General features: G+C 35.5%; 48 protein-coding genes, 1 pseudogene, 3 riboswitches and 1 other annotated feature (2 of these 53 cut by a window edge). Of the genes and pseudogenes, 36 read left to right on the top strand and 13 right to left on the bottom strand.

From position 1 onward, the window contains the following. The 3 genes from ABH959_RS18490 to ABH959_RS18480 all read left to right on the top strand — a co-directional run. Positions 1 to 1,024, top strand: the 3' portion of a protein-coding gene (locus tag ABH959_RS18490; RefSeq protein ID WP_002140238.1) for a PTS transporter subunit IIBC. 614 nt of this gene lie to the left of the window's left edge; 1,024 of the gene's 1,638 nt are visible here — the last part of the coding sequence; its start codon lies beyond the left edge, outside the window; the stop codon is at positions 1,022 to 1,024. A gap of 4 nt (positions 1,025 to 1,028) precedes the next feature. Then, positions 1,029 to 1,820, top strand: a complete 792-nt coding sequence (locus ABH959_RS18485) for an endonuclease/exonuclease/phosphatase family protein (RefSeq protein WP_404493033.1) — start codon at positions 1,029 to 1,031, stop codon at positions 1,818 to 1,820. Positions 1,821 to 2,125: 305 nt separating this feature from the next. Beyond that, entirely contained in the window at positions 2,126 to 4,951 is a 2,826-nt protein-coding gene (locus ABH959_RS18480; protein WP_113937996.1) for a YhgE/Pip domain-containing protein, read from the top strand. A 41-nt stretch (positions 4,952 to 4,992) separates the two neighbouring features. On the opposite strand, the gene topB is transcribed toward ABH959_RS18480, so the two are convergent. Continuing rightward, the gene (gene topB / locus ABH959_RS18475; RefSeq protein WP_113937995.1) at positions 4,993 to 7,182 is read right to left on the bottom strand and encodes a DNA topoisomerase III; all 2,190 of its coding nucleotides are present in this window, start codon (positions 7,180 to 7,182) and stop codon (positions 4,993 to 4,995) included. A 228-nt stretch (positions 7,183 to 7,410) separates the two neighbouring features. Then, positions 7,411 to 7,520, top strand: a riboswitch (TPP riboswitch). Positions 7,521 to 7,592: 72 nt separating this feature from the next. Here topB and thiM point away from each other — a divergent pair. Together thiM and thiE are read left to right on the top strand one after the other, a co-directional pair. Next, positions 7,593 to 8,402, top strand: a complete 810-nt coding sequence (thiM, locus tag ABH959_RS18470) for a hydroxyethylthiazole kinase (protein WP_113937994.1) — start codon at positions 7,593 to 7,595, stop codon at positions 8,400 to 8,402. A 13-nt stretch (positions 8,403 to 8,415) separates the two neighbouring features. Next, a complete protein-coding gene (thiE, locus tag ABH959_RS18465) occupies positions 8,416 to 9,075 on the top strand; it encodes a thiamine phosphate synthase (protein WP_113937993.1) in 660 nt (219 codons plus the stop codon). 117 nt (positions 9,076 to 9,192) lie between these two features. On the opposite strand, the gene ABH959_RS18460 is transcribed toward thiE, so the two are convergent. After that, positions 9,193 to 10,506, bottom strand: coding sequence for an anaerobic C4-dicarboxylate transporter family protein (locus tag ABH959_RS18460; protein WP_404493032.1), 1,314 nt, complete (start codon positions 10,504 to 10,506; stop codon positions 9,193 to 9,195). Between the two features lie 282 nt (positions 10,507 to 10,788). Then, positions 10,789 to 10,873: riboswitch (cyclic di-GMP riboswitch) on the top strand. Positions 10,874 to 11,013: 140 nt separating this feature from the next. Between ABH959_RS18460 and ABH959_RS18455 the strand changes: the two genes are divergently transcribed. The 7 genes from ABH959_RS18455 to ABH959_RS18425 all read left to right on the top strand — a co-directional run bounded on the left by ABH959_RS18455 (position 11,014) and on the right by ABH959_RS18425 (position 21,518). After that, on the top strand, positions 11,014 to 12,756 hold the full coding sequence (locus ABH959_RS18455) for a methyl-accepting chemotaxis protein (protein WP_404493031.1): 1,743 nt from the start codon (positions 11,014 to 11,016) through the stop codon (positions 12,754 to 12,756). 141 nt (positions 12,757 to 12,897) lie between these two features. Beyond that, positions 12,898 to 16,479, top strand: coding sequence for a non-ribosomal peptide synthetase family protein (locus tag ABH959_RS18450; protein WP_404493030.1), 3,582 nt, complete (start codon positions 12,898 to 12,900; stop codon positions 16,477 to 16,479). Positions 16,480 to 16,530: 51 nt separating this feature from the next. Then, positions 16,531 to 16,632: riboswitch (TPP riboswitch) on the top strand. Positions 16,633 to 16,733: 101 nt separating this feature from the next. Beyond that, on the top strand, positions 16,734 to 17,054 hold the full coding sequence (locus tag ABH959_RS18445; protein ID WP_000082898.1) for an MTH1187 family thiamine-binding protein: 321 nt from the start codon (positions 16,734 to 16,736) through the stop codon (positions 17,052 to 17,054). Next, entirely contained in the window at positions 17,026 to 17,799 is a 774-nt protein-coding gene (locus tag ABH959_RS18440; RefSeq protein ID WP_002091231.1) for an ABC transporter permease, read from the top strand. Before ABH959_RS18445 ends, ABH959_RS18440 begins: the two co-directional genes overlap by 29 nt. Then, entirely contained in the window at positions 17,796 to 18,794 is a 999-nt protein-coding gene (locus ABH959_RS18435; protein ID WP_002124979.1) for an ABC transporter substrate-binding protein, read from the top strand. Before ABH959_RS18440 ends, ABH959_RS18435 begins: the two co-directional genes overlap by 4 nt. Then, positions 18,791 to 19,540, top strand: a complete 750-nt coding sequence (locus ABH959_RS18430) for an ABC transporter ATP-binding protein (RefSeq protein WP_002139487.1) — start codon at positions 18,791 to 18,793, stop codon at positions 19,538 to 19,540. Before ABH959_RS18435 ends, ABH959_RS18430 begins: the two co-directional genes overlap by 4 nt. A 445-nt stretch (positions 19,541 to 19,985) precedes the next feature. Then, the gene (locus tag ABH959_RS18425; RefSeq protein WP_404493029.1) at positions 19,986 to 21,518 is read left to right on the top strand and encodes an ABC-F family ATP-binding cassette domain-containing protein; all 1,533 of its coding nucleotides are present in this window, start codon (positions 19,986 to 19,988) and stop codon (positions 21,516 to 21,518) included. 473 nt (positions 21,519 to 21,991) lie between these two features. Here the strand turns inward: ABH959_RS18425 and ABH959_RS18420 are convergent, their stop codons facing one another. Beyond that, positions 21,992 to 24,016, bottom strand: a complete 2,025-nt coding sequence (locus ABH959_RS18420) for a glycosyl hydrolase family 18 protein (RefSeq protein ID WP_404493028.1) — start codon at positions 24,014 to 24,016, stop codon at positions 21,992 to 21,994. A 521-nt stretch (positions 24,017 to 24,537) separates the two neighbouring features. On the opposite strand from ABH959_RS18420, the gene ABH959_RS18415 reads away from it, so the two are divergent. The 7 genes and pseudogenes from ABH959_RS18415 to ABH959_RS18385 all read left to right on the top strand — a co-directional run bounded on the left by ABH959_RS18415 (position 24,538) and on the right by ABH959_RS18385 (position 27,984). Then, positions 24,538 to 24,909, top strand: a complete 372-nt coding sequence (locus ABH959_RS18415; RefSeq protein ID WP_404493027.1) for a DnaJ family domain-containing protein — start codon at positions 24,538 to 24,540, stop codon at positions 24,907 to 24,909. A gap of 10 nt (positions 24,910 to 24,919) precedes the next feature. Then, on the top strand, positions 24,920 to 25,234 hold the full coding sequence (locus ABH959_RS18410) for a thioredoxin family protein (RefSeq protein ID WP_404493026.1): 315 nt from the start codon (positions 24,920 to 24,922) through the stop codon (positions 25,232 to 25,234). 13 nt (positions 25,235 to 25,247) lie between these two features. Beyond that, a complete protein-coding gene (locus ABH959_RS18405; protein WP_113937985.1) occupies positions 25,248 to 25,502 on the top strand; it encodes a hypothetical protein in 255 nt (84 codons plus the stop codon). Positions 25,503 to 25,631: 129 nt separating this feature from the next. Then, a pseudogene (locus ABH959_RS18400) lies at positions 25,632 to 25,715 on the top strand (histidine kinase); the annotation flags it as partial. 80 nt (positions 25,716 to 25,795) lie between these two features. Continuing rightward, positions 25,796 to 26,377: a TetR/AcrR family transcriptional regulator gene (locus tag ABH959_RS18395; RefSeq protein WP_113710405.1), complete on the top strand. Its 582-nt coding sequence runs from the start codon at positions 25,796 to 25,798 to the stop codon at positions 26,375 to 26,377. A 66-nt stretch (positions 26,378 to 26,443) separates the two neighbouring features. Beyond that, positions 26,444 to 27,661, top strand: a complete 1,218-nt coding sequence (locus ABH959_RS18390; RefSeq protein ID WP_404493025.1) for an MFS transporter — start codon at positions 26,444 to 26,446, stop codon at positions 27,659 to 27,661. A 71-nt stretch (positions 27,662 to 27,732) separates the two neighbouring features. Further along, positions 27,733 to 27,984 (top strand): helix-turn-helix transcriptional regulator, encoded by a 252-nt coding sequence (locus ABH959_RS18385; protein ID WP_088031697.1) that lies wholly within the window; start codon positions 27,733 to 27,735, stop codon positions 27,982 to 27,984. Between the two features lie 75 nt (positions 27,985 to 28,059). Here the strand turns inward: ABH959_RS18385 and ABH959_RS18380 are convergent, their stop codons facing one another. Then, the gene (locus ABH959_RS18380; RefSeq protein ID WP_078204724.1) at positions 28,060 to 29,343 is read right to left on the bottom strand and encodes an MFS transporter; all 1,284 of its coding nucleotides are present in this window, start codon (positions 29,341 to 29,343) and stop codon (positions 28,060 to 28,062) included. Between the two features lie 108 nt (positions 29,344 to 29,451). Next, complete coding sequence (locus ABH959_RS18375; protein WP_404493024.1) at positions 29,452 to 30,765, bottom strand: alkaline phosphatase family protein; 1,314 nt, start codon at positions 30,763 to 30,765, stop codon at positions 29,452 to 29,454. A gap of 154 nt (positions 30,766 to 30,919) precedes the next feature. On the opposite strand from ABH959_RS18375, the gene ABH959_RS18370 reads away from it, so the two are divergent. Further along, positions 30,920 to 31,213 (top strand): YesK-like family protein, encoded by a 294-nt coding sequence (locus tag ABH959_RS18370; RefSeq protein WP_113937983.1) that lies wholly within the window; start codon positions 30,920 to 30,922, stop codon positions 31,211 to 31,213. Between the two features lie 93 nt (positions 31,214 to 31,306). Beyond that, positions 31,307 to 31,514 (top strand) — a binding site (T-box leader). Positions 31,515 to 31,559: 45 nt separating this feature from the next. Beyond that, on the top strand, positions 31,560 to 32,990 hold the full coding sequence (proS, locus tag ABH959_RS18365) for a proline--tRNA ligase (RefSeq protein WP_044444318.1): 1,431 nt from the start codon (positions 31,560 to 31,562) through the stop codon (positions 32,988 to 32,990). Positions 32,991 to 33,258: 268 nt separating this feature from the next. Here proS and ABH959_RS18360 read toward each other — a convergent pair whose 3' ends face one another. Further along, a complete protein-coding gene (locus ABH959_RS18360) occupies positions 33,259 to 34,413 on the bottom strand; it encodes a cell wall anchor protein (RefSeq protein ID WP_404493057.1) in 1,155 nt (384 codons plus the stop codon). Between the two features lie 207 nt (positions 34,414 to 34,620). Here ABH959_RS18360 and ABH959_RS18355 point away from each other — a divergent pair, with 207 nt between their 5' ends. From ABH959_RS18355 to ABH959_RS18325, 7 genes are all read left to right on the top strand, one after another. Beyond that, on the top strand, positions 34,621 to 35,499 hold the full coding sequence (locus ABH959_RS18355; RefSeq protein ID WP_113937981.1) for an ROK family protein: 879 nt from the start codon (positions 34,621 to 34,623) through the stop codon (positions 35,497 to 35,499). Between the two features lie 128 nt (positions 35,500 to 35,627). Beyond that, positions 35,628 to 36,224, top strand: a complete 597-nt coding sequence (locus ABH959_RS18350) for a TerD family protein (RefSeq protein ID WP_113937980.1) — start codon at positions 35,628 to 35,630, stop codon at positions 36,222 to 36,224. 26 nt (positions 36,225 to 36,250) lie between these two features. Next, positions 36,251 to 36,835: a TerD family protein gene (locus ABH959_RS18345; protein ID WP_002010225.1), complete on the top strand. Its 585-nt coding sequence runs from the start codon at positions 36,251 to 36,253 to the stop codon at positions 36,833 to 36,835. Positions 36,836 to 36,915: 80 nt separating this feature from the next. Beyond that, on the top strand, positions 36,916 to 37,494 hold the full coding sequence (locus ABH959_RS18340) for a TerD family protein (RefSeq protein ID WP_002091197.1): 579 nt from the start codon (positions 36,916 to 36,918) through the stop codon (positions 37,492 to 37,494). 73 nt (positions 37,495 to 37,567) lie between these two features. Then, on the top strand, positions 37,568 to 38,359 hold the full coding sequence (locus ABH959_RS18335) for a TerC family protein (RefSeq protein ID WP_113937979.1): 792 nt from the start codon (positions 37,568 to 37,570) through the stop codon (positions 38,357 to 38,359). A 110-nt stretch (positions 38,360 to 38,469) separates the two neighbouring features. Next, the gene (locus ABH959_RS18330) at positions 38,470 to 40,101 is read left to right on the top strand and encodes a YceG family protein (RefSeq protein ID WP_404493023.1); all 1,632 of its coding nucleotides are present in this window, start codon (positions 38,470 to 38,472) and stop codon (positions 40,099 to 40,101) included. Positions 40,102 to 40,119: 18 nt separating this feature from the next. Then, positions 40,120 to 41,202 (top strand): toxic anion resistance protein, encoded by a 1,083-nt coding sequence (locus tag ABH959_RS18325; protein ID WP_002029585.1) that lies wholly within the window; start codon positions 40,120 to 40,122, stop codon positions 41,200 to 41,202. A gap of 138 nt (positions 41,203 to 41,340) precedes the next feature. On the opposite strand, the gene ABH959_RS18320 is transcribed toward ABH959_RS18325, so the two are convergent. Both ABH959_RS18320 and ABH959_RS18315 read right to left on the bottom strand, forming a co-directional pair. Further along, positions 41,341 to 44,007, bottom strand: coding sequence for a cation-translocating P-type ATPase (locus tag ABH959_RS18320; RefSeq protein ID WP_404493022.1), 2,667 nt, complete (start codon positions 44,005 to 44,007; stop codon positions 41,341 to 41,343). Between the two features lie 192 nt (positions 44,008 to 44,199). Further along, positions 44,200 to 44,424, bottom strand: a complete 225-nt coding sequence (locus ABH959_RS18315; RefSeq protein ID WP_113937976.1) for a DUF1128 domain-containing protein — start codon at positions 44,422 to 44,424, stop codon at positions 44,200 to 44,202. 175 nt (positions 44,425 to 44,599) lie between these two features. Here ABH959_RS18315 and ABH959_RS18310 point away from each other — a divergent pair, with 175 nt between their 5' ends. Genes ABH959_RS18310 through ABH959_RS18300 form a run of 3 tightly spaced genes read left to right on the top strand, consistent with a single transcriptional unit; the run spans position 44,600 to position 46,508 of the window. Beyond that, complete coding sequence (locus ABH959_RS18310) at positions 44,600 to 45,064, top strand: low molecular weight protein-tyrosine-phosphatase (RefSeq protein ID WP_002139513.1); 465 nt, start codon at positions 44,600 to 44,602, stop codon at positions 45,062 to 45,064. Between the two features lie 53 nt (positions 45,065 to 45,117). Then, positions 45,118 to 45,633, top strand: coding sequence for a DUF4075 domain-containing protein (locus ABH959_RS18305; RefSeq protein ID WP_002139514.1), 516 nt, complete (start codon positions 45,118 to 45,120; stop codon positions 45,631 to 45,633). 5 nt (positions 45,634 to 45,638) lie between these two features. Further along, the gene (locus ABH959_RS18300) at positions 45,639 to 46,508 is read left to right on the top strand and encodes a YihY/virulence factor BrkB family protein (RefSeq protein WP_002063656.1); all 870 of its coding nucleotides are present in this window, start codon (positions 45,639 to 45,641) and stop codon (positions 46,506 to 46,508) included. Positions 46,509 to 46,691: 183 nt separating this feature from the next. On the opposite strand, the gene ABH959_RS18295 is transcribed toward ABH959_RS18300, so the two are convergent. Further along, on the bottom strand, positions 46,692 to 48,617 hold the full coding sequence (locus tag ABH959_RS18295; protein ID WP_242311325.1) for a heavy metal translocating P-type ATPase: 1,926 nt from the start codon (positions 48,615 to 48,617) through the stop codon (positions 46,692 to 46,694). Positions 48,618 to 49,043: 426 nt separating this feature from the next. On the opposite strand from ABH959_RS18295, the gene ABH959_RS18290 reads away from it, so the two are divergent. The 3 genes from ABH959_RS18290 (at position 49,044) to lepB (ending at position 51,623) form a co-directional block, all read left to right on the top strand. Beyond that, positions 49,044 to 49,994 carry a DMT family transporter gene (locus ABH959_RS18290; RefSeq protein WP_061676181.1) on the top strand — a complete coding sequence of 317 codons (951 nt, stop codon included), beginning with the start codon at positions 49,044 to 49,046 and terminating at the stop codon, positions 49,992 to 49,994. A 124-nt stretch (positions 49,995 to 50,118) separates the two neighbouring features. Beyond that, the gene (locus tag ABH959_RS18285; protein ID WP_404493021.1) at positions 50,119 to 50,799 is read left to right on the top strand and encodes a lysoplasmalogenase; all 681 of its coding nucleotides are present in this window, start codon (positions 50,119 to 50,121) and stop codon (positions 50,797 to 50,799) included. A gap of 287 nt (positions 50,800 to 51,086) precedes the next feature. After that, the gene (gene lepB / locus ABH959_RS18280) at positions 51,087 to 51,623 is read left to right on the top strand and encodes a signal peptidase I (protein ID WP_113937974.1); all 537 of its coding nucleotides are present in this window, start codon (positions 51,087 to 51,089) and stop codon (positions 51,621 to 51,623) included. Between the two features lie 211 nt (positions 51,624 to 51,834). On the opposite strand, the gene ABH959_RS18275 is transcribed toward lepB, so the two are convergent. After that, the gene (locus ABH959_RS18275) at positions 51,835 to 54,603 is read right to left on the bottom strand and encodes a tetratricopeptide repeat protein (protein ID WP_404493020.1); all 2,769 of its coding nucleotides are present in this window, start codon (positions 54,601 to 54,603) and stop codon (positions 51,835 to 51,837) included. Positions 54,604 to 55,081: 478 nt separating this feature from the next. Here ABH959_RS18275 and ABH959_RS18270 point away from each other — a divergent pair, with 478 nt between their 5' ends. Beyond that, positions 55,082 to 55,675, top strand: a complete 594-nt coding sequence (locus ABH959_RS18270; protein ID WP_002091181.1) for a DedA family protein — start codon at positions 55,082 to 55,084, stop codon at positions 55,673 to 55,675. A gap of 13 nt (positions 55,676 to 55,688) precedes the next feature. Here the strand turns inward: ABH959_RS18270 and ABH959_RS18265 are convergent, their stop codons facing one another. The 3 genes from ABH959_RS18265 to ABH959_RS18255 form a co-directional block, all read right to left on the bottom strand. Then, a complete protein-coding gene (locus ABH959_RS18265) occupies positions 55,689 to 56,117 on the bottom strand; it encodes an EamA family transporter (protein ID WP_002091176.1) in 429 nt (142 codons plus the stop codon). A 108-nt stretch (positions 56,118 to 56,225) separates the two neighbouring features. Next, on the bottom strand, positions 56,226 to 56,372 hold the full coding sequence (locus ABH959_RS18260; RefSeq protein ID WP_000817786.1) for a BH0509 family protein: 147 nt from the start codon (positions 56,370 to 56,372) through the stop codon (positions 56,226 to 56,228). A gap of 156 nt (positions 56,373 to 56,528) precedes the next feature. Further along, positions 56,529 to 56,945, bottom strand: coding sequence for a pyridoxamine 5'-phosphate oxidase family protein (locus tag ABH959_RS18255; RefSeq protein WP_113937972.1), 417 nt, complete (start codon positions 56,943 to 56,945; stop codon positions 56,529 to 56,531). 177 nt (positions 56,946 to 57,122) lie between these two features. Between ABH959_RS18255 and cax the strand changes: the two genes are divergently transcribed. Next, positions 57,123 to 57,671, top strand: the 5' portion of a protein-coding gene (cax, locus tag ABH959_RS18250; protein ID WP_113937971.1) for a calcium/proton exchanger. 507 nt of this gene lie beyond the right edge of the window; 549 of the gene's 1,056 nt are visible here — the first part of the coding sequence; it begins with the start codon at positions 57,123 to 57,125; its stop codon lies off the right edge, out of view.

The following is a 57,671-nucleotide window of genomic DNA, read 5'->3' as shown; positions in this document are numbered from 1 at the left end:
AAATGAATTTGGTCGCTGGATTGCAGCATCTAAAGATAGTGCACCAGTTATTGCACCGTTTGTATATGGAACGTTAGAACGTTTATTATTACCATTTGGATTACATCATATGTTAACAATTCCGATGAACTACACAGAGCTAGGCGGAACATATACGATGTTAACTGGCTCAAAGGTTGGACAAATTGTAGCGGGACAAGATCCGTTATGGCTTGCATGGATTACAGATTTAAATAACTTATTAGCAAATGGAGATACGAAAGCATATAACGATTTATTAAATAACGTTGTACCAGCTCGTTTCAAAGCTGGACAAGTTATCGGCTCAACGGCAGCGTTAATGGGGATTGCGTTTGCGATGTTCCGTAATGTTGATAAAGAAAAACGTGCAAAATATAAACCAATGTTCTTATCAGCTGCATTAGCAGTATTCTTAACAGGTGTAACAGAACCAATTGAATTCATGTTCATGTTTATTGCACCAGTATTATATGTTGTGTATGCAATTACAACAGGACTTGCATTCGCATTAGCGGATTTAATTAATTTACGTGTTCATGCATTTGGATTTATTGAGTTAATTACACGTACACCAATGATGATCAATGCAGGTTTAACGAGAGATTTAATCAACTTTGTCATTGTTTCATTAGTGTTCTTCGGCCTTAACTTTACGTTATTCAACTTCTTAATTAAAAAATTCAATTTACCAACGCCAGGGCGTGCAGGTAACTATATTGATAATGAAGATGAGTCAACAGAAGGAACAGGAAATGTACAAGATGGTTCATTAGCAACAAAAGTTATTGATTTATTGGGCGGAAAAGATAATATTGCTGACGTGGATGCTTGTATGACACGTTTACGTATAACAGTAAAAGATTTAGATGTTGTTGCACCAGAAGCACAATGGAAACAAAATGGTGCTTTAGGACTTATTGTTAAAGATAAAGGTGTACAAGCCGTATATGGCCCGAAAGCTGACGTATTAAAGTCAGACATTCAAGATATGTTAGGTGCGTAATAATATGAAATTGCTAACTTTAAATTGTCACTCTTGGCAAGAAGAGAATCAAATTGAAAAAATAAAGTATCTTGCTAAAGCAATTCAAGAAGAAGATTATGATGTGATCGCATTGCAAGAAGTAAGTCAGTCTATACAAGCTGAAAATGTATGCGGTAACAAGAAAAAAGATAATTTTGGACTTTTACTGCTAGAAGAGTTAAGAGCATTAAATGTAAAAGAATACAATATTATTTGGGATTTCTCTCATATTGGATATGATGTGTACGAAGAAGGATTAGCAATTATAACAAAGCACAACATTGTAAAGGAAGATACGTTCTTTGTCTCAGAAAATAAGGATACAACGTATTGGAAAACACGCAAAATTGTAAGTGCAACAATTGCTTATAATGATAAGAATATAACGTTTTATTCTTGCCATCTCGGTTGGTGGAATGATGAAGAAGAATCATTCAAAGACCAAGTTGATCGTTTAATGGAGCGTGTAAATAGCAATGAACTTTCCTTCTTAATGGGTGATTTTAATAACAATGCTCGTTTGGAAGGAGAGGGTTATGAGTATACGATGCAAAAAGGTTTATATGACACATATGAACTAGCGATAAAGAAGGATGAAGGAACAACTGTCCAAGGTGAGATTGCTGGTTGGGATGAAAATAAACAAAACTTACGAATCGACCTAATATTAAGCAATCAAAGTAAAACAGTTACTTCTTCAAAAGTCATTTTTAATGGAACAAATCGAAATGTAATTTCTGACCATTTCGGTGTAGAAGTACAATTAGATATATAATAGAAGAAACCCTCACAGATAATGAAAAGCTGGGAGGGTTTTTTGATAAATACAAGTATTCCCAAGAGAAAATACTTGTATTTTTTATGACATTTCCTATATATTTGTTATTATTGAATGTAAAACTAATTTGGTCATTTTGTATGCATACTTTTTTTACTTCGTTATATAATGAAGTAAGTGAAATATTTAATGGGAAAAATAGTATGTTTTCGTTTAATCCACGATGTAGAAAGTGATATAATTACAAAATGTATGTATCATTTTCTAAAGAAGGAAAAATATATAATTAGGTGATAACTTTTATGAAACAAATTTGGCGTATTTATAAGACAGATTTACGGAATGTAGCCAAACATTGGGCTGCAATTGTTATTGTTTTAGGGTTAATGATTTTACCATCGTTATATGCATGGTTTAACATTAAAGCTTCTTGGGATCCTTACGGAAATACGAAAGGAATCCAAATTGCAGTTTCTAACCAAGATGTTGGATCAAATTTAAGAGGGAAAGATATTAACATCGGGGAAGAAATTGTAGATTCACTTAAGAAGAACAAAAATTTCGGGTGGAAGTTTGTTGATGAAAAGCAAGCAATTTATGGAGTAGAGCGTGGAGATTATTCCGCAAGTATTACTATTCCAAAAGATTTTTCTGAAAAGATTGCAACGGTCTTGAATGAAAATCCACAGAAACCAGAACTTGATTACTATGTAAATGAAAAAGTAAATGCGATTGCACCGAAAATTACAGCTAAAGGTGCATCGGGTCTTACAGAAGAGGTTAGTAAAAACTTTGTTAAAACAGCAAACGGTGAGATTTTTAAAATCTTCAATGACCTTGGAATCGATTTAGAAACTAACTTACCGAGTATTGAGAAGGTCAAGGATCTCGTATTTAAGTTAGAAGCACAGTTCCCAGAAATGAATACACTTGTGGATAAGGCATTAGATGATGCGACTCGGGCAGAAGATGTTGTGAAAGTAGCGCAGAAAGAGTTGCCAGTTGTAGAAAGTGTTATTAATGATGGGCAAGAAGCGTTAGGGAATTTAGATAAGTTCTTTGCAAACAACGATCAAACATTGCAAAATGCACCTGGGACGATACGAAATCATTTAACAACGGCTAAAGATGTAATGGACAAAGCAAATGCTGTTACGAACTTTTTAATGAACCCAGGGGTAGACCTTTCTGGTATGAAGGGATTACCTGAGTTTCCAGCGCGTCCGGATCTTTCAAAGTTGAATGATGAAGGTTATAAAAATATTGCAAGAAATCTTAATCAAACAGTGAATAATGTTTTAAACTCGGCGCGTGCAGGAACATCATACGGGAAAAGTGTTGTAAACGGATTACAAAATGGCCAGTTCGATCCAGAAAAGGCAAAGCAAGATCTTAATGCGGTTTCTGAGAATCTTCAAGGTCGTACGGATAGTATTGTGTATCTTATTAATGTATTTACTGAACTTCAAAAATCAGCGACGACTGATTTTGGTCAAAGCTTCTTCCAAGGGCGAGTGGATCGCTTAACTAGTCTTAAAGGCAAAATGGAAAATGCAAACAACGGTATTAAAGATATTGTAAATGTTATTGGCACAGGACAAGAAGTAAAGAAAGATGTAACAGATGCAGCAAATCAAAAATTAGATGCAGCAAATGGATTAATTGATCAAGCTGAAAAAGATTATAATGAAACATTTGTAGCAGATTATAAAAAGGCAGTTAGCACAGTTGATCAAGCGAAAGCTGATGCAAATGAAACATACGATACTGTGAAAAATGAATATGATAAGGCAAAAAATACTTTTGAAGGTGTTATAGCAGACGTAAATAATAGAGGTGTTAATGGATTAGATAGCACAAAAGTAGCTTTAAACGATTTAAATGGTCAATTAAAAGCTACTAAGAATCTAATTGGTGATGCGATTCCGGTTCTAGAAAGCACAAATAAGGTATTAGCAGATGTAAATAGTGGCAAAAACCTTAATAATGGAATTGCAAAATTGAATAAAGCACAAAATACTGTTCAAAAAGGTATAGATGCAACGAATAAGGCAACTACACTAATTAACAATGGACAGAAGCCTACAAAAGAGGTTGTAGAAAGTATTAATGAAGCAACTAAAAATGCTTCAGCTCAATTAGGAGATTTCTTAGCAACATATGATTCAGAAATTGTTCCAAACTTTAACACAGCAATTGCTCGTACAAAAGAGATGTCTAAAAATACATCTCAAATTTTAGGCGAGGCAGATAAGAAGCTTCCAGATGTAAAAAAATTACTTGAAGATTCATCAAAAGGCTTAGTAGATGGTCAAAAGAAAATTGCAGACATTAAAGCTGAAATGCCGGAGACTGAGAAAAAGATTAAAGAATTAGCAGATAAAATTCGTGATTTTGAATCTGAAGAGGATATAAAAGACATCATACGCTTATTAAAGAATGATGTTGAAAAGCAAAGTGACTACTTTGCAAATCCAGTAAATTTAAAAGAGAATAAATTATTTGCAATGCCGAACTACGGTTCAGCAATGTCACCATTCTATACAGTGCTTGCATTATGGGTAGGCGCATTATTAATGGTTTCATTATTAACGGTAGAAGTACACGAAGAGGGCGCGAATTATAAGAGCCATGAAGTTTACTTCGGACGTTTATTAACATTCTTAACGATAGGTCTTTCACAAGCGTTTATCGTATCAATGGGAGATATATTCTTACTCGGTACGTACGTAGTCGATAAGTTCTGGTTTGTGTTATTTAGTTTATTTATTGGGGGAGTCTTTGTTTGTATCGTATACTCACTCGTTTCTATTTTCGGAAACGTTGGGAAATCGATGGCGATCATTTTACTTGTACTGCAAGTAGCAGGATCAGGCGGAACATTCCCAATTCAAATGACACCACCGTTCTTCCAAGCGATTTATCCGTTCTTACCATTCACATATGCAATTAGTGCAATTCGTGAAACAGTTGGCGGAATGCTTTGGGATATAGTAACTAGAGATTTACTTGTGTTAAGTGTTTTCGTAGTAGTTATGATTGTTGCTGCGTTATTACTGAAAACACCAATTAACAAATCAAGTGAAAAGTTTGTTGAGAACGCAAAAGGAAGTAAAATTATTCATTAAAAATAAAAGGTTCCTACCGATAGCGGTAGGAACCTTTTTGTTTAATCAAATTTTAATTTCTTTAAAGCTTCTGCGAACGGATTATTTAATGGTTCTTCTTCTTTGTTCTGCTGTTTCATATATTTTTGAACGTCGCGTTTATCAGCTTTGCTGCCGGATTCTTTTTTACGTCTCTCTTGGAATGTAGAAAGTTTCTCACGATAGCCACATTTACATGCGAAAATTTGGCCTGCTCCTTCACCACGAAGTTCTAGTTTCTTTTTACACTGAGGACAGCGTGCATTTGTAGTGCGGGATACATTTTTACGGTGACCACATTCGCGATCTTGGCATACAAGCATTTTACCTTTTTTACCGTTTACTTCTAACATTGGTTTACCACAGTCTGGACAAGACTTCGTTGAAATGTTGTCGTGTTTATATTTCTTATCACTCGATTTAATTTCAGCAACAATTTCTTTCGTATAGTTCTTCATTTCTGAAATGAATACTTCTTTCTTTAATTTTCCTTTAGCGATAGCTTCTAACTTTTGCTCCCATTCACCAGTTAGTGTAGGAGATTTCAGTTCTTCCGGCACTAAATCAAGTAACTGACGGCCTTTTGAAGTAATGTGAATATCTTTACCACGTTTTTCAAGCAAGAACGAATTGAATAACTTGTCGATAATATCAGCTCGTGTAGCTACAGTACCTAATCCACCAGTTGACTTTAACGTGTCAGCAAGTTGTTTGTTTTGCGTATCCATGTATTTTGTTGGGTTTTCCATCGCTGAAAGTAATGTTGCTTCATTAAAACGTGCAGGTGCTTTCGTTTGCCCTGATGTTTGGACAATTAGTTTTATGTTTAATGTATCGCCTTTTTCGATGCGAGGTAAGATTTGTTCTTTTACATCATCGCTTGCATCATCATCTTCAAATCGATTTTCATAAACCTCTTTCCAACCAGCATGTAAAATCGTTTTTCCGCGTGCGATGAACGTTTCATCACCAATTTTCGTGCGCAATGTTAGTTGTTCATATTCAAAGGCTGGGAATAAAACAGCTAAGAAACGTTTTACAACTAAGTCATAAATTTTACGTTCTTTATCTGTGAAAGCTGAGAAGTTTACATAGCTCTCTGTTGGAATAATTGCGTGATGATCGCTTACTTTACTATCATCAACAAATGATTTGTTAGATTTTACAGGTTTCTGCAATACTTTATGTGCTAAAGGACGGTATTCTCCAACTCCGCAAGCCTTCAGACGCTCTGGAAGTGTGCCGACAATATCAGATGAAATATAGCGTGAATCTGTACGAGGGTACGTTAAAACTTTATGCTGTTCATATAATTTTTGCATAATGTTTAATGTTTCTTTCGCAGAATAACCAAATATTTTATTCGCATCACGTTGTAGTTCAGTTAAATCGTAAAGACCAGGGGCGAACGATTTCTTTTGTTTTTTATCAATGTCTACAACAGTAGCATGTTGCTTACTAATTTTGTTCACGATTGCATCAGTTTTTTCTTTATTAAAGCTACGGCTATTTCCTTTTGTATCTTGCCAAGTTAGCTTTAATCTCTCAGCTGTTTGAGCTTCGATACCATAGTAAGTTTGAGCTTTGAAATGTTTGATTTCATCTTCACGGCTTGCAATCATGGCTACAGTAGGTGTTTGAACACGACCACAATTTAGTTGGGCATTAAAGCGAGTAGTTAATGCTCGAGTCGCATTAAGTCCGATATACCAGTCAGCCTCTGAACGTGCGACAGCTGAAGCGTATAGATTGTCATATGCTTTTCCTGGTTTTAAATTTGCGAAGCCATCTTTAATTGCTTTATCGGTAACAGATGAAATCCATAGACGTTTAATCGGTTTCTGCATTTTAACTTTATCGATAATCCAGCGTGCGACCAACTCCCCCTCACGACCGGCGTCAGTAGCTATAATGATTTCATTTACATCTTTTCTAAGAAGCTGACTTTTTACAGCGTTAAACTGTTTCCCTGTTTGTTTAATAACGGTTAGTTTTAAACGCTCCGGTAGCATTGGTAAATCTTCTAAATTCCACTGTTTATATTTCACATCATAGCTTTCTGGATCAGCTAATGTAACAAGGTGACCTAAAGCCCAAGTAACAATATATTTACTACCTTCAAGATAGCCGTTCCCTTTTTTATCACATTTCAGTACACGTGCGATATCACGTGCAACAGAAGGTTTTTCAGCAATTACAATACTTTTTGCCATGTTTAAAAACATCCTTTCAAATTTCCATACGTTAAATATAGCATACATCTTTGTTCTATTCAGTCTTGCTGACGGTTTGAGTTATTTGTGGTGAAATATACGTGTGAGAGTTTTACTTATATAAAGGCGAAGAATGGTTGAACCAGGAGAGTTATGATCTCTATCATTTTATAAAAGTAAAGAACTTGTTATTTTACTAGAATAAGAGTAGACTTTGAAGTAGATGAATAATAAACACATGGGAGTTTGTGGATGCAAACTGAGAGTATGACTAATCCGTCATTGACCATTTGAACCTGTTGGATAATGCCAGCGTAGGGAGAGTGTAAAAGCACATGTTCAGGCACTTTGCGTACGCGCAAAGTGCCTTTTTGTGTATCTCCCATCATTAAAGTTAGGAGATGAAAAGGATGAATATGAAAGAAATTAGTAAAGTAGTGGATTTGGTGAGAGAGTCTAATCCACTTGTGCATAATATTACAAATGCTGTTGTAACAAATTTTACAGCAAACGGTTTGTTAGCATTAGGAGCATCACCTGTAATGGCGTATGCAAAAGAAGAAGTAGCAGAAATGGCTAGCATTGCGGGAGCCCTTGTTTTAAATATGGGTACACTTCGTCCTGAAGAGGTAGAAGCGATGTTACTTGCTGGTAAATCAGCAAATACGAATGATGTACCAGTATTGTTTGATCCAGTTGGGGCAGGAGCAACTTCTTATCGAACAGAAGTCGCGAGATATATTCCAGCTGAAATCGATTTAGCTGTTATTCGCGGAAATGCAGCTGAAATAGCTAACGTTATTAATGAAAAATGGGAAATTAAAGGTGTAGATGCTGGTACTGGAAACGGTAATGTTGTAAATATTGCAAAACAGGCAGCGGATGAATTAAATACAGTTGCGGTAATTACTGGAGAAGAAGATGTTGTTACAGATGGAGAGCGAACTATTCTTATTCGAAATGGCCATCCTATTTTAACGAAAGTTACTGGAACAGGTTGTTTACTAACTTCTGTAATAGGAGCATTTGTAGCGGTAGAAAAGGATTATGTAAAGGCAGCAGTAGCCGCATTAACATTCTATGGAGTAGCAGCAGAAATAGCGGCTTCGAAAACAGTAGAGAATGGACCAGGAAGCTTTCAAATTGAATTTTTAAATCAGTTAGCGAATACAACTTCAGATGATATTGAGAAGTATGGAAAGATTGAGGTTATACAGTAAGGAGGGGAACTAGATGTCGCGCATTACAATGGATGAAATGTCTAGGTTATTACGAGTATATTTTATTATGGGAAGTAACAATTGTACGAAGGAGCGACTACAAGTATTGAGAGATGCACTTGAAGGCGGTATAACAATTTTTCAATTTCGTGAAAAGGGGGAAGGGGCTTTAACGGGAGAGAAACGTATTGATTTTGCGAAAGAACTGCAAGCGCTTTGCAAGGAGTACGATGTACCATTCATCGTAAATGATGATGTGGAACTAGCCCTCGAGTTAGATGCAGATGGCGTGCATGTTGGACAAGATGATGAAGGAATTACATCTGTTCGTAAAAAAATGGGAGATAAAATTATTGGAGTATCTACACATACAATTGAAGAAGCACGCTGGGCGATTGAAAATGGAGCCGATTATTTAGGAGTTGGTCCAATTTTTCCGACGAGTACGAAAAAAGATACAAAAGCGGTTCAAGGAACGAAAGGTCTAAAGTATTTTAGGGAACAAGAGATTACAATACCGATCGTTGGGATTGGTGGGATTACAATTGAAAATACAGCTTCTGTTATAGAAGCGGGTGCGGATGGTGTTTCAGTTATTTCAGCGATTAGCTTAGCGGAATCTGCGTATGAAAGTACGAAGAAATTAGTTGAGGAAGTAAATAAGAGTTTGTAGAAAAAGCCCATGTAATATTTTAAATGCTATATGGAGGAATAGACTGCCAAAAAAGTTTAAACAAACGTTTGATTAAAAAAGCACAAACCTTTTTAAATAAAGGTTTGTGCTTTTTCTTTAAAACATAATTGAAATTAAGAGCATTCCAATTCCAATAGAAGTAAAGGTTGCGATCAGGCCCGGAATCATAAAGCTATGATTTAAAACATATTTACCAATTCCTGTTGTACCAGTACGGTCAAAGTTAATTGCAGCAACGATTGTCCCGTAGTTTGGAATGAAGAAATATCCATTTACTGCAGGGAACATCGCAATAAGTAATGCCGGCGGAATACCAAGTGATAGTCCGAGTGGCACTAAAGCACGAACTGTTGCTGCTTGGCTATACAGTAAAATAGATAGAATGAATAGTGCAATAGCAAATAACCATGGTGCACTTGTCACTAAGTGTTGAATTGATCCTTGAATTATATTTAAGTTTCCGTTGAAGAAAGTATCTCCCATCCAAGCGATACCAAAAATAGCAACAACTGCTGTTGCGCCTGCTTTAAAGACGTTACCAGTTACAATGCTTTCCACATTTGGTTTACAGAAAATAATAATAAGAGCAGCAATGGTTAACATGACCATTTCAATTGTGTTTGGCATGGAAAGACGAGCTAACTTTCCGTCAACCATCCATCCCGGACGAAGGGCTTCAAATGAACCAAGAAGTACGACAAGGAAAGTTCCTACTAGGAAAAGGATAACTGATAATTTAGCGCCTTTTACACCCGAAAATTCTTTTTTCTCTTCAAGTTTAGGGATCATTCCCTCTTTTAATCGCTTCAAGTATTCAGGGTCTTCATTTAATTCTTTTCCCATTTTACTAGCAACGAATGCAGCTACCATACAAGCAATAAAAGTAGAAAGGATACTGACTTTTAAAATATCTAACAAGGTGATTTTATAGTCGGCTAACATTGCTAAAAGCGCAACTGTTGCAGCCGATATTGGACTAGCTGTAATTGCCTGCTGGGAAGCGATAACGGCAATTGACATTGGTCGTTCAGGTCTAATTCCTGATTCGCGAGATACTTCGGCGATAACGGGAAGTACAGAATAAGCGACATGACCAGTTCCCGCGCATAGCGTGAATAAATAAGTAACAATAGGAGCAAAAAATGTAATACGCTTTGGATTTTTTCGTAATGCTTTCTCAGCAAGGTAGACAAGGTAATCCATTCCTCCAGCAGCTTGCAAAGCACCGGCAGCTGTAATTACTGCTAAAATCATAAGCATTACATCAATAGGAGGAGCTGTAGGTTGTAAGTGGAAGACGAAAACAAGTATTGCCATACCAACGCCACCCATTACTCCTAGACCAACTCCGCCTAGGCGTGCACCGATAAAAATGCAGAGTAGTAACGTAAGAAATTGTAGCCAAAACATGATAAACTACCTCCGAAATTCGTAAGTTAAGATATATTCGAATAATTTAATTTGAATGAAAATTAAATAAACATCCGTAATAGTCCTTATTTTATATACATTTTTTATTATATAACACAAGAAATGTAACATTCACGTACTTTGTTAAATTATTTCGAAAAAATAATCCGTTAAAACTTTATATTTATATGTACAAATGGGTGGACATTTTAATTTTTATGTTGTAATCTTTGAAAGAGAATATTGTAATTCTCATAGAACTCCCATATCGTTCAACTCGTTCAGCGAGAAAGGCAAACTTATGGAAACATGAGGACGCAAAACTACAGGAGCTAAGGTCGAAAGGCTATGCTAGCCAGTTACCGGACGGATAGGGTTGGTCTTGGCCAATGTTTTTACATTGGTCTTTTTTTATTCTCGAACATATTGAGAATCATTTTCAAGCAAAATATTCTTATATTTTGTTTTTTTGCTTTTAATTTTGATAATTAAGGAAGGTGAATATTAGTGAAAAAGTATTGGCATAAGTTATCATTTCTTCAAAAGAACGTCCTATTAACTGTCTTAGTTATTTTGACGCTTGTTGGAAGTATGGGTGCATTAAGCTTCAACATGTTTCAAAATAGTATGATGTCTTTATTTGAAAGACAGTCTATTGAAACGGGAGAGATAGTGCTAAAAAAACTGGATGTAGAATTAGTTAGAGACATGACGAAAGATCCTACAGCCGAAAGAGTGAAAAAAGAAAAGTTAACAGAGCAATTAGATGAAGTGTCAAAAGAGTTGAAAAGTGTTGGACAAACGTATGTTACAGGAGCAAAAGCGAATGAAAAGCGAGAGCTACAACTCGTTGGTTTGACTACAGAGTTAACAAATGCAGTCCCTGTAAAGCCGGGAGATTATTATGAACAACCCGCTCATTGGATGAATGCATACGATAAAGTGATGGATACGAAAAAGGCTCAGATGACAGAAGTATATGAAGATGAATTAGGTTCGTGGGTGACAATATTAGAGCCAATTACAGATGGAGAAAACAATATTGTTGCAATTGTTGCGGCTGACTTAGACGCTTCTATCGTTCCTAGTACAAAGAAGAATTTTGTGCTACAGGGTATACTCTTTATTATTATTTCATTAGCAATTGCAACTATTACTCAATTCTTTATCGTACGTCACTCGTTAGCTCCATTAAAAGATTTACGAGAGGGATTACGTAAGATTGGTGAAGGTGATTTAAGTATTAAATTAAAAGAAAGACCAGATGATATTGGAATTATTAATGTATATTTCAATAATACGATTGATAAATTTAAAGGAATTATAGATAAAGTAAGGCAGACTGCTGAGCAAGTTTCTTCTTCTTCACAAGAATTGTCGGCAAGTACAGAGGAAAACAGTATGGCAGTTCAAGAGATTGCAAGTTCTATTGAAGGTTTAAGAGTAGGAGCGCAATCTCAAGAAACTTCAGTACAACAATGCCTAGGAATTGTACATGGAATGGAAAATAAGGTAGAAGAGATAACTGGGGCCGCGAAACAAGTTGCAGTTGCTTCAGAAGGTATGGAGCAACATTCAATTGAAGGTAATGAAGTCATTGGACAAATTATTAATCAAATGAGTTTAATCCAAAATGCAGTACAAGATTTATCTTCTATCATCTATTCGTTAGAAACAAGGTCAAAAGAAATTAGTGATATTGTAACTGTAATTACAGGTATTTCAAATCAAACAAATTTATTAGCCTTAAATGCTTCTATTGAAGCTTCACGTGCTGGAGCAGCTGGAAGAGGGTTTGCAGTTGTTGCTGATGAAGTGCGCAAATTAGCAGAACAAACTGAAACGTCAGCGAAAGATATAGCGAAATTAATTAGTGAAACGCAGGCTGAAACAGAAGAGGCTGTAGTTTCAATGCAGAAAGGTTCAAAAGAAGTAGAATCTGGAATTACTCTTGTTCAAAGTAGTGGTGCGTTCTTCGAGAAAATTTCAAAGTCAGCACAGTCTGTTACAGATCAAGTTAGGGCTGTTTCTAGCAACTCAGGTGATATTTTACAAAATAGCCAGAATATCGTTCAAGTCGTAAATGAATTATCACATATTGCGAATACTTATGCGAATAGCAGTAGTAATGTTGAAGAAAGTATGAAGGAGCAAGAAATATCAGTACAAGATATTGCAGAATTGGCGACTTCTTTAAGTTGGCTTTCTCAGGAATTACAAGAGCTAATTGGTGAGTTTAAAAGTGAATAAGGAGAAAGTGAAATTCTAATCAGGGGTTGGTTTATCCAGCCCTCTGATTATGAATTGAACCAATCTGCCTGTAAATACGGGATGAAAAAAGGTGTGGATTTTCACACCTTTATTATATTTAGGAAAGGAATTTACATAAATATGAAATTAACGATTTCTTATAATGAGATGGTAAAAGAATTTTTAGGAAAAGTAGAAGGAAGTATTAAAATACCTAAAGATGCGCAGGAGATGGAGTTTAGAATAAAAGGAAAAACTATGCCATTCCCAAAACTGACTCATATTGTAGATTTAATAGGAGCAACTGCAACGTGGTTATATCATATTTCTAAAGAAAAGCACATTATCGTGCTCTATCATACAAGAGGAAGTTTATTTCCTATTACTATTGAAGTTTCTAATTATCTCTCCTATGAAAGTTTGAATTTGCAGATTGTAGAGCAAGTGGAACAAATCCAAGAAATGAATGAGGAAGAAATAGGAGAGTTTCAAAACAGTAATAATTCATCTGAAATTTCACCTATTATTATTGGTGAAACGTATTATGATTTACAAGACAAGAATACGTTACAATTTGTATTGAATAAAAATATGCAAAGTGTAGAAGTGATATTTAATAGTGTTAATTGGAAAGAGACAACAATTATTCGTTATGCACAACAAATAAATGGTGTTTTAATTGATGCATTACAAAATACAAGTAAGTATATAAAGCATTTTAATATTATTACAGAGGCCGAGATGGCACTTTATAATCTAGTGAATGACACGACAGCAGTATACCCTGAGAAAAGTATTGTCGATATGTTCTACAAAACTGTTACTCAATTTCCGAATTGTACAGCTTTATCTTCAAAAGAGGGTACTTTAACATATGAGGAACTAAATAAAAAAAGTAATCAAATAGCCCATCTGTTAATTAAGAACGGTGTGCAGTTAGGCGACTATGTTGGAATATTTATGAAACGTAGCATAGACACAGTAGTAAGTATGGTGGCCATATTGAAAGCTGGTGCAGCGTATGTTCCAATTGATCCAGATTATCCAGAAGGTAGAATTCAGTACATTATTCAAGATAGCCAAGCGAAAGTTATTTTAATGAAAGAAACACCTATAACATGTGATGAGGTTCAAACTGTCTCAATTTATGATAGTGAAACTTGTGAGGCTACAGATGTAAAGTTGTCTATTCATTGTGATGATGTAGCATATATGATCTATACATCTGGTTCAACAGGAAATCCAAAGGGAACGATGTTAGCACATAGAGGTGTTATTAACCTGTACACTTGGATGCAAAGGCAATATGAATTGACAGAAGAAGATGTATTTGCACAATTTCCTTCCTTTAGCTTTGATGCTTCTGTATGGGAGTCATTCGCTTCTTTATTTTGCGGAGGAAACTTGTATGTATTATTAGAGGAAGAGCGATTGTCTGTAGAAGCATTTGCAACTGCAATCCATAAAGTAAAAGCGAATTCAATCTTGGCGTTGCCGACAATTTTTGTTCGACAAGTAGCAACTTATTTAGCAAAAGAAGATGTATATAAGCTAGCTTCCTTAAAAAGAATTGCTATTGGCGGTGAAATGTTGCCTGTAGAGGTTATTAAAATGTGGAGAGAAAGAATAGGTACAAATGTTGAAATTCATAATGTATACGGACCAACAGAATGTACTGTAGTGACGACAACCTATCAAATACCTAGTCAGTTGAATGAGGATGATGCGAGTATCCCAATTGGTAAGCCATGTGCTAATTATCAAGTTATAATTTTGGATGAGAATATGAATCTTTGTCCAATTGGTGTACCTGGTGAATTGTATATAGATTCAGTAGGATTAGCAAAGGGGTATTTTAATAAGCCTGAAAAAACAGTTGAAGCTTTTATTCCAAACCCTTTTAATCCTATAGTCAATATATATAAAACAGGTGATATTGTTAAACTATTAGAAGATGGAAATATAGAGTTTTTACATCGGAAAGATGATCAAGTAAAGATTAGAGGACATCGTATTGAATTAGGAGAAATTCAAAGTAAAATTTCTCAAGATCATAATATAAAAGAAAATGCTGTTTTTGCTAAGAAGAGTAAGGAAGGTAGCCAATATTTAATTGCATTCTATACAACTTTAAACAAAAAGGAAATACCAGAATTAGTTTATCAGCTACAAGAGCAGTTACCGGATTATATGGTGCCATCTAAACTAATTTATATTAATGAACTACCACTTACACCAAATAAAAAGATTGATGTTAAGAAGTTAGCCCAGTTAGAAGAAAAGTACGAGCCGATTCGTCTACAAGAATATGTTGCGCCTTCTACTAAAGCAGAAAAACAGATAGCGAACGCTTGGGCGGAGGTATTAGGGGTTTCAAAAATTGGAGTGCATGATGATTTCTTTACAATTGGTGGACATTCATTGAAGGTATTACGAGTCTTAACATTGTTAAAAGAAGATTTTTCACACTTAACAATTCAGGATTTCTTTAAAGAAAGAACGATATATGGATTAGCTAGAATTGAGAGAGAAGTAAAAGTAGAGACAGAAGAAGTATTCCGTGAATATAAGGTGATTCATGAACCGGATACCATTACTTATTCAAATGCTTTGGAAGACATCCACATTTCAAATGTCTTTTTAACAGGAGCTACTGGTTATTTGGGGTCGCACATATTATATGAATTACTGAGAGATACATCTGCTACTATTTATTGTTTAGTAAGGCCGACAAAAGATGTGCAGCAAAGAATTATCGATACATTAGCAAGTTACTTTAATGATATATGTGAAGAGTGGTTACAGCGTATACAGGCTGTACCTGGTGATCTCGGAGAAGAGTATCTTGGGATGAGCGAAGAGGAATTCACTTTAATTAGTTCCAAGATTGATACGGTAATTCATTGTGGTGCAGATGTAAGACATTTTGGAGATGTAAAACAATTTGAAAATGTGAATGTCCAAGGCACGGGCCGTATGCTAGCATTAGCTGAGAATGGTGCTACATTCCACTTTATTTCTACAATTGGTATTCCAATAGATTTAGCGGTAGAGCAATGGGATACATATATGGAAACAGGTGATTTCAATTATAATGTAGAGTTAGAGAATGTGTATTCCGATAGTAAACTACAGGCGGAAAATCTTGTTCGTGAAGCTTTGAAGAGCGGCATACAAGGGAATATTTATCGTGCAGGTAACCTAGCATGTCATTCAGAAACGGGTTCGTTCCAACAAAACATTGAAGGAAATGCATTTTATCGTCTTATTAAAACGATGCTTCTAATTGGAAAGGCACCAAATGTGAAGTGGAAGGTTGATTTTACACCAATTGACTTTGCCAGTAAGTCGATTGTATCGTATTTACAAGATCAAAAAATTGTAGGAGAGACGTTACATATTTGTCATCCACATCAAATTGAATTTGAACATTTTATAAAGCTAATTGAGGAATGTGGATACAATCTTGAAATGGTTCCACTCTCGCAATATATAAATAGGGGGCTTATATTAGCGAAGGAAGATGAAGTAATAGCAGAGCTAATTGCTTCTCAAGTTGCAGGAGATGGAGCACAGCAATCTGAAATTGTAATGGGTACTCGTAGAACGAATGAATGGATTAAGAAAAAAGAACTGGTAGTGCCAGCGATTAATAAAGAATTTATTCAGCAATTATTAGCTCATGGTGAAGAAGTTGGATATTTTCCAAAAATAATGAAATGATATGTACGCTTTTGTTTGTTCAATAAAATAAATCATGCTACAATGAAAACGAATTAAGAACCGGGGAGCCAATTGGCTGAGAGGATGTAAGTATACATCGACCCTCAACCTGATCTGGATAATGCCAGCGTAGGGAGTTACTTTAAAGTGATGTAGCATAAGTTATTATAGAATAACTTGTATACAAGGCTTTCCTACATGGTAGGAAAGCCTTTTCTTTTTTTGGAACCATATTTTGTAAGGGGGATTTGATTATGTCACAACAAGTTACAATTTCATTTTCAGTAGTACCACAAGCGAAGAACAAAGATGTGTATTCCGTTGTTGATAAAGCAATTGAAGTTGTACAACAGTCGGGAGTTCGTTATGAAGTAGGGGCAATGGAAACAACGTTGGAAGGAGAATTAGATGTACTTCTTGACGTCATTAAACGCGCACAACAAGCTTGCGTCGATGCTGGAGCAGAAGAAGTAATCACTTCTATTAAAATTCACTATCGTCCAAGTACGGGCGTAACGATTGACGAAAAAGTTTGGAAGTACCGTGATGAATATGCAAAACCAGAAGCGATCTAAAATAATCACAACAATTTGGCTTATCCTTCTCATTGCTATATGGGAAGGATCTGTTTCATTATTTAAAATTGAGCCGTGGATTTTACCGAAGCCTTCTGCAATTGTGCAAGAGTTAATTGGAATGAAAGATTTACTATTACCGAATACAGTGCAAACGTTACAGGAAGTAATAATTGGGTTGTTTTTTGCAATTTTACTTGGGACGAGTATTGCTATCATTATGGATGTCATCCCTTTATTTCGGATTTTAATGAATCCGTTGCTCGTTATTTCGCAAACAATTCCAATCGTTGTGCTCGCACCATTATTTATTATTTGGTTTGGATACGGAATGTTGCCAAAAGTAATGGTTGTTATTCTTGTTTGTTTCTTCCCAATTGCGCTTAGCATTTTAGAAGGTTTCCAAACGGTAGATAAAAATATGCTGAAACTGTTACAAACAATGAAGGCAACGAAATGGCAAGTTTACCAGAAAGTAAAGTTTCCAGCAGTACTCCCATACTTTTTCTCAGGTTTAAAAATTGCTGTTACATATAGTGTGATGGGGGCGATTATTGGGGAATGGCTTGGTGCCAGTGAAGGATTAGGAGTTATGCTTACAAGAGCAACAAAATCCTTTTTAACGGCTCGAGTATTTGGTGTTGCAGCGATTATCGTCATGGTGACATTATGTCTGTACTTTATTGTTGAATTTATGGCAAGAATAACAGCACCATGGATATACAGAAAGGGCGGCAGAAAATGAAAAAAGGTTTAAAAATTATGTTAGCTGCATTATTAGCAGTAACTGTTGCCGGATGTAATCCGGCGAAGAAAGAAGAAAGTTCAAGTAAAGATAAAAAAGTAAAAGTCGTTTTAGATTGGTTTCCAAATACGAATCATACTGGCTTATATGTAGCGCAAACGAAAGATTATTACAAAAAGCAAGGGCTTGATGTAGAAATTATCCAGCCTGGTGATAATGTAACGGCAGAGCAGATGATTGCTTCTGGGAAAGCAGACTTTGCGATAAGCGCACAAGAAAATGTAACATTAGCTCGTGTTGAAGGAATCCCAGTTGTTTCTGTTGGTGCAATTATTCAGCATAATACCTCTGCTTTTGCATCTCTAAAAAAAGATAATATGACGTCACCAAAAGATTTTGAAGGTAAACGTTACGGCGGCTGGGGGGGACCAGCAGAAGAAGCGACGTTAAAGACGATTATGGAGAAACATCAAGCTGATTTTAATAAAGTTGAAAAAATTATTCTTGGACAAACAGATTTCTTTAAATCAATTGGTCGTGATGCAGACTTTGAATGGATTTATTATGGATGGGATGGAATTGAAGCGAAGCGTCAAGGAAAAGAGTTAAATACAATTATGGTAAAAGACTTAGATCCAGCGCTTGATTTCTATAGTCCTGTTATTATTACAAGTGAAAAACATACGAAGCAAGATAAAGATTTTGTGAAAAAATTTATGACGGCAACGACAGAAGGTTATGATTTTGCAATTAAAGAACCGAAAGAAGCTGCGGATATTTTAATTAAAGCTGTTCCAGATGTGAATAAAGAATTAGTACAAGAAAGCCAAAAGTGGTTAAGTACAAAGTATCAAGATGATGCAAAAGCGTGGGGAGTACAGAAGGAAGAGATTTGGACAAATTACATGAATTTCTTATATGACAACAAAGTTATTAAAAAGAAAATCGATGTAAAAGATGCCTTTACAAATGAATTCCTTCCAAGTGAAAAATGAGTGGATTACAAATAAAAGATATTGTAAAAGCTTTCGATGGAAAGAATGTATTAGCAAATATTAGTGCTTCTATACAAGAGGGAGAGTTTGTCTCTTTTGTAGGTCCGAGTGGTTGTGGAAAAAGTACATTATTAAATATGATTGCAAGTGTTGAAGAGCCAACGAGCGGAGAAGTGTTTTATAACGAAGAGTATGTAAAAAAACAAGATGTTGTTAGTTATATGCCGCAACAAGATTTATTACTACCGTGGCGATCGGCTTTGCAAAATATCGTTCTTCCATTGGAAATTGAAGGGAAGCCTAAAAAACAAAGGCTGACAGAAGGAATGGAAGCATTAAAGCAGTTTGAGCTAGATGAATATGCGGACCATTATCCAGATGAGTTATCAGGTGGAATGCGTCAAAGAATTAGTTTCCTTCGCACATATTTATGTGAAAAGCCAATTATGCTACTTGATGAGCCTTTTGGAAAATTAGATGCATTTACAAAAATGGAAGTACATAGTTGGCTCTTAAATTCTTGGCATCAAGAAAAGCAAACAATTGTTATGGTTACACATGACTTAGATGAGGCAATTTTACTTTCTGATCGCGTATTTATTTTATCTCAAAGACCAGCATCAATAGTTGGCGAGGTCCAAGTGGAATTACCTAGGCCGCGAACGATGGATATGTTAACATCTCTTGAGTTAAAGAAGGATAAGGAAGAAATTTTAAGAGTATTGGCTCCTTACATGAAAAAATAGAAAAAAGTCTTTTAACAGTTTTTTGTATAATTGCTGTTAAGAGGCTTTTTTCTATTGAAGGAGGAAGATGAAATCTATAGGGGAAATAGTGGGTTCATTAACATCGGATAAATTGGAAGAAGGAACAAAAGAAAAAGTAGAGAATAGAATATAACAGAGTAGTTTATACTCTTAATATAACAAATGTTAAAGGAGTGAAAGGATAAAATGACTTTATCAACTGTTCTTCAAATGGTTTTAGCTTGATACGGGAGAAGTCTGCCCATTTTTAACAAATAAGCTAAATTGAAGACAGCAGGTAAAGAACCTTAATCCTTTCTTACGATAATATGTAATGGGTAAGGTGTATTCATCTTACCCATTTTTATATGTATAACTAAATAAGGCTTTATACTGTTGTTCTCTCTATTTAGCTTATGGATCATAAGAAAAGGAGAGAAAAAAGATGAGTATATTAACAGTAGAAAATGTAAGTCATTCATATGGTGAGAAAACCATTTTATATAATGCATGCTTTCGATTATTAAAGGGCGAACATGTTGGGCTAGTAGGGAAAAATGGAATTGGAAAATCCACATTATTACGCTTGTTAACAGGAGAACTTATACATGATGATGGAAACATTGAATGGTTTCCACATGTGAAGATTGGCTTTTTGCAACAGCATATAGATTTACAAGAAGGCATAACAATTGAAGAATACTTGCAAAGTGCGTTTTCTAACCTGTATGAGTTGGAACGTGACATGTTAAAACTTACAGAAGAGATGGCTGGAGCAGGAGAAGTAGCGAAATTGTTAGTAAGGTATGGAGAGTTACAAACTATATTGGAGAATTCTAATTTTTATCAAATTCATACAGAAATTGAGGAAGTAGCAACAGGCTTAGGCTTGTTTGAAATAGGATTGGAAAAGGATGTTTCAAAGTTAAGTGGTGGTCAGCGGACAAAGTTGTTACTTGGGAAAATCCTTTTAGAAAAAGCGGATGTTTTATTATTAGATGAGCCAACTAACTATTTAGATACAGCACATATAGAATGGTTGCAATCGTATTTACAAATGTATGAAAAAGCTTATATTATCATTTCGCATGATGAAATATTTTTGAACAATATTACGAATGTTATTTATCATCTAGAAGAACGAAAGGTTAAGCGCTATGTAGGAGATTATGAAACCTTTTTGCAAAGTTATCAATTACAAAGGAAACAATTACAAGCGGCGTATGCGAAACAACAAAAAGAAATTGCACATTTAGAGGGTTTTATTCAAAAAAATAAAATTCGTAAAGCGAAACAAGCGAAAAGTCGTGAAAAAGTATTAGAGAAAATGAAAAAGGTTGAAAAGGTTAACGATGTACCTCGCGCCCGTTTTGATTTTAATGTTTATACTGAGCCAGTGAGTCGTATATTACAGGTAGAGAAACTGAAAATTGGTTATGGTGAACCGTTATTTCCGGAATTGGATTTTCAAGTGAAAAAAGGGGAAAAGATTGCGATTATTGGTCATAATGGGATTGGAAAAACAACAATGTTAAAAACATTACTAGGACAAATAAAACCGTTAGGCGGCTCAGTCTCTGTTGGGGAACGAGTAAAACCCGCTTATTTTGCACAAGAGGAATTTTCCTCAGAAATAACTGCACTAGAAAGAGTATGGGCAGGGAGACCAGATATGACAAGAAAAGAAATCCGACAAGCATTAGCAAAGTGCGGATTGAAAGAAGAACATGTATTAAAATCTATCCAGTTATTAAGTGGAGGAGAACAAACAAAAGTACGATTATGCGAACTTATCGTAACTAAAAGCAATGTTTTAATTTTAGATGAACCAACTAACCATTTGGATACAGAGACTAAGACGGCTTTACAGAAAGCGTTAAAACAATATAAAGGTACAGTTTTAATTGTTTCACATGAGCCATCTTTCTATGAAGCATGGATAACGAAAATATGGAATATCGAAAAATGGAACGTTTAACAATACTCACAAAGAAAAGGCATTAGCTTTTATGAGCTAATGCCTTTTCTTTGTGAGTAACATGATTTTCAAGAACTCTTACGTGAGAATTTTAAGAAAAAGAACTCTTATGGTGCGCTTATAAGCGCACCATAAGAGTTCTTTTTCTTTGGTTATATTTATAATAATACTAGATGCCTTTCCCTAATAGGCCACTATCTTTGTATCTATATATAGATAGTTTGAAACGGAATGGAAATGATTCCTATATGTAAAGGATAATGTGATTAGTATGGGAAGACAATAGAACTTAAAGGGAATTCATGTGAAATTCAGATGAACTTCACATAAACTTCATATTAGAAATTAAATATAATTATAATAGGTTATTATAATATAAATTGTGATTTTTCATAAAATTAAAAGTTTGAATTTAGGATAGAGCACTCAAACCTAAATTCAAACTTTAGTGAAATAATTAATGGAGGTTACGTTTAGTTTTCATTAATGGATGCATTTACAAGTTTGGCGGGATTGCCTGTTCCTGCCCCTCCGATTGTAACTGATCCACCAGGAGGAATTTCACCATTCCATCCTGCATTCGTAATTACGTAATGATTATTTATTTTACTACTAATTTTAGAATCCCAAACTTGTGTTAAATTGCCGTTATAATCAAATTCTAATTTCCAGTTTTTAATAGGGGTCGTTCCGCTATTTTTAATTATAATTGAGAAGTTGTAACCACTTCCCCAATTTGAAGTGACTGAAAAGGTAGCATTGCCATTTCCACCAGGAGGTGTTGTGTTAGCATCATCTGTTTTTATAAGAATAGAAGTAGGTTGTGATTTGTTACCAGCAGCATCTTTTGCTAATACTGAAAATGTGTATTCTGTATTAGGTTTCAAGTTTTTAATTGTAATGCTATTTGTTGTTGTACTCCATTTCTCTTCTCCGGCAGTAATTTCATATTCAGTAACGCCTACGTTATCAGTAGATGCAGTCCAGTTTAATTGAACTGAGTTTGAATTTTTATTTGTAACAGTAATATTTTTTACGTTTGTTGGTGGTTCAGTATCTTTTTGAGTAATAGGTCCACCAAGTAATTCTTTTACTAGCGTATCAAGTAATTTTGGTCCACTACAACTATATTTTGGGCTTGTACGGCAATCCCCGCTTAGTTCCCAAAACATTGCGCCACTTAAACCCTTTGTCTTTATATAGTCTGTTTTATATTTCATAGATTCATTGTCATCATAGCTAATAAAGGTTCCTGTAGTCGCATTATATAAATAAGGTACTTTCGCTACATCGTTCCATCCGCGAACAAAACCATTTTTATTCACATAATTAGATGCTAAATCACCATAATCGTACACACCTGTGTCACCGGTAGAATAATCATCCCAAGTGCCTTTAGAAGCGAGCTTTCCGTCACTACCTGGTTTACAAGGTTGGTATTGCCCATTATTTTCTTTTCCGCAACTTTTCCATCCACGTCCGTAAAAAGGTACACCTAATACGAGTTTATCCGCTGGAACCCCTTCATTTGTATAAATGTCTATCGCACCATCTACGTAAAATTTCGTATCCGCTGCGGGGTCATTTGGATCTTTGTATAGTGCAGCATTATGGTTAGAAGTAGCTTCCCACCCACCGTGGAAATCGTATGTCATAATATTAATCCAATCCAGTATTTGAGAAATCTTCTTTAGCTCTGTATGATCCGCATAACGTTGGCTTGCACCTGACGCGATTGTTAGCAAATATTGTTTACCATCTTCTGCACCAGCTTTCGTTAATGCATTTCGAACATCTTGAAGCAGAAGGGTGAAGTTTTGTTTATCTTCAGGACGATAACTACCACCAGGAATCGTTTCAACACCCGGGTATTCCCAGTCTAAATCAACGCCGTCAAATCCATATTCGCGAAGAAAAGCTATTGTAGATTCAGCGAATACTTTTCTTGTTTTTTCATCAGCGGCCATATCAGAAAAGCGGTTAGACCAAGTCCAGCCACCAACTGAAATAATTGTTTTTAAGTGAGGATACTTAGCTTTTAATCGTTTCAGTTCTCCGAAATTTCCACAGCGGGCATATTTATCACAATCTTCCCAAGTTGTACCCGATCCCGGATAAGATTTTGTGACATCAGCCCATGGTTCACCGAGTACGAGAGTGCCATTAGGGACCTCTTTATTTTGCAGTGGTACACCAGATTCTTTACAGTTCCACGTTTGTTTATTTGGATTATCGGGGTGAGTAGAAGGGTTTCCATGTTTTCCATTCCAGCAAATATCAGCGAAAGCATAGTTTAAATGAGTTAGCTTTGATGCATCAATGTCTGCAACTTGATAATTACGTCCGTAAACGCCCCATGAAGGAAAATACCCAACAATTTTTTGACCTTGCTTTGGTGAATCTGCTAATGCGAAATTTGGAGTAATAAAGTTTGTGAGAAAAAGAGGTAAGAAAAGTAGTAGGGATAGTAATAGTAGCGTGAATTTTTTTGATCTCATAGTCATTTCTCCTTTCAAAATAAAAGATATATTTAAAGGCATGCGCCAATAAACCAAAGTGAATCTAGACGTATGAAACGTCTAGATAAAGTGAAACTTTAATCAGTGGGGGGCTTCATCCCCCACTGATTATTAGTTGAACCAATCGGACTTTTATGGGCAGTTGATCCCCCACCTAACTTCTTTGCTTTCGCTAAATTTTGAGGTGGGGGTCTTACTGCCCATTAAAGCGGGATAAAAATGATCAGACATCACGAAGTCTATACAAGGGAGCTGAGGGTGATTAAATCGTAGCAAATGCAAGATTTGGTGTAAACGCTTTATTTGATTCGCAAAGATTTTCTCAATATTAAATGGCTCTAATACAGACTACACATGAAAATAAAATATTGATTAGGGAGGAAAAGGCTCCTTGTAATTAAATTTGAGAAAAAATTGTATAAAGTCAATTTGTAATAGCGTAGCAAGATGAGAAAATATCATGTAAAATAATAGTAAAAATATGTAAAGGAGCGAATGGTGTGGATGTCTTTTTGAACATTGCTGAAGAAAAAATTCGACAAGCAATACGGAATGGTGATCTCGATCATATTCCGGGGAAAGGAAAACCACTACAATTAGAAGACCTTTCAATGGTACCTCCAGAACTTAGAATGAGTTATAAAATCTTGAAAAATGCAGGTATGATTCCACCAGAAATGGAACTACAAAAAGATATATTAAAAATAGAAGACTTAATTGCGTGCTGTTATGATGAAGTAGAGAGAAAAGAATTACAAGAAGAGTTAACAGCAAAAACGCTGCGTTTTCAGCAAGTAATGGAAAAGAGAAAGATTAAAGATAGTTCAGCTTTTCGTATGTATCATGATAAAGTATTTCGTAAATTACGCTAAGAGGGATAAGATGAATACATTTGAAACGATAGAAGAATTAGCGACATATATTGAAGGACAACAATTAGTACTGCTGTGTATTAAAACGGAAAATTGTAGTGTTTGTGATGTTATGTTAAAAAAAGTAAATTGCGTATTAGAGAATTATGATTACGTAGAGAAAGTAGAAATATTACAGCAAGACATGCAAGAGATTGCAGGGCGATATGCGGTATTTACAGGGCCGACAATTTTATTATTTCATAATGGAAAAGAGATCCTTCGTGAATCGCGCTTTATTTCGCTTGAAAATATTGAGAGAGTACTTCAGTTGGTAAAAAAATAAGGGAGGTTTTTATATGGGGTTTGTTATAGCAGCATTACTATTTTGTGCTTTAATTTGGATGATTGCAGCATCAGTTAAATCAAATAATCGAAGAGTAAACCTTACTAAAAAGAGTAATACACATAGTACGTCTAACACCTCCTCACCATCATTTTTCTTTGCTGGATCTGATAGTAATAGTTCACATGATGGCGGGCATTCACATGATTGCGGAGGGTCTTTTGGCGGAGATAGTGGAGGTAGCTGTGGTGGAGGCGGCGGTGATTGATGAGAATACGCCCTATAGGGGGCGTATTTCTTTTTAAACAAACGTTTAATTAGTTGGCTTACATATGCATAAAAACAGTTAAACAAACGTTTGATTAAATATTTTTAACATGCTAGGGGAAATGAAAAGGGAACCGTATCTCTTACTAAATTAGGATTTAAATTTGGAATAATACATATGATTCGAATGTGGTTTGAAAGTACGTTTTCTTAAATAAGGAGTATAGCCTCTTGCGATAGAGGTTTTTTATTTGTTATTATTAGACTGAACGGTCGGTTTAAAGAGGTGTGAATATGAGAAGAAGCGCAGAAGAGATAAAGAAAGAAATTGCCTATAAAGCAGAAAGTTTGTTTTCACAGAAGGGCTATGCAGCTACATCTATGGAAGAGATTTGTGAAATTACAGAGAGAAGTAAAGGAAGCATTTATTATCACTTTAAAAGTAAAGAAGAATTATTTTTATTTGTAGTGAAACAGCATACGTATGATTGGCTTGAAAAATGGAATGAAAAAGAGAAGTTGTATAGTACTAGTATTGAAAAACTATATGGTCTCGCGGAATATTATGTAGAGGACATACAGCAACCCATTTCAAATGCAATAGAGGAATTCTCTATGAGCCAAGTTGTAAGTAAAGAAATTCTGGATGAACTGTTAGCTTTAACTAGAGAATCATATGTTATGGTTGAGAAATTAATTGAAGCAGGTATACAGTCTGGAGAGTTTCAAGAAGATGATACACGTGATCTTATGTATATTGTGAATGGATTATTATCGGGGCTTGGAGTACTTTACTACGAGTTAGATTATAAAGAGCTGAAACGTATTTATAAAAAGGCAATAGATGTATTGTTAAAAGGAATGGCAGCTGAATAATAGGTCAGTTGCTTTTCTTACAAAATAAATTAGACCGAACGGTCGGTTTATGAAAGGGGAATGAAAATGAACGCTTTATTTAAAAACCGAGCATTTATGCTCGTTATGGCATCTGATATTTTACAACAATTTGCAATTTGGATTAGAAATATGGCTCTTTTGTATTTCATAATGGAGCGAACGAATAATGATCCAGTTTCAGTTTCTTTGTTATCGGTTATGGAATATGCACCTATTTTTATTTTCTCGTTTATCGGTGGGGCACTAGCTGATCGCTGGAATCCGAAAAGAACGATGGTTGCTGGAGATGTATTAAGTGTACTGTCTATTGTAGGAATTGTCTTGTTGTTAAAGCTGGATTATTGGCAGGCTATATTTTTTGCAACACTCATTTCCGCGATTGTAGGTCAGTTTTCTCAGCCATCATCTTCGCGTATATTTAAACGCTATGTAAAAGAAGAACAGGTAGCAAATGCAATTGCATTTAATCAAACATTACAGTCGCTATTTATGATTTTTGGACCAGTGGTAGGATCGCTTGTGTACACACAACTTGGTTTATTTACGTCACTAAATAGCTTAATTATTTTATTTTTGTTATCTGCTATCGCTCTTTCATTTTTACCAAAATGGGTGGAACAAGAGCAAGTGGTGAGAGATTCATTAAAAAATGATATAAAAGAGGGTTGGAAGTACGTTCTTCATACGAAAAATTTACGTATGATTACGATCACTTTCACCATTATGGGATTAACAGTTGGACTAACAAATCCGTTAGAGGTGTTTCTTGTAATAGAACGGCTTGGAATGGAAAAAGAAGCCGTTCAATATTTAGCGGCAGCGGATGGAATAGGTATGCTAATCGGTGGTATTGTTGCTGCTGTTTTCGCTTCAAAAGTGAATCCGAAAAAGATGTTTGTATTCGGTATGAGCATATTAGCGATGTCATTTTTAGTAGAAGGGCTATCTACATCATTTTGGATTACTAGTTTCATGAGGTTTGGAACAGGTATTTGTTTAGCTTGTGTTAATATCGTTGTCGGTACGCTTATGATTCAGCTTGTACCAGAAAACATGATTGGAAGAGTAAATGGAACGATTTTACCACTGTTCATGGGGGCAATGTTAATTGGAACTTCACTAGCTGGAGGGTTGAAGGAGATGACCTCACTAGTTACTGTATTTTGTATAGCAATGGCACTTATTTTATTTGCGATAGGCCCGGTTTTACGTATGCAAATAAAGAAAGAAGATATTGTGAATCGAGAGGAAATGACGAATTGATTAGTTTCGAAATAGCTATTGTAAGGGAGCAGAATTGCTCCCTTTTCTTGCGGCAATCTTTTGACAATGACATGTACCAACTATATACTGATGATGTAAAAACGATTTTACAGGTTAGGAGAAACGGTGTGAAAAATCAAATCTATGAATTGCGCACTGCAAATAGTATTTCACAAGGTGCATTAGCGGATAAGTGTAACGTATCAAGACAGACGATAAATGCAATTGAGAATAATAAATATGATCCAAGCTTAGCACTAGCATTCCGGTTAGCAGAAGTATTAGGAACAACTGTCGATAAACTATTTTTGTACAAGCTTTAGAGTTTTTAATTGTAGGGCGTTATCGTTAAAAATATAAGAGAAAGATCCCCTTCTTGTGTGAAGGGGATCTTTCTCTTATATTGTTTTAGTTTTCGGATTAGGTGGTGTAACGGACGTATTATTTTCGGGTACTCTAGTTAATAAGAATCCACCGATAATAAATAAGACAATAATACTAAGGACACCAGCGTTTGTTTTTCCTGTTAATTGGGTTGTGACACCAACTAATACCGGACCCATAATTGCTGCGAATTTACCAAAGATATTATAAAATCCGAAGAATTCATTTGCAGATTCTTTCGGTACTAGTTTTGCGAAATAAGAACGGCTAAGTGCTTGAATTCCGCCCTGAGAAGTAGCAACTAACATTGCTAAAATCCAGAAATCAAACGTCGTTTTTAAGAAATAAGCATATGTGCAAATAATGATATAAATGATAATGCCGACATATAGCATTTTTTTACCGGTAAATGTTTCCGATAGTTTTCCATATAATAAAGCAAATGGACAAGCGACAATTTGTGTTACAAATAAGATGATTAATAGATTGGTTGCACTAATACCGAGATCTGTTCCGTAAGCAGTAGACATAGTGATAATTGTATCTACCCCATCAATGTAGAAAAAGTAAGCTATTAGGAACATAAATACAGTTTTATATTCTTTAATATTTTTAAACGTATTAGCAAGGCGCTTGAAGCTCATTGCAATTGGTCTTGGATGACGTTCAATATAGTGTGTTTGCTCTACATTTTTTAGCATTGGTATCGTAAATAGTCCCCACCAAAGAGCTGTTATTGCAAAGGAAATTTGACTAGCAATTCCGACTGATAAGGGGATAGTTCCTTTTTGAGCAAGAATAATAAGAGCAATACAACCGATAAAAGGAATTGTGCTCCCAATGTAACCTAATGCAAAACCTCGCGTAGAAATTCGGTCCATTCTATCTCCAGAGGTAACATCTACTAGAAATGCATCATAAAAAATATTTGCTCCAGCAAAGCCAACTAATGCGAGCATATAGCATCCTAGTAATAAGTACCACTGAGATGTTGGAACAACTGCTAGCATACTTGTAAATACGATACCGAGTCCAAAGAAGAATGTGAAAAATCGTTTTTTAAATCCCTTATAATCAGCAACCGTGCCGAGAATAGGAGCGAGTATAGAAATTAAAAGTGTAGCGAACGAGTTTGCATATCCCCAATAGGCTGTTGAAGTTGCACCAGATAGTCCAGCTTCTTTTGCAGCTGCTTTAAAGTAAATTGGAAATAATGCAGTTGTAATGACGAGCGAATATACCGAGTTCGCCCAATCATATAATATCCAGCTTTTTTCTTGTCTGGACATTTTTTTCATATAATGTTCCCCCTTAAATTTGTTCTACTAACAGTGTACAAAAATAAAAATTGTAAAAAGAGAAACAGTGATGATTTTTACATAACTTTTACATATATACACAGTTCTTTACAATTGAAGTAAATCCTCTACAATTGCTCCGTCTGTTTCACCTAAGTGCAAACCGAGTAACCTAGCAATAGTGGGACCTTCATCAATCAGTCTCATATACGGGATTGTAACGCCACTTTGAATGCCTTTCCCAGCAGCCATAAAAATTGTTTCATAGTTAGGTTTTGTTGGGGAATATCCATGTGTTCCAAATGTATATTTCTTACTAGAAGTAACATCTTTTTTAGTAATTTCTTTTATGAAATCACCTGTATAATTTTCAATGAAGTAATAACCTTCCATGGCTTCTAGCATAAATAAGCAATTACCATCAGCACCACGTTCTTTTGCATCTTCATCGTGCAGAATAAATTCAATTCCATTTTGTTTATCCTGAAGAAGTCCTTCAAGAAGAAGTTGAATCTCTTTAATCGTTTCAGTATCATTTTTATCTCTTACATGTACGTAGGCAGATCCATCACAGCTTTGGCAATAAGCTTTCCAATCTAGTAACTTGCCACTTTTATTTACGGATATAAGTCCTTTTTGACGAAATAGGACATTTAATTGGATTGCTTTGTTTTCACTTAAAGCGCTATGATCGCCAAGTGCAATAATTGTACTTTCTTCGTATATCCCGCTTTCTTTTAATGCATGAATAATTTTTCCAAGGCGTTCGTCGTGTCTATGGATTGCAGCTACTGTTTCCTCGGACTCGAAGCCATGGTAATGTCTTTGCGTATCTAAATCAGTAAAATGTACAAACATAACATTAGGCTTTTTCGTCTGGATTGTATGTACGGCAGAAGCAAGGACGAAATCATCAAGCTCAGGCTGTGACAATCCATTTCGTATATGGCCGAAACGACGATTTAAATCTAATTGATATAGCGGGCTACCGCTAAATAATGAAACTAAAATTTGATTTTGCCACGCTCTATTTGGAAAAATTTCTGGTAAATTGTAATTGATATTTGCTCTTCCAGTAACAGGCCATAGAAGGGCTGCTGTCGTTAAATTTGCTCTGCGTGCTTCATCATATAAAGTTGTTCCTTTAATGGACTTTCGATACCAATGCCAATCTGGTGAATCACGTCCTGGTTGAAGTAATGTATTGCTGACAACGCCATGCTTATTAGGATAATTACCGGTTACGATTGTTGAGTGGCTTGGATATGTTACAGAAGGATAAATTGGCTCCACTTTTTTCGCAATCGCGCCCCTGTTTATTAAAGTTTGGAAATTAGGTAGTTTTTGTAATATAGGAAAATCTAAAGCTGATAAGCAGTCGAAAGATAAAATAATGACGCGATTTGTTAATGCTTTATCCATAAAGTTTCCCTCCTGATTATATAAAACCTATTTTTATATATTACTATTAATACCTGGTAATAAAAATATATTTTTGAATGAAATTTTGTTATTTATTTTCAGAAAAATTAAACATATAATAAGTATAAGGGAATGAATGGAAGGAGGGAATACTATGGATTGGCTAGATGGATTTGGTATCTTTTACATCATTGGTGGAGTCACCGTTCTCCTTGTATTTTTTATGTCATATTTACTAAAGAAACGTTTTCCAGACAAACAGTTTGATATTATATTTGCACTTAGTTTAGTACTTCTTTGTTTAGCTCTCTTTCCTGTAACAATGATCGCTATTGGTGGTTGGGAAGGAATGGGATACGGATTTATTTGTTTCTTCGTTTTAATTGGTACACTAATTGGTATGGTTGCTCATCAACTTGTAAAAATAGTTCGGAAAAGTTACGTATAAAACAGTGATAATTGAAAATAATGTATAAAAATAAGAAAATTGGCTCTTGTTTTGAAATAAAATTTATATTATGATATTCAACAAATTTATTTTGTTATAACGATGAAAAAGGAATAGTACATGTCTTACCTTTTTGCAGAGAGAGAATCCTTTTGGCTGGAAGATTCTTAAAGAGGCGATATGGAACCTACCTTTGAGTTCTGCATATGCAGCGGGAAATTCCCGTTATCAAAAAGAGAGCATACTCAATTTTTTTGTGTATGAATCAGGGTGGTAACGCCGACAAAGCTCGGTCCCTATTTGGGGACGCGGGCTTTTTCTATTTTCTAAAGGAGGAAGAATAACTATGGTAAAAGAACAAGTACAAGCCATTACGAAAATGGAAGAAGACTTTGCTCAGTGGTATACCGATATTGTAAAAAAAGCGGAGCTTGTTGATTATTCAAGTGTGAAAGGTTGTATGATTTTACGTCCATACGGTTATGCATTATGGGAAAATATGCAGAAAGTGATGGATGAAAAATTAAAAGAATCTGGTCATGAAAATGTGTACATGCCAATGTTTATTCCAGAGAGTTTATTACAAAAAGAGAAAGATCATGTTGAAGGATTTGCTCCTGAAGTAGCGTGGGTTACTCATGGCGGAGATGAGAAATTGGCGGAAAGACTTTGTATACGCCCTACATCTGAAACTCTATTCTGTGAGCATTTTTCAAAAATTGTTCAATCATATAATGATTTACCAAAGTTATATAACCAGTGGTGTTCAGTAGTTCGTTGGGAGAAGACGACGAGACCATTCCTTCGTACAACTGAATTTTTATGGCAAGAAGGTCATACGATTCATGAAACGGCAGAAGAATCTCAAATTGAAACATTAAATATTTTAAATCTATATGCTGCTTTTTGTGAAGAGTATTTAGCGATTCCGGTTATTAAAGGGCAAAAAACAGAAAAAGAAAAGTTTGCAGGAGCGAAGGCAACTTATACGATTGAAAGTTTAATGCATGATGGAAAAGCACTTCAAACAGGAACATCTCATAACTTTGGAACGAATTTCTCTGAAGCATTTGATATTAAGTTTTTAGACCGTAACGGTAAATGGCAATACGTACATCAAACATCTTGGGGTGTATCAACAAGAATGATAGGTGGACTTATTATGGTTCATAGCGATAATAACGGACTTGTAATGCCACCGAAAGTCGCTCCAGTACAAGTTGTTATCGTTCCGATTGCTCAGCACAAAGAAGGTGTGTTAGAAAAAGCAACAGAGTTGCAAGGACGTATTCAGAAGGTTGCACGTGTAAAAATAGATGCTAGCAATAAAACACCTGGCTGGAAATTTAATGAGTATGAAATGAAGGGTGTTCCAATTAGATTAGAAGTTGGTCCAAAGGATATTGAAAAGAATCAAGTTGTACTTGTAAGGCGAGATACGAAAGAAAAAGAATTTATATCAATGGATCAATTAGAAGAACGCATTCCAGCACTACTTGAGGAAATTCACCATTCTTTATTTAGCAAAGCAAAAGTATTTCGCGATGAGAATACGTATAGTGTGACGAATTTCGAAGAGATGAAAAAAGCGGCTGATGAAAAGCAAGGTTTTATTAAAGCGATGTGGTGTGGAGAACTAGCTTGTGAAGAAAAATTAAAAGAAGAAGTTGGAGTATCTTCACGTTGTATTCCGTTCGAACAAGAAAGTTTAGCTGACGAATGTATTTGCTGTAGTAAAAAAGCGAAGCAGATGGTGTATTGGGGAAAAGCGTATTAATACTTTTTCTACTAGATGACAAAAAGGACTTTGATTGCATAATAAAATGCAATCAAAGTCCTTTTTAGTTTTATCCCGCTATTTGCCAGGCAGTAAAACTCCCACTTCAAAATTCGGCTGGAGCTAAGAAGTTAGGTGGGAGCCCTGCTGCCCGTAAAAGCCCGATTGGTGAAGGCTAATAATCAGTGGGGGATGAACAAAATCCCCACTGATTAAAGTTTCATTTTATAATCTGTTTCATGTATTTTTAGATGGAAGGATGATTTTTTTATTTTGCGTTTTTACGACGAATAAATAGTAACACACCAATTAGGAATGTCGAAAGACCAATTAAAATAGATGCAGGATAATGCGTTGCAGTATTAGGCAGCTTATTGCCTTGTTTTGTTGCATTATCTTTTGCGTTACCGCTTTGAGAGCCGCTATCGCCTTTAACACGGTTGCCACCCTGAGAGCCATTACCACCTTGAGAACTACTGTCGCCTTTAACACGGTTGCCACCCTGAGAGCCACTGCCACCAGAACCACTGCCACCAGAACCATTGCTACCGGAGCCACTGCCACCAGAACCGTTGCCACCAGAACCGTTGCCACCGGAGCCACTGCCGCCAGAACCGTTGCCACCAGAACCATTGCCACCAGAACCGTTGCCACCAGAACCATTGCCACCAGAGCCATTGTCACCAGAACCACTGCCACCAGAACCGTTGCCACCAGAACCGTTGCCACCGGAGCCACTGCCACCAGAACCGTTGCCACCGGAGCCACTGCCACCAGAACCACTGCCGCCAGAACCGTTGCCACCAGAGCCGTTGCCACCAGAACCATTGTCACCAGAACCACTGCCACCAGAACCATTGCCACCAGAACCATTGCCACCAGAACCATTACCGCCAGAACCGTTGCCACCAGAACCATTACCGCCAGAACCGTTGCCACCAGAACCATTGCCGCCAGAACCATTACCGCCAGAACCGTTGCCACCAGAACCATTACCGCCAGAACCGTTGCCACCAGAACCATTGCCGCCAGAACCGTTGCCACCAGAACCGTTGCCGTCAGAACCACTGCCGCCAGAACCGTTGCCACCAGAACCACTGCCACCAGAACCGTTGCCGTCAGAACCACTGCCGCCAGAACCGTTGCCACCAGAACCACTGCCACCAGAACCGTTGCCGTCAGAACCATTGCCGCCAGAACCACTGCCACCAGAGCCGTTGCCGTCAGAACCACTATCGTCCTGAGAGCCATTGTTTCCTGGAGGTTTATTATTATCTTTTGAATTACCTTCTGCTAAATTATCGTTATTTTGTACAATAGCGTTTGTTATTGGATTGAAGTTTTCAGTTGCAGCATTACCAATATTTAAGCCACTAAAAAAGGATAAAGAAAGTGTTGATGCTAAAATGAATATTTTTGTCATTGTTTTCCTCCTGAAGAAAAAATTATTGTTCCATCTAAAATACACCCCTTTGTAATATTTCATAGGAAAAAGAGTTTTATGCAAAAAAAACTATATATAGAAAAAGGTGGTGTATTTCTAAAGGGAGAAAAGAGTTAATGTAAATTCCTTGCAAACAGTAGAGTGATGGAGAATTTACACTCATAACAGTAGAGGAAGTGGCAACGGATGAAAGAATATATTGCATTTGATATTGGTGGTACGCAAATTAAATATGGAATTGTTTCAGAAATAGGTGTAGTACTAATACATAAAAAGGCCCCGACAGAAATTCACTTGGGCGGGGAACAAATTGTTCAAAAGCTTATATATTTATCAAAAAAGTTAATGACTGAATATACTATTTCCGGAATTGGTATTAGTACAGCGGGAATTGTTGATATTGATAAAGGAGTTATAACGGGAGGTGTGGATCATATTCCGCGTTATGCTAATATTTCTATTGTTGAGAGATTACAAGAAGTATTAAAAGTTCCTGTATCTATTGAAAATGATGTTAATTGTGCAGCCTTAGGAGAGAAATGGAAAGGTACAGGAAGGGGAGAAAGCGATTTTATTATGCTTACGCTTGGAACTGGCATTGGTGGAGCAATTGTTATAAATGGAGAGTTATACCGTGGACATTTGTTTGGCGCTGGGGAATGGGGGAACATGTTAATAGAAGGGAAAACTTTTGAGGAGGTTGCCTCAATTTCGGGATTAATTCATCTTGTACGAAGATATAAAGGTAAAAAGGAGTGGGATGGTAAAATAATTTTCGAATTATATGATAAGGGTGATAGCGGTGTTACTCAAGCCGTGAAGATTTTCTTTAAACATTTGGCGATTGGTATTAGCAATCTTGCTTATATTTTTAATCCGAAAATGATTATTATTGGTGGGGGAATTACTGAAAGAGGCGATGATTTCTTAAATGAAGTGAAGGAAGAGATAGGAACATACTTAAATCAAGAGATTTATAGTAATTGTGAGATTAAACTTGCGCAAAGCGGTAATTGTGCAGGAATGATTGGCTCTATTTACCACTTATTACATCAGTATAAATAAATATAGTATCTGTTTTCATATAATTGAGAATTTATCCTTTTTCTCATTAGATAAATAATGCTACAATATAAGAGAAGAATACAATGTTTTCCGAGTTGGAAAATGCTTTGTAGAAAGGAAGAAACTTCATGCCTATTATTTTAGAAAAAGGACAAAAGATTGATTTAACGAAAGGACAACCTAGAGTAGCGAAAATGCAGGTTGGCTTAGGCTGGGATCCAATTGGGCAATCAGGTGGATTTCTGTCTTCATTATTTGGAAGTAAACCAAATGTAGATTGTGATGCATCAGTTGTTATGTTAGAAGGGGATCGTTTTTTAAACAAAAATGATTTAGTTTACTTCGGCAACAAACTTTCTACTTGTGGTAGTATCATTCATTCAGGAGATAATTTAACAGGTGAAGGCGCTGGTGACGACGAAACAATTTTCGTAGAATTACATAAAGTTCCGAGCCGTATTAATCGTCTAGTATTCGTTGTAAATATTTATGACTGTGTAAATCGTCGTCAAGATTTTGGGATGATTCGCAATGCATATATTCGTATTCAAAACCCACAAACAGGTGAAGAATTAGCGCGTTATAACTTGTCAGATAATTATGCTGGCAAAATGACTTTAATTGCAGGTGAAATGTACCGACATGGAAACGAATGGAAGTTTTCAGCAGTGGGAGAAGGAACACAAGATAAAAACTTAAGTGAGATTGTATCACGTTACCAATAAAATAAACCAAGGAGGAATAGTATAATATGGCATCTATTTCATTGAAAAAAGGACAAAAGGTAGACTTAACAAAAACAAATCCAGGTCTTTCGAAAGTTCTTGTAGGACTTGGTTGGGATACGAATCGTTATGATGGACAAAACGATTTCGATTTAGATGTTAGTATCTTCTTAGTAGGTGCTAACGGTAAAGTTTCAGGAGCAGAGGATTTCGTCTTCTATAATAATCCAAAAGGTGCGAATGGTGCTGTAGAGCATTTAGGAGATAACCGTACAGGCGAAGGTGAAGGCGACGATGAAACAATTAAAATAGACTTAAAAAATGTTCCTGCTAACATTGAGCGTATTTGTTTCACAATTACAATTTATGATGGAGAAGGCCGCAGCCAAAACTTCGGACAAGTTTCTAATTCTTTCGTACGTATTATGGATGAAGAAAAGAATGCAGAATTAATTCGTTACGATTTAGGAGAAGATTTCTCTATTGAAACAGCTGTAGTAGTAAGCGAATTATACCGTCACGCAGGTGAATGGAAATTCAATGCAATCGGAAGTGGATTCCAAGGTGGATTAGGTTCTCTATGTAATAACTTTGGTTTAGATGTAGAGTAATAGATTTATATATCCATCAGTGAAACGCGTATTTACTGATGGATATATTTTTAAAAATTAAAATATAGAGGTGAATATATATGGTTATTCAATTGCAAAAAGGACAGAAAATAGATTTAGCTAAAACAAGCCCAGGTTTATCAAGAGCAGTAATTGGTCTTGGATGGGATATTAAATCTTATGATGGTGGATCTGATTTCGATTTAGATGCATCTGCCTTTTTATTAGATGCGAACGGGAAATGTACGAAGGAAACTGATTTTATTTTCTATAATAATTTACAGTCTCCTTGTGAATCAGTTTTACATACAGGAGATAACCGTACAGGTGCAGGTGACGGTGATGATGAGCAACTTGTTGTCGATTTGAAAAAGGTTCCAGCAGATGTTCATAAAATTGCTATTACAGTTACAATTTATGATGGTGAAGGCCGTAATCAAAACTTTGGACAGGTTGCAAATGCATTCGTTCGTTTAGCAAATGAAGAAACAAATGAAGAAGTTCTTCGTTTTGATTTAGGGGAAGATTTCTCCATTGAAACAGCAGTTGTCTTTTGTGAATTATATCGTCATAATGGACAGTGGAAGTTTAGTGCAGTAGGAAGCGGATTCCAAGGTGGATTAGGTGCGCTTGTAAAAGCGTATGGCTTGGATGCATAAGAAGGGAAACGACATTCGTTTCCTTTTTTTGACCTTTCTATAAATCTAGCAAAGAATAGGGGATAAAGGTAAGATGAGTATTTTGCAAGGAATCCTTGATACGTATGCTCAGTTTTTCGACTTGGACATGTGGATTAAAGTGTTACAAGATCCAGTATCTTGGGGGTTAATAGGTACACTTGTTGTACTTGAAGGCTTATTATCTGCCGATAATGCACTCGTATTAGCAGTAATGGTAAAACATCTTCCAGAAGAAAAACGAAAAAAAGCATTATTCTATGGACTGATTGGAGCTTATGTATTCCGTTTTATTGCAATTGGAATCGGAATGTTCTTAATTAAATTGGCCTGGGTAAAAGTGTTAGGTGCGCTTTACTTAGCTTGGCTATCAATTAAATATTTCATTGATAAAAGAAAAGGCAATTCAGAAGAAGCGGAAGCCCATGGTATGAACCAAAACAGTATTCTCTTCAGAATGTTCGGTGTTTTCTGGGGGACGGTTGCGATGGTTGAATTAATGGATATCGCATTCTCTGTAGATAGTGTACTTGCTGCATTTGGTGTATCGAATGAAGTTTGGATTTTACTATTAGGTGGAATGCTCGGTATTTTAATGATGCGTGGTATCGCTGGCGTATTCTTAAAATTGTTAGAGCGTATTCCAGAACTTGAAACGACAGCATATATTTTAATTTTAATTATTGCAGCAAAAATGCTACTGTCTGTCATTCATATTGAAGTAAGTCATACGCTGTTCTTTATTATTTTAGTTATAGCGTTTGGAGCAACGTTTATACTTCACTACATGAAGAATTCTGGACAAGCTAAAGAAGAAGTTGCAGCTACTAAAAGTGAACATAAATAATTGAAATGGGTTTGCTCGTTATGCGAGCGCCCATTTTTTATAACTAAAAATAGTTTATAATAGAAGAGAAACTTTAGAAAAAACGTAAATGTTTTTGGAGGTGAACTGTTGTGTTTTCACGTTTTACACTTCAACCATGTGCATTAAAAGAAGAATCAGATTTAAAGCAATTTGAAGCGCTTTTAGAAAAACGTCCACAATATGAACTGACAGAGAATGAGATGAAATTTAGTTACATAGCAAGTCGCATTCTTGGTGTACCTAATGATGTAGATGAATATTTCAACGGGCTATTTGATTATAGTGAAGCAAAAGGGATCGAGGTTTTGCATGAACAAAATTTAAATAAGGTGATTGATCCCGAAAAACTGCGCCATATTCAAGAAGTTTTTGCATTACATCAAGAAGCGCCGAATGGACTTACCGTCAATAGGCTTGTAGCACATTTGTCTGGAAAACAACTATTACCACAAGTAGACAATCCTGATTTACAGCATTATATACATACGACGTTTATTTCTGCATTGAAATTGTATGAGAAACAACATAATCAATCTTTAAAAACAGAAGGATTCCGGCGTTTCTTAATCGATATGATTAAATTAAGTGAAAATTACGTAGCAAAGTGGTTTTCTACAATTAATTATAAGAAGCAAATGCCACGTATCGTTTGGTACGGTGATGCGACGGAGAGTCGTATATATTTCTTATACTTTCTTATTATGCTCGGCTGTGATGTGCTTTATTATCATCCAGAAGGAAAAGATGGATTTGAGAGTGTAGATGAGGAAGGAAAGACCTTTGTCGTATCTCATTCAGGACGTATTTCATTGGAACCATTTCCTGATCGGCGTCGTGAACGCGTCGCAACAGTAGCTTATCAAGCTTCAAAAGAAATCGAGCAAGTACTTCACCATGATAATTCATTATTATACAAACCGTGGCAATTCCGTTCGTATACACCTGTAGCCCGTACGCTCAAAACGACGTACGATGAACTCTTTTTAATTACGAAAGAAAAGGCATTTGTACGTCCAACATTCTTTGTTGAAAATAAGCATATTTATATTCCTTCTTTATTTGCAAAAATATCAGGCGTTTCAAAGAATGATAAAGAATATTTTCAGCGATTAAAGACTGTTACATCATTTGATAACAGTTTATTAATTAATACATTCCCGTTTACGAAAGAACAAAAAGCGAATTTCCAATATCATTATCGAGATGCATTGGACCGCGGGGGAAAGTTACATCCGGATTTAATTATGAACAGCCATTGGTGGCCGCATAAGCGTTTACCAGAAGGATTACAACATGGTATTGCAGAAGCAATGATCCATACGTGTGAAAGTGAAATGTGTAAACCAATTGCGAAAGAGACGAAACAAGATGTAGCGCTGTATGTTTTCGCACAACTCTCTCAAATACCACCGAACATTTTAGAGCAGCTTGAGAAATTTGATTATTCGCAAGAAGTACCGAAAATTGTTATATTTAATAATGAGAAGAGCGGAGAATTAAGTCGTTCTGATGCTGTGTTATTACTATTTTTAAATCAAATTGGAGTAGATGTATTCCACTTTAATCCAACGGGGAGAAACGATATTGAACCGTATATTCAATCAGGAGCATTTGATTCACATTGGCTTGAAGAAGTTAATTTCGATCTTGAATTTCATGGTTCATCAGCCTATAAAAATTTATCACAAACAATAAAAGGACTATTTCGTCCATTTTTATAAGGAAAGGGAGAATACCATATGAATAACCCAGTCGTACTAGATTCGAAAACAGAATTGAATGAGCAAACCGCACAAGATGTTCGCTTGCAACTTAGACAAGATGCAGAAGTGCAACGTATTTATAACGCAGTAGACATTAAAGATCAATTAGAATTAATTGAACTCGGAAAAGAACCTTCTATGGAAATTTCACGTTTCGCTGATCAAATTTTACATACAATGTCTTTATCGAAAGTAGAAGACTCTGGTGAATTATTAAAGCAGCTCGGTAAAATTATGGACAGATTTGATAGTAAAGACTTTGCGGAAGAGAAAAGTGGTTTCTTCTCACGTATGTTCAAAAAAGCAGATAAAATGATTGAACAAATCTTTAGTAAGTATCAGACGATGGGTCGCGAAATGGATAAAGTATACGTAGAAATTACGAAGTATCAAGATGAAATGAAAAAATCAATTGGTACGTTAGATGGTTTATATGAGCAAAACTTAAAGTATTATTTAGACTTAGAAAAATACGTAGTAGCAGGGGAAATGTTATTAGAGCGTTTAAATACAGAGTTAGTTCCGATGTACGAAGAGCGCATACGTAATAATGATCAGTTAGCGGGTATTGAATTAGAATCGCTTAAAAACTCTGTTGAAATTTTAGAACAGCGTATTGATGATTTAGAAAAAGCACGTATGGTTGCTCTATTAACAGCACCACAAATTCGTATGATTCAACGCGGTAACAATAAATTAATCGGTAAAATCAATACAGCATTTATTACAACGATTCCTATCTTTAAAAATGGTATCATTCAAGCGGTAAATGCGAAACGTCAAAAGCTTGTTGCGGACTCTATGGCGGAACTTGATCGCCGTACAAATGAATTACTTAAGAAAAATGCACAAAATATCGCAACTCAAAGTGTGGAAGTAGCGAGATTATCAGGTTCTTCTAGTATTAAGATGGAAACACTTGAGGAAACTTGGAACATTATTTCAAGAGGTATGCAAGAAACACAACAAATTGAAGAGCAAAATAAACGTGAGCGTGAAGAAAGTCGTAAGCGTATGGCTACATTAACAGAGAATATCAAAAAAGAATTACAAGGATAAAGTGAAACTTTAATCAGTGGGGGATGTTCATCTCCCGCCTAACTTCTTTGCTCTAGCCGAATTTTGAGGTGGGAGTCTTACTGCACGGCAAATAGCAGGATAAACAAAAGGGCAATGAGGAATATTCCTCATTGCCTTTTATTTTCTCTTAAATAATTTAATGATTTCATTCACAACAAGCGGAATGATACTTAACAAGAGAACAAATCCCCAATCTCGCATTGTTAATGCATGCACACCGAATATATTGGCAAGAGGTGGGATGGAAATGATACAAACTTGCATAAGAACACCGATAAGAAGGGAGAAAACTAAATATTTATTTGTAAATATCCCAATTGAAAAAATTGATTTCGTTCTTGAACGTAAGTTAAATGAATGAACGAGTTGAGAAAAACTAAGAACGACAAATGCCATCGTTTGAGCGTGTAATAGAGCGTCTTCATCAATTTGATCTGGGAAGAGAGGAAATAAATTTGTATCTCCTGTATAGAGCTTTGCCCCAACGATAAAGGCTGTTAAAGTAAGAAGTCCAATTACAACCCCATTGAAAATAAGAAAAGGAACGCTGCCGCTAAATAAGCTTTCTTTCGCATGTCGTGGTTTTTCCTTCATCACATCTGGATCTTCAGGATCAACACCGAGTGATAATGCAGGCAGTGTATCTGTAATTAAATTTACCCACAAAATGTGAATAGGGCGTAGTGGTGTTGCCCAGCCGAGTAAAATAGCTAAAAAGAGAGCTATAATTTCGCCGAAGTTACAAGAGAGTAGGAAGAGAATAGACTTTTTAATATTACGATAAATATTTCTTCCTTCTTCAACAGCTTTCACAATAGATGAGAAGTTATCGTCTGTTAAAACTACATCTGCTGCGCCTTTTGCGACATCTGTTCCTGTAATTCCCATTGCTACTCCAACGTCTGCTTGTTTTAAAGATGGAGCATCATTTACACCGTCACCAGTCATGGAAACGATATTTCCTTTAGCACGTAATGCTTTTATAATCTTCACTTTATGTTCTGGAGAGACCCTAGCGAATACATTTAAGTGGTTAATTTTACTTGCTAGTTCTGTATCTGGAATGTTATCTAATTCAGTTCCAAGCATAATTTCAGATTTTTCTTCAGCGATACCAAGTTCTTTGGCAATTGCAAAGGCGGTATCCTTATGATCGCCAGTAATCATAACTGTACGAATACCAGCTTTTTTACACTCTGTAATGGAATCTTTTACTTCTGTACGTGGTGGATCAATCATACCGACAAGACCGATAAAGATGAGATTTTCTTCGAGATGATTTATATCCACATCGCTTGAATTGTATTGTTTAAATGCGAATGAAAGTACTCTTAAAGCTTCTTGAGACATTGACCCGGCAGCGTCTAATATTTGATTTTTATCAGAATCTGTTAGGACCTCGATTTTGTTATTTATAAAGATATGGGTGCAGTGAGGTAAGAGTTTATCAATAGCACCTTTCGTCATGCTATAGTAGCTTTCATCGTATGTATGCACGGTTGACATCATTTTACGATCTGAATCGAAAGGGAGCTCGTTAACGCGTTCATGTGCATTTTCTAACTGATCTTTTTGAATGTTAAAAGAGCTTCCGGCAACAAGAAGGGCAATTTCTGTAGGATCCCCTGTTTGTGAGTCGGTACCGTAAGAAGCATCGTTACATAAAACCATATTTTCTAATAATAGACGGTGTGCATCATTATTTACATTCAAATTTTCTAGCTGGTCGTATGTGCGATCACTATAAAAGTGAGTAACAGTCATTTTATTTTGAGTTAATGTACCTGTTTTATCTGAACAAATAATTGTGACAGAACCGAGAGCTTCAACAGCTGGTAGTTTACGAATGATAACGTTTTGTTTAATCATACGCTGAACACCAATTGCAAGAACGATGGAAACGATAGCTGGTAAGCCTTCTGGAATGGCTGCAACAGCTAAACTAATTGCGGTCATAAACATTTCTAACGTATCCCGGCCCTGTAAAAAACCGATGAGAAACATAGTAGCACAAATAGCTACAGCGACAAAGCCTAAATATTTTCCTACTTGTGCTAAGCTTTTTTGAAGTGGTGTCATATCATCGTCTGCTTCATGTAAAAGGGTAGCAATCTTACCAATTTGTGAGTGCATCCCAGTTTCAACAGCAACGCCGACGCCACGTCCGTATGTTACTAGCGTCGACATAAAAGCCATGTTTTTTTGATCGCCTAACGGTACTTGTTCATCACTTTGCATGGAAGGATGGTAGACTGCATCTTTATCAACGGGGACAGATTCACCAGTTAGAGCAGATTCTTCAACCTTTAAATTAGCAGTTTCGATAAGCCGTAAATCACATGGTATATATCGTCCGGCATCAAGCATAACGATATCACCTGGAACGACGTGCTCAGATGGAATCTCTTTTAGTTCACCATCTCGCTTTACGATAGCTTTAGGTGTTGCCATCTTTTTCAATGCTTCTAAAGCCTGTTCCGCTTTCGATTCTTGGATTACACCAATAACAGCATTTAAAACTACAACGAGCGCGATAATACTTGCATCGGCCCATTCACCTACAAAGGCGGAAATAAGGGAAGCGATAATAAGGACATATACGAGGACGTCATTAATTTGGGCGAAAACGCGCTGCCATAAAGTACGTTTTTGCTTGGTAGCTAATTCATTAGAACCATATTGCTTTAAACGTTCATTTACGATTTTATCTGTTAAACCGTGTTGTTCATTTGTTTCTAGGTCGATTAATGTTTGATTTTTCGTCTTACTGTACCAATTGCTCATAAGTAAGCACCTCCAGTAAAAACAGTTAGCAATGGTAGTGTGGCAATTTTTTTAGAGTAGTATGTATGGAGAAAAAATCTAAGGTGAGGTTCTACTTTCATTGTACAGTAATTTAGAATGTGAGGAGGAAAAGAGAAGAGTTGTCATGAATTTGTTGAAATTAAAAGAGCCTCGAATACGTGAGGCTCTTTGTCATTTTTTAATTAATGTACCTAATTCCTCAGTAATAGCTTGCATTTCACTAATACTGAATGTTTCACGTTTCATAACGTGCTCATAAATGTCACGTAAGTCCTCGTACATTTCTTCGTTAAAACTAGCAGCTCTCATTGCTCCAGCATTAACCATGCGTAATTTTTCTTTAATAGCTTCTACCATATATTCAACGTTTACTTCTGATTTTACGGATAAATCCACCGAAGTGTCCCCCTTTAAAATAACATAAGGCTATCTTAACATTTTTTTATCATTTTCGTTAATGAAACTTTTCAATCCTATTAAATTAGTAGGGATTTCCTTTATAATTAATAATTGGTTGTTTATACTATAGATATATATTAAGAAATGCACCAAGAAGGGAAGAGACAAAAATATGGTCCGAGTATTGTTTGTTTGTCTTGGGAATATTTGTCGTTCTCCAATGGCAGAAGCAATTTTTCGAGATTTTGTCGTAAAAGAGGGACTCGAAGAGAAAATTGTCATTGATTCTGCAGGAACTGGAGATTGGCATATTGGTCATCCACCACATAAAGGAACAAAAAAAATTTTAAAAGAAAATGAAGTCTCTTTTGAAGGAATTAAAGCACGGCAAGTAGAAAAAGAAGACTTAACAAAGTTTGATTATATTATTGCCATGGACAACAAGAATATAGCGGATTTAAAAAGTTTTGGTAAAACTGGAGGCTATATTGGTAGACTGTCCGATTTTGTTCCAGACGGTGGCTGGACAGACGTTCCTGACCCTTACTTTACAGGGAACTTCCAAGAAGTGTATGACCTTGTAACAGAAGGGTGTGCAAAGCTAGTAGCTTTCATTCGAAATGAACAAGGAATATGAGGAAGCTTAGAAAGTAATACTTTCTAATATAAGAAATGAAAGGGTGAAGGAATATGGCAAAGAAAAATAATATTGCTCGAAACATTGCGCTTGGTGTAGCTGCAGGTGTAGCTGTATCTATGTTGAAGAAAGAAAACCGTGAAAAAGTAAAAAACACTGCTGAAAAAGCAAAAACAAAGATGATTGAAATTGGTGAAAATGCGAAGATAAAAGAAAAAGTGCAAACTGTTACAGATAAAGGACGCGAACTTGCTGATTTTAATGTAGTGAAAGCGAAAGTAGCAGAAATCAAAAAATTGACGCCGTCTGTTGTAGAAACGTTAAAAGAAACGAAAGAAATTTTTAGTAAGAAAAAAATCGTGCCAGTAGAAAAGCCGGAAACGATTGAAATTCAAGCTGTATCTCCAAAGGTAGATGAGCTTAAAGCAGAAGAAGAGCCAGTGGTAGCTGAAGATGGTGGTATGAAAGAAGCGCGTGAATTATTTATGAAAGACTCAAATGCAGAGGAAAAAAAAACTGAAGCATACATTGAGCTAAAGCAAAATAAAGAAGAGAAGAAAAGCGTCTAAAAAATATGAGGAAATTTCTAGAAAAAGCAAAAAGAAATCGCACTTTTTCGTTTGGGAAAGATTTATATGACCGGACGATGCGCGATGATGTAGCGGGCTTAGCAGCACAGCTCGCTTATTTCTTCTTGCTTGCGATTTTCCCTGGGCTTGTTTTCTTAATTACGCTTCTTGGCTTTATTGACCTTCAAACAGAAAGTGTGCTCAATTTATTAGAACCGTACGTACCAGAAGATGCGATGAACTTAATTGAAGTAAACGTAGATAAAGTTGTAAACGAACAAAATGGTGGTTTATTATCATTCGGTTTACTATCGATGTTATGGTTTGCTTCAAACGGGGTGAATGCGGTTATGAACGCTTTTAACCGTGCTTATGATGTAACAGAAACCCGTTCTTTTATTAAAACAAGAGCTTTATCTATCGTGTTCACGTTAGCGATAATTTTTATGATTGTGTTTGCACTAATCGTCCCAGTATTTGGACAAGTGATTGGGGCAGCCGTGTTTAAAGCAATTGGTTTATCGGATAGTTTTTCTTATGTTTGGAGTATTACGCGTTTGGTAGCAAGTTTCTTTGTCTTAATCGCTTTGTTTAGCTTTTTATATACATTTGCGCCTGATCGGAAATTAAAGCGAAGAGAAGTCATATCGGGAGCAATATTTGCTACTGTAGGATGGATTGTGGTATCGTACTCATTTGCCTATTATGTAGATAAATTTGCAAATTACGCTAATACATATGGTGGTCTCGGTGGTATCATTATTTTAATGTTATGGTTTTACTTAACTGCATGGGTAATTTTACTTGGCGGTGAAATTAATGGTTTACTCCATCATTATAGAACGGGTGACAATAATTCCCGTAATGAAAAATGAGCTCTTGTTCCATAATAAAAGGGAACAGGGGGGATATTTCATGAGTAATAATAAAAAGAACCACAATAATAAAAGTAATAATAAACAAAAGAGCAGTTCGCATCCAAAGCATAAAACGAGCAGTAGTGCGAACGGTCACAATAGCTACCATTAAAAAAAAACGGGTCCTTTATCAGGGACCCGTTACTTATTTCCTTTTAATAATCGTAAGCCATTCAAGATTACAAGAATGGTACTTCCTTCATGTCCAATAACACCGAATGGAAGAGCTAAAAACTGCAAGAAATTAGAACAAATCAGCATTGCAATGACAGCTAAAGAGAAGATAACGTTTTGCCTCACAATACGGTTCATTCGTTTTGATAAACGGATTGCTTGAGAGAGACGAGATAATTCGTTTTTCATAAGAACAACGTCTGCAGTCTCTAATGCTACGTCTGTTCCTTCACCCATTGCAACACCAATACTAGAAGTAGCGAGTGCAGGTGCATCGTTTATACCATCTCCAACCATGGCGACTATGCCGTACTTTTCTTTTAACTGCTTTATCGTTTCAACTTTTGTTTCCGGTAAACATGATGCGTAATATTCTTTTATATTACTTTCATTGGCAATTGCTTTTGCTGTTTCTTCATTATCACCAGTAATCATGATTGCTTCGACACCAATGCTTTGCAAATCACGAATAGCCGCTATCGTTTCTTGGCGAAGGGTATCTTTTAAAGCGATCAGTCCAAGAATACCATCCTCATCACTAATATAAACGACAGTTTTCCCCTCTTTTTCAAGTGAAGCAGAAATGCCATTATGAAATGTCTTTGTTTCTTCTCCAATAAAATCAGCTTTACCAATTTTATAAGATTTGTTTTCTAATATTCCTTTTAATCCAAAACCAGTTACATCTTCAACGTTTTCTGGTTTTTTTATCGTAATGTCGTAAGCATGTTTTGCATATTTAACAATCGCTTCTGCTAAAGGATGTGTAGAGTGACTTTCAATCGCTGCTGTAATAGAAAGTACTTCACTTTCTGCTATGCCTTCTCGAACATATACATCTGTTACAGTAGGTTTTCCTTGTGTTAATGTTCCTGTTTTATCAAAGGCAATCGCCTTTACTGAAGCTAGACGTTCTAAATGAATACCACCTTTAAAGAGAATACCGTTTCTCGCTCCGTTTGAAATTGCTGATAAAGTTGCCGGTGTAATGGCTGCAACTAGCGCACAAGGAGAAGCGACTACAAGTAAGATCATCGCGCGGTAAAACGTTTCATTCCAACTCCAATCAAGTAAGAAATGAGGAACAAACATCATAAGCGCAACAACAAGTAGTACACCTTTTACGTATGTTCCTTCAAATTTTTCGATGAATAGTTGTGATGGGGATTTTTCGCTTTGTGCACTTTGAACGAGACGAATAATCTTTTGGAATAATGTTTGATCGCTCGGCTTCGTAATTTTAACTTCAATAGCACCACGTAAATTTACAGTGCCGGCAAATACTTCATCGCCGAATTTTTTCTCATTCGGAATGGGTTCTCCTGTAATAGCAGCTTCATCAATATTTGTTTCACCAGTATGAATTGTGCCATCAGCAGGAACACGCTCACCTGGCTTAATTAAAATAATATCGTTAATTTGTAATTGTTCAACTGGAACACGTTCCGGAGTTCCGTTTGAAATACGTAATGCTTCTTCAGGTTGTAGATCAAGAAGCGCTGAAATTTCTTTTTGGCTTTTACTTAATGTATAAGATTCCATTGCTCCGCTTAATGCAAAGATGAAGATTAAAATAGCACCCTCTGCCCAGTAACCAATAACTGCGGCACCGATAGCTGCAAAAATCATGAGCATTTCAACATTTAGCTCTTTCTCTTCAATTGTGTCTTCAATACCTTCTTTTGCTTTTGCAAATCCTCCAACTACATAAGCAAGGATATATAAAGTAATACCTGCACTTATTGCATCATTTTTTGTGAATAACCAACCAGCTAAAATAAAAATACCAGATGCGATTGCAAATATAAGTTCATAATGTTTCTTTAATGTATCCCATAAAGAGGGATGAGAAATATCTTTTTGTGCTTGTAATGTTTTTACTTCTGCGTTCATTAATACTCGCTCCTTCCGAATTCTTATTGAGAAAAAGAATCAAAATCGAAACCCCTATAAAACGACGAAAGCTGCCATCCATAATGGATAGCAGCATTTCTGTTGAATCTGGTTTTAATAGTTATTATATTGTAATTATTCTATAGTATAGCATATGTTTTTCTTAGATGATATGTTTTTGTTTTAGTATAAAGTGAAACTTTAATTAGTGGGGGTTTTGTTCATCTCCCGCTGATTATTAGCCCTCGCCAATCGGGCTTTTACGGGCAGCAGGGCTCCCAGCTAACTTCTTTGCCCCAGCCGAATTTGGAGGTGGGAGTTTTACTGCCCGGCGAATAGCGGGATAAACTGAAAACTTGTGTTTTCGTATTTCCTTTGGTATATATGAATATTGTTCATAAAAAGGTCGGAAAGGAAGACATCAAGTTGAAGACAGAGAAATTTTTCACCCATCCGATTGGCGTGTTTATTGCTGCAATAGTAGCAACATTTTTATGGGGAAGCGCATTTCCCTTTATTAAATTAAGCTATGCTGAACTTGGAATTCAGCCACAAGAAGTCGGGGAACAAATATTATTTGCTGGCTATCGCTTTTTCTTATCTGGTGTAATGCTCTTATTATTTTTTAAAGCGTTAGGAAAAGATATGAAGTTCAAAAAAGGAACAGGAAAGCAGTTAGTTCAAATTGGCTTGTTTCAAACTTTTCTTCAATATATATGTTTTTATATTGGAATGAGTTACAGCTCAGGAATTGAAGGAGCGATTATTTCAGGAACATCATCATTCTTTCAAATTTTACTCGCACACTTTTTATATAAAGATGATGCTCTAAATAGGCGAAAAGTAATTGGAGTAGCTATCGGTTTTTGCGGTGTGATTTTAGTGAATGTACCGAGTGATGGAAGTTTATCATTTCATTTTGGAATAGGTAGCTTATTACTTCTTGGGGCAGCCATGATGTATTCGTATGGAAACATATTAGCGAAAGAAGGTAGTAAAACATTAGATATTGGGTATATGACAGCATATCAGATGATTTTCGGATCAATGGGGTTGCTATGTATAGGTGCATTTCAAGTTGGAATGATGCCATTCATATTTAATCTACATGCAATACTTATGCTCATATATTTATCGTTCTTATCAGCAGCCGGATTCTGTATATGGAATACAATTATGAAGTATAACAAAGTAGGGAAAGTCTCAATGTATATGTTCTTTATACCAGTTTTTGGTGTACTACTATCAAGTCTAATTTTAGGGGAAGCAATCCATTCCTTTGTACTATTTGGTTTAGCGTGTGTCGCAGCTGGAATTATTGTAGTAAATCGTAACCCGGTTAAAAAGAAAGTTGAGCAAGAAAAACAAGTAGCATAGAGAACAGAAAAACGATTAAAATGGAAGAACAGTATTGTTCTTCTTTTTTTACATAGAAAAAGGAGAATGTGATATATGTAACGAAAAAAAGATAGAATAAAGCATTTATTGAGGAGAACATATTATGAATGTACTTTACATTGTGTTAGTCGGGCAAATTATTCTTTTTTTAATGGGAGCAATTTATGCAATAGGACAGACGAAGAGAACGAGAAATAATATGCCGTTACCTTTAGCCGTTCGTCTTATTCTTAGTTTTTCTTTAACAGGAAGTGCAATTTGGATATGGTTACAAGATCCATCGGCTGAGTACAGTACGTGGGTTGCACTCGGTATGACTTTATCAACTGTAGGGGATTTATTTATGGCAGGATTAATTCCAATTGGTCATCGATTAATGGGAGGAATGGTTACTTTCGCTCTTGCACATTGTTTCTATGTGAAAGCATTTTTACAAACAGGTATTTCATGGAATGGTTTTTGGATCGGTTTACTCGTATACGGACTCTTTCTAATTATAGGGTGGTTTTTCTTTATTCGAAATGAAAAACAAGACAAACTTTTTACAATAGGCGCTCTAATTTACGGTTTGTGGGTTGGAGGAATGGCATGTTTTGCATTCGCCTTATATTACGAGAATATAGGAATATGGTGGATACCAGCACTTGGTGGTTTACTGTTTGTGATTTCTGATTTTATTATCGGCGTGACAGATATCGGAGGGCGCAAACTGAAGTATGAACCGCTTTGGATTTGGTTTACATATGTCGCAGCGCAGATGTGTATTGTATATGTAGGATTATAAAAAGATACTCTCAAAAATAGTTGATAGACTATTTTGAGAGTATCTTTTTTATTGCTATGTTATTATATTTGTTTGTTTAATTTGTGTAGTAATTTATACTTTCTAAGCATAAATTTCATAGGAAAAGTCCTGTTTGATAGATGGAAAACATAGTATATAAAAATAGTGAATTTATAGGGAATATTATTTTTATATTTGTAATATTCTAATGTTGCAATTCAGAATTTTGTGGAAATTAACTAGTCGGAGTACTTATAATAAAAATAAAAAGATGATGAGATGGTGGAATGATGCAAAAGAAAAAACATTTGCGTGAATTCTTTGAAATAATTGCAATTGCATGTTTATTAGTGTTTTTGGCAAAAATCTTTTTGTTTTTCCCTACGACTGTAAAAGGAGCATCGATGAGGCCGACGTTACAAGATGGAGATAAAGTAATTATTAATAAACTTGCAAAGAGATTTGAAAGTTATGAGAGAGAGGATATTATTGTCGTGAAGACAGATAATTTCTACGTGAAGAGAGTTATTGGATTGCCAGGAGATGTAATTGAGATGAAGAATGATCAATTATATGTTAATCATCAAGTGAAAAATGAAGAGTATTTAAAGAATAATAAAAAACAGGCAGAAAAATTACTTATCAATTTAACTGAAGATTTTGGACCGATTACAATTCCTAAAAATAAAATTTTTGTGATGGGAGATAATCGTTTAGTTAGTAGGGATAGTAGGAACGGCTTAGGGCTCATTGATAGAACAGAAGTATTAGGAAAGTTCATGGCGATATATTATCCATTTGAACATGTGAAAATTGTAGATTAAAAATAAGAAAAACCAAGCGAATTAGTTGCTTGGTTTTTCTTATTTAAACAGTTGGTGTTTTATTTATCCCGCATTAACGGGCAGTAAAACTCCCACCTCAAAATTCAGGTGGAGCAAAGAAGCTAGGTGGGAGTGGGGCTGCCCGTAAACGCCCGATTGGTGAAGGCTAATAATCAGTGGGGGATGAACAAAACCCCCACTGATTATAGTTTCACTTTATTGTTTCTTGTGAAGCAATATGTTCATTATTTTGGTCGATATTTAACATGAATTTCCGTTGTAACAATTGCAATTTAAAGAGTGTTAAAGGATCATGATAAGTTTCTGGGTTCGTTCTTAGCTTTGTTAATGTTTGCTCATCTTCTTGTATTTCAAGTTGGGCCGCTTCTACGGTTTGTTTCAATATGCTAAGAGGGTCTTTAAAGAACATCATGATATCCCGTTCTAGCGCACCTTCAAACACTTCAAATTGTAGGAAGAATTGTTTTGAAATCATCTGAGCAACTTCTGTATAATCTTCTGTTTCAATATATTGTTTATATTTATTTGATAGCATAGATTGATTTTTTTGCATATTACCGAATAACTTTCCTGCACTTTTTAAGAAAAATTGTGTCGGTGTAAAGCGTAATAAAATATTGATGTTAGCTACTGTAATTCTATTCGTCATTCTTGCAACATCTCTATCCCAGTCATCTAGTAATTTGAAATCACAAGGAAGTTTAATACGCTCTTCCTCATAGAGCTTATTAAAGGTATCGCTCATTTCATCTAAATAAGCCTGAGCTTGAATGAATTCATTATGAGCAGTTTCAATCCATTCTTGAATAGACCCAGTAAACTTAGGAAGGAGCACTTGCTGTACATGTTTTTGAATTCTTTCATTCATTGCTACATTTAGTTCTTCATGGACCAGTTTGAAATCACTATCTTCTTGAACGAGGTCAGAGCAACTCTGCAACAATTCAGGAATTTGAGAATGTATATCCTGCGTAATCTCTTCTTTCGTTAAGAGATAAGATTCTGTAATAGAACGAATTTTATCTTTTTGAATGGCAGTAAGATTATTAATAAAACCATCAAGTTTTACTAAAATATGTTTATTCCAGCGAACGGATTTCACTAACGTATTTTCTAATTCCACACGTTCATTTACAAGGTATGCAATTGTTTTTTGGATAAACCATAATAATTTTTCAATGCGTTCTTTTTCCACGTTACGCTGAGTAAGGTTAGAAAGAATAGAGTCTGTTACGTTACCTAGCTGTTCACTACTCTCTTGTGAAGGAGAGTAAGGGAAAAAGTGTGCTTCTGGGAAATGTACGAGTATTTTCTTTTTAATGCTGTTCGTGATATTTTCACTAGTATTCGTATCAATTGTTTGTAAGACGAATTTAATTTGTAAATTTGGTACTTGCTCACGAATATATAATAATGTATCGAGCTCTTCATCATGTAATGGTGAAGCTGAATTTAGTACATAGATGAGACTATCTGCTGCCTGTAAGTATTCAAAGTGAGAGCTGTTTTTGTCAAGTTGTCCATGCACAGTAGGTGTGACAAGGAATGAAAACTTATTTTTTCGTAAAAATCTACTTGGTAATTTAACTTCAATACATTTTCTTTCTAGTTTTGACTGAGAAGGTACCGCTAGTATGTTATGAAGTTCGTCAAAGTTTGGTATATTTCGTATATCTAGTTCTGTAAGCTCAGTTATTTCAGTTTGACTATCATCTTTAAATGTAATTGAAGTTGTTATAGCCTCATTTAATATATTTTCTCCTAGTATAGAGTTAATAAAGGCTGATTTATCATAATCGCTAGCTCCTGCTACTAGAAGTTGTGTAACAGTTAAATCGTATAACTCACGAACAAGTAGTGTGAATTGATGACCTAAATCTACATCATTCTTCTCAGCCCATACAGCAATCGTTTCAAATAATGCTGATACGTCTGCCATATCAACATTTGCATGAGCTGATGCATTTGAAAGTAAGGCAAATGCGCTTTTTACGAGTAATGATTCTAGAGTTGTCGGTGAAACTTCATTCCATGCTAATACTGCTGCGGAGACAAGTAAAGAATCTTCCGCTTTCGTTAAACTAAACCAATTTGTTAATAAATCTGGTACAAGTCCTTGTAATTCGTGCATGAAATGTTGTCCAGTAATCAATTCGAAGTACGTCTCTTGATAGCGAGTAGAAATTTCATTCCAATCATCATTAGCATCTACTTCAATATGTAAGAATAGGTGATTTATTGTTTGAATCCAAGGTAGGTGGAATGATTCATTTTCATAGCTGTTCCAAAGTGAAATAACAAGTTCTTTAAACTGAACTTGATCAATAGCATATAAGGCTTTTAAAGATTCATAGAAATACTCAGGTTTTATCTTGTTAGTAAAGCCTCTGTTTACATAATTGATTAAAGTATCAAACCAGTGTAAAGATTTAGTTCGAATTCCTTCTTGAACCGCTAGTTCAATAGCATTATTCCAATCTTCTTGTTTTTCATAGAACGATCGAGCGATTGCAGTAATATTTGGATAGTCCGGTTGAAACGCAACAGCGTCACTAATCGTCTTAAATGCTAGACCTAAACGATTTTGCTCGATATAAAGAGAAAGAAGTTGTAGGGAAACTTCCATCGTAAGAGTTGTATCTTCTGTTTGGATAGATTTATAAATTTCTTCTGCTTTTGGTAAGAAATCTAATTCGAAATAAGCATCTGCAATATTCTTCATAGCCCAGAGAGCAAGTTCATTATTTACTTTCTCCCATTTGAATATAGCGGCTTCAAAGTCGTTAGTTTGGAAATAAACTTCACCTTGTGCAAAGCGAATATTAGATATGTTGGAGAATTCATTTTTTGATTCATTTATATATGCTTCACCGAGTACTTCCGCTACCGGAATGGAAGAGTCTTCTGTTAAAAATGTTTTATAGTAAATCTTTTGGATAAATTGTTTTTCAATGGTCATGTTCGTTCCCCCTGTATAATTTAGAAAAATGATGTTGTATGTAAAAGGGTGCATGTTACTCTAATAGGTAGAAGTTGCATTATATAGACCAAACTATGTTTTTGCTAGATATATCATTTTTCTTGAGAGTTAAACCGTTGCAAAAAGTAACTTCCCTTTATTGTAACAAAAAAATAAGCCTATGAATTTTTATTTTTTTATCTCGCTATTTATAGGCAGTAAGACTCCTACACCAAAATTTAGCGAATGCAGGGAAGCTAAGTAGGAGCCCTGCTGCCCGTAAAATCCCGATTGGTTCAGGCTAATAATCAGTTGGGATTGATAAAAAAAACCACTGATTAAATCTCTGTTTAAGGAATGGAATAGAAGTAGAGTTCATTATAAAAACAATGTATAGTGAATATGTATACCATGTTTGTCTTAAAGATAGAATGGGCACAATATGGAATAACGATCGTGTATAGGATGTGTCTTCCGAATGGAACAACATATTGGCGAGTTAATCGCACATTATGGATATTTTGGAATTATTATAGCTTTAGCTGGCGGGATTGTTGGATTACCTATACCGGATGAGTTTTTATTGACTTTTATCGGATATAACATTTCAAAAGGAGTTATGTCAGGAACAGCTGCTTTTTTAAGTGGAATGGCAGGTGCAATGCTTGGCATTACATTAAGTTACATATTAGGTTTAAAACTTGGGCTCCCTGTTTTAAAAAAATATGGTCCGAAAGTTAGAATTAAGGAACATCATATTGAAAAAACACATATTTTATTTGAAAAATACGGTCCATTTCTTTTAATGATTGGCTACTTTATACCGGGAGTACGTCATTTAACAGCATATTTTGCTGGAGTTTCAAATTTAACATTGTGGCGGTTTTGTTTGTATGCTTACGGTGGTGCACTAATTTGGATAAGTGTTTTTATTGGATTAGGTTGGAAACTGGGAGAGAAGTGGCGCTTTGTTGAATATAGTTTCCATCATTATGGAATATGGATTTTATTAGTTTCGGCAATTGTAACATTTATTGTGTGGATTTACATAAGGAAAAGAAAAAACCGCTAATAATAGCGGTTTTTTAGCTGAAAGCAACAAATAATACACCAGCTGTAATAAAGACTACACCAATACCAGTCATAAAGTTTAACTTTTCACCTAATATAATCATCGCGAGAATAATGGAAAATACTACGCTTAATTTATCGATAGGTGCTACTTGTGAAACTTTTCCTGTTTTTAATGCAAGAAAATAAAATAGCCATGACGAAGCACCAGCGATTCCACTTAATGTGATAAATAGCAGTGCTTTTTTATTTAGGAGGACATCACCGATATTTTGAAATTTACCTTGTATAATAATAACTCCTACCATAAATAATGCCATAATAATAGAGCGAATCGTTGTTGCAACGTTGGCATCGATTCCATCTAAGCCAATCTTTCCAAAAATAGATACGAGGGCAGCAGCAATTGCTGATAATAGTGCGAATAATAGCCATGAACTCATAGTGAAATTCCTCCAATCTTACATTATTATACATGAAAATCATTCTCATGTATAAAAAACGAAATAAACCCCCGCCCTATATTTTTAATAAGGTGGGGGTTTATTATACTACTCTGCTATTTCTTCATATAAAAAGTACGTTACATTATAAATATGCTCTACTTCATCGTCTGTCATAAATAATAATTCGTCACGTTCAATCCCTTTTTTCTTTTCAATAAACTCAATCATGTTTTTTCGTTCTTCTCTTTTCATCAATTTTTATTTCTCCCCTCAATCTGTTTTAATACAGTTTATTTAAGTTACTGCTATTATATAACAGAATCTTTAGAAAGTTCCACCTATTTTATTGTTTTTTTCAGAAGAACCTTTCGACAAAACAAGCCCACCTAAGGTGGGCTTATTTTTATTTTATAGTCGTAAAAACTCGGGCTCGGTCGCACCAGCACTATCGATGTAATAAATTGTATCAGGATTGATTTTTATTAGTACGTAATTAGGATCTTCCGAACCGAGTAACCAGCGTTTTAAGCTATTAGTCCAAAATTTATTTTTTAATGTTTGATCTTCTTCGATGGAAGCGATACCTTCAACTTCAATGTAATCTTCATCTAATTTCTTTCCCTCTCGTCCAAGTAGTACGTGCACATTTGGATTCTTCTCGATATCTGTTATCTTTTTTGAATTTCGATCTGTTGCAACATATAGTACAAAATCTTCGTGGAAAAACATCATAAAGGCACCATGTGGCTTATCGTTACGTACAGTAGATAATATACCTGTTCGTTGACCTTGAATAATAGTTGCGATTTTTTCTTTTAAGTGCATGCTTTTAACCTCTTTTCAATTTTTAATTCTTTCTGTCTAAACAAGACAATTTAAATATCTTTCATACTGTTTTCTTCAATTCGATTTTTTAAACGTAATTGTGATGAAATCGGACAAGTTAGGAGAAGAATAATAATAATATTGAGGAGAAATACAGAAGATGGAAGGATGGAAAGCATGTTTAATAAAATATTTCTTATAGTAGCGCTTATAGGTGTACCACTTTCTGTACTCGGAAAAACATTGCATTGGCCTCAAACAATTATGTTTGCTGTATATTGCATTACGATTATCGCATTAGCGGGGTTTATGGGGAGAGCAACAGAAAGTTTAGCAATTGTTTCTGGACCTCGGATAGGTGGATTATTAAATGCTACTTTTGGTAATGCGGTTGAACTTATCATTTCAATTTTCGCACTTCAAGCAGGATTAATTGAAGTAGTGCTAGCATCTTTAACTGGTTCTGTACTTGGAAACTTACTATTAGTAGGAGGGCTATCCTTCTTTATAGGAGGCCTTAAATATAAAAGACAAAGCTTTAATGTTTACGATGCAAGGCATAATTCAGCTTTATTAATATTTGCTGTTGTCGTAGCTTTTGTTATTCCAGAGATTTTTTCAATGAAAATGGATGCTGGAAAGACGTATCAATTAAGTATTGGTGTTTCTATTATTATGATCATTATGTACCTTGCTGCATTGCTATTTAAGTTAGTTACACACCGC

The organism is Bacillus sp. RC51 (assembly GCF_044908115.1).
Taxonomy (GTDB): domain Bacteria; phylum Bacillota; class Bacilli; order Bacillales; family Bacillaceae_G; genus Bacillus_A; species Bacillus_A mycoides.
The sequence above is the reverse complement of the archived record's forward strand: the minus strand, read 5'-3'. Positions and strand labels throughout refer to the sequence as shown.

Bases quoted from the DNA above. Each gene is read 5' to 3' on its own strand.
- ABH959_RS18485 (WP_404493033.1), top strand. From the start codon at position 1,029: ATGAAATTGCTAACTTTAAATTGTCACTCTTGGCAAGAAGAGAATCAA.
- ABH959_RS18480 (WP_113937996.1), top strand. From the start codon at position 2,126: ATGAAACAAATTTGGCGTATTTATAAGACAGATTTACGGAATGTAGCC.
- topB (WP_113937995.1), bottom strand. From the start codon at position 7,182: ATGGCAAAAAGTATTGTAATTGCTGAAAAACCTTCTGTTGCACGTGAT.
- thiM (WP_113937994.1), top strand. From the start codon at position 7,593: ATGAATATGAAAGAAATTAGTAAAGTAGTGGATTTGGTGAGAGAGTCT.
- thiE (WP_113937993.1), top strand. From the start codon at position 8,416: ATGTCGCGCATTACAATGGATGAAATGTCTAGGTTATTACGAGTATAT.
- ABH959_RS18460 (WP_404493032.1), bottom strand. From the start codon at position 10,506: ATGTTTTGGCTACAATTTCTTACGTTACTACTCTGCATTTTTATCGGT.
- ABH959_RS18450 (WP_404493030.1), top strand. From the start codon at position 12,898: ATGAAATTAACGATTTCTTATAATGAGATGGTAAAAGAATTTTTAGGA.
- ABH959_RS18445 (WP_000082898.1), top strand. From the start codon at position 16,734: ATGTCACAACAAGTTACAATTTCATTTTCAGTAGTACCACAAGCGAAG.
- ABH959_RS18440 (WP_002091231.1), top strand. From the start codon at position 17,026: ATGAATATGCAAAACCAGAAGCGATCTAAAATAATCACAACAATTTGG.
- ABH959_RS18435 (WP_002124979.1), top strand. From the start codon at position 17,796: ATGAAAAAAGGTTTAAAAATTATGTTAGCTGCATTATTAGCAGTAACT.
- ABH959_RS18430 (WP_002139487.1), top strand. From the start codon at position 18,791: ATGAGTGGATTACAAATAAAAGATATTGTAAAAGCTTTCGATGGAAAG.
- ABH959_RS18425 (WP_404493029.1), top strand. From the start codon at position 19,986: ATGAGTATATTAACAGTAGAAAATGTAAGTCATTCATATGGTGAGAAA.
- ABH959_RS18420 (WP_404493028.1), bottom strand. From the start codon at position 24,016: ATGAGATCAAAAAAATTCACGCTACTATTACTATCCCTACTACTTTTC.
- ABH959_RS18410 (WP_404493026.1), top strand. From the start codon at position 24,920: ATGAATACATTTGAAACGATAGAAGAATTAGCGACATATATTGAAGGA.
- ABH959_RS18405 (WP_113937985.1), top strand. From the start codon at position 25,248: ATGGGGTTTGTTATAGCAGCATTACTATTTTGTGCTTTAATTTGGATG.
- ABH959_RS18395 (WP_113710405.1), top strand. From the start codon at position 25,796: ATGAGAAGAAGCGCAGAAGAGATAAAGAAAGAAATTGCCTATAAAGCA.
- ABH959_RS18390 (WP_404493025.1), top strand. From the start codon at position 26,444: ATGAACGCTTTATTTAAAAACCGAGCATTTATGCTCGTTATGGCATCT.
- ABH959_RS18385 (WP_088031697.1), top strand. From the start codon at position 27,733: ATGTACCAACTATATACTGATGATGTAAAAACGATTTTACAGGTTAGG.
- ABH959_RS18380 (WP_078204724.1), bottom strand. From the start codon at position 29,343: ATGAAAAAAATGTCCAGACAAGAAAAAAGCTGGATATTATATGATTGG.
- ABH959_RS18375 (WP_404493024.1), bottom strand. From the start codon at position 30,765: ATGGATAAAGCATTAACAAATCGCGTCATTATTTTATCTTTCGACTGC.
- ABH959_RS18370 (WP_113937983.1), top strand. From the start codon at position 30,920: ATGGATTGGCTAGATGGATTTGGTATCTTTTACATCATTGGTGGAGTC.
- proS (WP_044444318.1), top strand. From the start codon at position 31,560: ATGGTAAAAGAACAAGTACAAGCCATTACGAAAATGGAAGAAGACTTT.
- ABH959_RS18360 (WP_404493057.1), bottom strand. From the start codon at position 34,413: ATGACAAAAATATTCATTTTAGCATCAACACTTTCTTTATCCTTTTTT.
- ABH959_RS18355 (WP_113937981.1), top strand. From the start codon at position 34,621: ATGAAAGAATATATTGCATTTGATATTGGTGGTACGCAAATTAAATAT.
- ABH959_RS18350 (WP_113937980.1), top strand. From the start codon at position 35,628: ATGCCTATTATTTTAGAAAAAGGACAAAAGATTGATTTAACGAAAGGA.
- ABH959_RS18345 (WP_002010225.1), top strand. From the start codon at position 36,251: ATGGCATCTATTTCATTGAAAAAAGGACAAAAGGTAGACTTAACAAAA.
- ABH959_RS18340 (WP_002091197.1), top strand. From the start codon at position 36,916: ATGGTTATTCAATTGCAAAAAGGACAGAAAATAGATTTAGCTAAAACA.
- ABH959_RS18335 (WP_113937979.1), top strand. From the start codon at position 37,568: ATGAGTATTTTGCAAGGAATCCTTGATACGTATGCTCAGTTTTTCGAC.
- ABH959_RS18325 (WP_002029585.1), top strand. From the start codon at position 40,120: ATGAATAACCCAGTCGTACTAGATTCGAAAACAGAATTGAATGAGCAA.
- ABH959_RS18320 (WP_404493022.1), bottom strand. From the start codon at position 44,007: ATGAGCAATTGGTACAGTAAGACGAAAAATCAAACATTAATCGACCTA.
- ABH959_RS18310 (WP_002139513.1), top strand. From the start codon at position 44,600: ATGGTCCGAGTATTGTTTGTTTGTCTTGGGAATATTTGTCGTTCTCCA.
- ABH959_RS18305 (WP_002139514.1), top strand. From the start codon at position 45,118: ATGGCAAAGAAAAATAATATTGCTCGAAACATTGCGCTTGGTGTAGCT.
- ABH959_RS18300 (WP_002063656.1), top strand. From the start codon at position 45,639: ATGAGGAAATTTCTAGAAAAAGCAAAAAGAAATCGCACTTTTTCGTTT.
- ABH959_RS18295 (WP_242311325.1), bottom strand. From the start codon at position 48,617: ATGAACGCAGAAGTAAAAACATTACAAGCACAAAAAGATATTTCTCAT.
- ABH959_RS18285 (WP_404493021.1), top strand. From the start codon at position 50,119: ATGAATGTACTTTACATTGTGTTAGTCGGGCAAATTATTCTTTTTTTA.
- lepB (WP_113937974.1), top strand. From the start codon at position 51,087: ATGATGCAAAAGAAAAAACATTTGCGTGAATTCTTTGAAATAATTGCA.
- ABH959_RS18275 (WP_404493020.1), bottom strand. From the start codon at position 54,603: ATGACCATTGAAAAACAATTTATCCAAAAGATTTACTATAAAACATTT.
- ABH959_RS18270 (WP_002091181.1), top strand. From the start codon at position 55,082: ATGGAACAACATATTGGCGAGTTAATCGCACATTATGGATATTTTGGA.
- ABH959_RS18265 (WP_002091176.1), bottom strand. From the start codon at position 56,117: ATGAGTTCATGGCTATTATTCGCACTATTATCAGCAATTGCTGCTGCC.
- ABH959_RS18260 (WP_000817786.1), bottom strand. From the start codon at position 56,372: ATGAAAAGAGAAGAACGAAAAAACATGATTGAGTTTATTGAAAAGAAA.
- ABH959_RS18255 (WP_113937972.1), bottom strand. From the start codon at position 56,945: ATGCACTTAAAAGAAAAAATCGCAACTATTATTCAAGGTCAACGAACA.